The organism is Pseudomonas sp. PSB11 (assembly GCF_014596605.1).
Classification (GTDB): domain Bacteria; phylum Pseudomonadota; class Gammaproteobacteria; order Pseudomonadales; family Pseudomonadaceae; genus Aquipseudomonas; species Aquipseudomonas umsongensis.
The window spans coordinates 1-56607 of the sequence record NZ_NOIO01000030.1 but is presented as its reverse complement, the minus strand read 5'-3'; the positions used below and the strand labels follow the sequence as shown (position 1 = coordinate 56607).

Here is a 56607-nt window from a genome sequence, read left to right as displayed (position 1 = left end):
ATGCGCAGGCGAGCGAGGGGCGAACGCAGTTCGTGTGACACATCGCGCAGCAGCTGGCGTTGACTGCCGATCAGGCTTTGCAGGCGCGCGCCCATGCGATTGAAGTCGTTGGCCAGTACGCCGAATTCGTCGCGGCGGTTGGCCAGTTTGACCAGGCTGTTCTGTTGATAGGTGGTTTGTCCCAGGTCATGCACCGCACCGCGCAAGCGGCTCAGAGGGCGGGTGATGGACAAGGTGACCAACAGGCTGAACAGGGTCAGCACCACTAATGCGATCCCCAGCGCACTCAACGGCCAGAGCAGGCTTTCGCGGTGCCAGGCGTCGAGTTCCGGATGTGGAATCCGGTAGATGAACAGATAGGTGTCACCACTTTTGTCGCTGGTGTATTCATCCGTCAGGCGACGCCATGGCAAGCGACGGTCATCATTGTTCTGCCGCGCTTCAAACGCAGCGGCGCGTCGCGGAAAGGTACCGCGTACGACCGGGTCGCCGCTTTCATTCAGGACCTGGACATCGATGTGATACTGGCGCTTGCGCTGCTGCAGAAGATCCTGGGCCGCGTCTTCGCCCTGGGATTCGTAAGTCTGCGTCCATTGCTCAGCCAGTGTATTGAGACCTGGGTGGCGACTGAGTATCCACGCATCCTGGTTGAGCATGTGCCCGAGCAGAATGGAGAGCCCTGCAACCAGGGCGATGGCCAGCCAAAAGCTGGCCAGGATTCGCCAGAACAATGAGCGCACAGAAAATCCTCAAGCAAACACAAAATCACCTGTAGGAGCGAGCATGCTCGCGAAAAACTCAAGGACAACACGGGCTACCTGATGCCCCCCGTTATCGTTGAAGTCCATCGCGAGCAGGCTCGCTCCCACAGTTCAGCGGTTAATCCGGGTTAGCGCATTATTGCGCTTTTTGTGCCTGTTGCGCTTTCCAGGCCTTGAATTCGGCCCACTCGGCGCGACGTTCAGCCTGCTTTTTCTGGATCTCGTCGAATTTCTTCTGTTGATCCGGTTTCAGCAACGCACGCACCTCGGCTTCGGCTTTCTTGTGGTTGGCGGCCATTTCATCTTTCATGGCTTTCTGGTCGGCTGGCGAGAGTTTTTCCAGGTACTTGTCGACCACTTGCTTACGCTCATGCATCTGCTCGCCCATGATCTTGCGGATCTGCTCGCGCTGCTCGCGGCTCAGGTCCAGTTGGCTGTACGGGCCTTTGCCGTGCATGCCGTGCATCTGACCGCCGTGGTGCGAACCGTCCATCGGGCCGCTTGGGCCTGCGCCTTCAGGCATGGCCATGGCAACGGTCGGCAGGGCGGCGGCGAACATCAAAGCGATAAGAGTCTTGCGCATGGTGAATCTCCTTGTCTCATTCCCGGTACGTTCCGGATGAGTACAGATTACGCAGATCAAGGTCAGCGGCGGTCAGCGGTACGTAAAGCTTGGGTAAAGATGGTGTTGTATTTGACCTGACCTGTAGGAGCCGGCTTGCTGGCGATCCTGGCGACGTGGTGTGTCTGTCACACCGCCATCCAGGGAATCGCGTGGCGTCAGAGACTGTAGTAGTAACCGCGGCTACGCAAAGCCACGATGCGCGGGCGGCCATCAGGATGCGGGCCGATCTTCTTGCGCAGGTTACTGACGTGCATGTCGAGGCTGCGGTCGTACAGGGTCAGCTTGCGACCGAGGGCGATTTGCGCCAGTTCCTGTTTATCCAGCGGCTCGCCGGGCTGCTTGAGCAAGGCTTCGAGCAGGCGGCTTTCGGAAACTGTAAGGGTGAATTCCTGTTCATCGATGCTGACCACGCCACGCACCGGGCTGAAACACAGGTCGCCCAGCTCCATCTGGCTGGACACCGCTGCGGGATGACTGCGGCGCAACACGGCGCGCAGGCGCGCTGTCAGTTCCCGCGGGTCGCAGGGTTTGGCCAGGTAGTCGTCGGCGCCGAGTTCCAGGCCGAGGATGCGGTCCAGGGGTTCGCCGCGGGCTGAAAGCATCAGCACCGGCAAGTCGGGGTGATCGCTGCGCAGTTGCTTGAGCAGTTCCAGGCCGCTGCCGTCCGGCAACATCACGTCCAATACCACGGCCGCCGGGGAAGTTTCAGCCAGCGCGCGGCGCGCGCTCTGACCGTCATGACAGGCGCGCACCTGAAACCCTTCCTGGCTCAGCCAACTGCCCAGGAGCTCACAAAGCTCCTGGTCATCATCAATTAGTAACAACTCGCTCATGGATCACTCAATTCAGCCATTGTCGACGTTTTCGCCTCGCACCACTGGCGAAGATACCGCAGAGCAGGGCCAATAGCGCCACCCCGGCGCCAATGACGAACCACTGTTGCTGATCGGTCAATAAGCGCGGGATCGAACTGCCGGCTTGCACTTCCCGAAGTTGCAGCTTGAGTCGCTGGTTCTCCTGGCGCAACCGGGCCAGTTGGACGCTTTCGCGCTCGCCATCGGCATTGTTCAATTGTTTGCTCAGTTCTTCTCGTTGCCGCTCGCTTTCCTTCAAGCGTTGCTGCAGTTCGTTGATCTGGCTGCCGGCGCTCAAGGACAGCGGCGTGGAGTTCGCGCCCTCGGCGGCTTCCTCACCGTGGGCGGGCGCCACGATCGACAACGTGACCAACATCAGACACAACGGACCCTTGCGCATCGCGACTCCTGATTCCAATACGGATATTGGGGAGTTTGTCGGCAGGCAAACGAGATTAATGAGCGATTGAGAACGCGATGAACCGAGAAGGTTCACCGCGCAGGGGGAGCTTACGGGAGGACTTGCTTGAAAGGCTTGACCAGAACGTTGGCGTAGACGCCTGCGGCGATGTACGGATCGGCGTCGGCCCAGGCCTGTGCGGCGCTCAGGGAGTCGAATTCGGCGACGATCAGGCTGCCGGTGAAACCCGCTGCCCCCGGATCATTGCTGTCGACCGCCGGATGCGGGCCGGCCAATACGATGCGACCTTCGCCCTTGAGCGCTTGCAGGCGCTCGAGGTGTGCAGGCCGTGCGGCCAGGCGGGCTTCCAGGGAGTTGGCGACGTCTGTGGCAATGATTGCGTAAAGCATGTCAGTCCTCGGTTTTCGGCGTTGTGGTATCGGCGTCGTGCAGGTGGCGGGACAGGTAGATGCCCTGGCCGACCAGGAACAGCAAAGTCATGCCCAGGCTGCCGAAGACCTTGAAGTCGACCCAGTAGCTCTGGAAGGTGAACGCGACGAACAGGTTGGCGGCGCCGCAAAACAGGAAAAACGCGATCCAGGCGATGTTCAGGCGCGTCCAGACCGGCTCAGGCAGGGTCAGCGCATGGCCCATGATGCGTTTGATCAGCAGTTGGTCACCGATGAAGTGGCTGCCGATGAAAGCCAGGGCGAACAGCCAGTTGACCACCGGGGCTTTCCATTTCAGGAAGGTCTCGCTGTGGAAGGCCAGGGTCAGGCTGCCGAACACCAGGCAGGCGATGAGGGTCAGCCACTGGCTCTTCTCCAGCTTGCGCTGCTTGATGAACAGCGTGCCGTAGACCACCAGGGAGCTGATGATCAGCATCGCGGTGGCACTGTAGATACCGCCTACAGTGACCTCGTGGCCGGCAATGTCGACGACCCGTGGATCGATTTTGAAGACGATGAAAAACAGCAGGAGCGGGATGAAATCGATGAATTGTTTCACAGTGGCAGCCAGAAGCAGGATGTGGCGGCATAATAACAAACATATGGGCGCGCGATAGCGCCAGCTGATTTGAGGTTACAAAGCCCTGTGAATGTTGATTTGCACTGCCATAGCACGGCCTCCGATGGCGCCCTGGCGCCCGCGGTTCTGGTTGCGCGTGCTTTCGAGAAAGGTGTGCAGGTCCTGGCCTTGACCGATCACGACACCCTGGAAGGCCTCGATGAGGCCCGGCACGCCGCGAATGAGTTGGGGATGCAATTGGTCAACGGAGTCGAGTTGTCCTGCACCTGGGGCGGCGCGACCATTCACGTGCTGGGCTACGGCTTCGACGTCGATGCCGCGCCGTTGGTCGAGGCGATTGCCAGGTTGCGCGATGGGCGCTGGCTACGCTCCGAGGAAATCAGCCGCAAACTGGCGCTCAAGGGCATGCCGGGTGCGCTGGACGGCGCAAGGGAAGTCCAGCAGGCCCTGGGAGACAGCGGCAACGCACCGGCCCGCCCGCACTTCGCCGACTGGATGGTGCGCGAAGGTTTCGTCAAGGATCGCGCCGAAGCGTTCCGCAAATGGCTGGGCGCCGGCAAGCTGGGAGACGTCAAGCAGCATTGGCCGACCCTGGAAGAAACCGTCGAAACCCTGCGCGCAGCCAAGGCCTGGGTCAGCCTGGCCCATCCCTGGCATTACGAATTCACTCGCAGCAAGCGTCGCCGCCTGATTGCCGACTATATTCAAGCAGGGGGCCACGCGATCGAGGTGGTCAATGGCTATCAGCCTGCCGAACAAGTGGGCAGCCTCGCGATCCTGGCCCGCGAGTTCGGTCTGCTGGTCAGCGCCGGCAGTGATTTTCATGGCCCTGGAGGCTGGTCCGAGATCGGTGAATACCGCCCGCTCCCGGAGGATCTGCCACCACTGTGGTGTCGATTCAAACATGACCCAATTATTGCCGCCGTCTGAACAGGTAGAGAATGTGAGTCAATTTTTCCAGATTCATCCGGAAAACCCGCAAGCGCGCCTGATCAAGCAGGCTGTCGAGATCATCCGCAAGGGCGGGGTGGTGATTTATCCCACGGACTCCTCCTACGCAATCGGTTGCCAGATCGGCGACAAGGTCGCCGTGGAGCGCGTTCGCCGCCTGCGTCAGCTCGATGAAAAGCACAACTTTGCGCTGATTTGCAGCGATTTGTCACAACTGGGTCTGTTCGCCAAGATCGATACGGGCACTTTCCGCATTCTCAAGGCCCATCTTCCGGGACCCTACACCTTCATCCTCAATGCCACCCGCGAAGTCCCGCGACTGCTGTTGCATCCGAAGAAGCGCACCATCGGCCTGCGGGTGCCGAGCCATCCGATTGCCCTGGCGCTGCTGGAAGAGCTGGGCGAACCGCTGATGAGCGTGACGTTGATCATGCCGGGCGATGATGACCCGATGACCGATCCCTACGAAATGCGCCAGTTGCTCGAGCATCAGGTGGACCTGATCATCGATGGCGGTTTCGGCGGGATCAAGGCGTCCACCGTGATCAACCTCGCCGATGGCGAACCGGAAGTGATCCGTGTCGGTTGCGGTGACCCTGCGCCGTTCATGGTCGAGGCCTAGATGTCCGCAGTGGAGCCCGTCGACAGCCAGGCCGGCGCCCAGCAAGAGCTGCCTTTCGCCATGGTCTATGGCCAGGCGGTCATGGAAATGCCGCTGGACCTGTACATTCCGCCGGATGCGCTGGAAGTCTTTCTCGAAGCCTTCGAAGGCCCGCTCGACCTGCTGCTGTACCTGATCCGCAAACAGAACATCAATATCCTCGATATTCCGGTGGCGGAAATCACCCGGCAGTACATGGGCTATGTCGAGTTGATGCAGTCGGTGCGCCTGGAACTGGCGGCCGAATACCTGGTGATGGCCGCGATGCTGGCCGAGATCAAGTCGCGGATGCTGCTGCCACGGGCTGAAACCGTCGAAGACGAGGAAGAAGACCCGCGCGCCGAACTGATCCGCCGCTTGCAGGAATACGAGCGTTTCAAGGCCGCCGCCGAAGGTATCGACGGCCTTAGCCGGGTTGGTCGCGACGTGGTCGTGCCCAAGCTCGATGCCCCGGAGGCGCGGGCGCGCAAACTGTTGCCGGATGTGCGTTTGTCAGAGTTGTTGCTGTCCATGGCCGAGGTGCTGCGCCGTGGCGACATGTTCGAAAGCCATCAGGTCAGCCGCGAGGCGCTGTCCACCCGCGAACGCATGAGCGATGTGCTGGAACGGCTCAAGGGCGGCGGTTTTGTGCCGTTTGTCGAGCTTTTCACCGCCGAGGAAGGGCGCTTGGGGGTTGTCGTGACCTTCATGGCGATCCTCGAACTGGTCAAGGAATCCTTGGTCGAGCTGGTGCAGAATGAGCCGTTCGCCGCGATCCACGTCCGAGCACGAGCCGAATAACGAGTCCAATCATGAACCTGAGTGAACCCCGCGAGCTGGCGCCACTGCTCGAAGCCTTTCTGTTGGCCTCCGGAAAACCGCAATCGTTGGAGCGCCTGTTCGAGCTCTTCGAAGAGGCCGAGCGCCCGGAACCGGCGGTATTCAAGAAAGCGCTGACTATTTTGGGCAAGTCGTGCGATGGCCGCGCGTACGAGTTGAAGGAAGTTGCGTCCGGCTATCGCCTGCAAATCCGTGAGAAGTTTTCGCCGTGGGTCGGGCGTTTGTGGGAAGAGCGGCCGCAGCGTTACTCGCGCGCCATGCTCGAAACCATTGCCTTGATTGCCTATCGCCAGCCGATCACCCGGGGCGAGATCGAGGATGTGCGGGGCGTGGCGGTCAACAGCCAGATCGTCAAGACCCTGATGGAACGTGAGTGGATCCGCATCGTCGGTTACCGCGACGTACCGGGCAAGCCGGCGATGTTCGCCACCACCAAGGCGTTTCTCGATCACTTCAACCTGAAGAACCTCGATGACCTGCCGCCGCTGGCCGAGGTGCGCGAGCTGGAGCCTGATCCGGTGCTCGATTTCGACGACGCGCCAGTGCCCGCCAGCCTGCAGGAACTGGCCGATGCCAGCGCCGAGCCGGAAGAGCCCAAGGAAGAGACCAGTTTTCATACGCTGTTACTGGAACTGGACAGCATGGAGGAGGGGATCAAGACCGACTTCGATGATTTGTTGCGTGATGGTGAGGTACCGGGGATCGATCCGGAGCCACTCGACATTGAACCGGGCGTCGAACCTGCCCCGGTTGAACCTGAACCTGAGCAGGAAGACGACATCCTCGGCGTTGCCGAGGCCCGTGAAAAACTGCTGGCCGCCGTCGCCGCCCTGGAACAGCCGAAACCCGAGCTTAGCGACGAGGAAGCCGAAGCATTGGCCCTGGCCGAAGCCATCGAAGCCGAACGCCGCGAGCTTGAAGATTGAAAAGATCGCAGCCTGCGGCAGCTCCTACAGGAATCGCATTCCAAATGTAGGAGCTGCCGCAGGCTGCGATCTTTTGATCTTGATGTTAATAGCGCGTCACCGGTCGGCGGAAAAATCAGTAAGTCACCTTCGATCAGCTACTCTCTGATGCGCAACCGCCCGCATGCGCGTATGATTCGCGACCCTTCGGCGATCCCTTCGCCAAAGTACCCAGTTTTCAGAACACACCGGGAGGTGCCCAGATGAGTATCAAAGACCAGAAAGACGACCAGGAAATCGGCCCAGCAGGCGAAAAACTGCAGAAAGTCCTCGCCCGTATCGGCGTCGGCTCGCGCCGTGACGTGGAAGCCTGGATCAGCCACGGCCGGATCAAGGTCAACGGCAAAGACGCCACCCTTGGCCAGCGCGTCGACATGCACGACGCCATCACCATCGATGGCAAGGTGATCAAGCGTGAAGAGGCCGCCGAGTCGGTCCGCCGCGTGATCATGTACAACAAGCCCGATGGCGAAATCTGCACCCGCGTCGACCCGGAAGGCCGTCCGACCGTGTTCGACAAGATGCCACGTCCGAAAGAAGGTCGCTGGATCAACATCGGTCGCCTGGACATCAACACCACCGGCCTGCTGATGTTCACCACCGACGGTGAACTGGCCAACCGCCTGATGCACCCTTCCTACGAAATGGACCGTGAATACGCGGTACGTGTGCGTGGCGAAGTCGATGACGAGATGATCGAGCGTCTGAAAGCCGGTGTGGTCCTCGAAGACGGCCCGGCCAAGTTCACCGACATCAAGCAGGCGCCGGGCGGCGAAGGTTTCAACCACTGGTACCACTGCGTGGTGATGGAAGGTCGCAACCGCGAAGTTCGTCGCCTGTGGGAATCCCAGGGCCTGGTGGTCAGCCGTCTGAAGCGCGTGCGTTTTGGTCCGGTGTTCCTCAATTCGGACCTGCCGATGGGCCGCTGGCGTGAAATGAGCCAGTACGAAGTCGACATTCTGAGTGCCGAAGTTGGCCTGACGCCGGTGGCGATGCCGCAGATGAACGCCAAGAGCAAAGACAAGCTTGACCGGATGCAGCGTAAGTCGTCGCGTCCAATGGCCAAGACCGAGCGCGTACGTACCCTGCGTCCAGCCACTGGTGCCGCCGCACCGACCGCGCCGCGTGCCAACCGCGAGCCGCAGATCGAAGGCGAGCGTCCAGGGCGCAAGCCAGCCGCCCGTCAGGACGGCGAACGCGGTCCACGCACGCCACGTCCGGCCAATGGCCGTACCGAGCGTGGTGAAGGTCGTGGTACGCCGGTGGCGGATCGTCCAGCCGACACCAAGCGCCCGGCCAAGCCGGCATCTAAGCGTCCTGGCATCAGCCTGGTCGACGGTGACAAGCCGTCGGGCAAGCGCCGCGGCGCGCCAGCGGGTTCCGGCCAGCGTCCGGGGTTTGGGCGTCGTAAGCCGGAGTAATCGGTAAGCGCTTCATGAAAAACGCCAACCTTCGGGTTGGCGTTTTTTTTTGTTCGGCGTCGGCCCTTCGTTGTATTTGAGGGCCTCTTCGCGGGCAAGCCCGCTCCCACAGGGTTGATGGGTGTCTGCAAGATTTGGGAGCGGCACAAATCACTGTGGGAGCGGGCTTGCCCGCGAAGGCGTCAGTCGCAGCTCAGAGTTTCCGAAAGTGGAAAGCCAAAATTACATGCTGTAAAGATTTCATGACGAAATCCACAGGTAAAACCCATGAAATCGCCTTTCTCTTGATACCGTAAGAAAATGCTTACGCTTCATTCTCTCAGATCCTTCTTCCACCGCTCTATCCCGCTTGTTTCCCGCCCCCATGCAAGGTGTCATGCGCGCCATGCCTGTCGTGCAGGTGCATAACAAAAAGGAGGCGCAATGACCGCCGCAATCCGTTTCCAGCTCCCATCGCGGGCCGGTTTTTTCGCCGTCCCCGTCCGTGACCTGCAAAGGTCTGACGTCCTTTTTGCTGCCACCCGATCGCTTCGGGGTGGACACATGCAATCCCGGCTACCGACACGCTGATCCAGCGGGGTCTGGCAGCAGGGGGTTACAGGTGTACAATGCGCCGCGTTTTACCTGTGACCTCCTGCGCATCTGCGCAAACCTCAAGGCTATCCGCCTTGTTCACTCCGCCGCGCCACAAGCGTGTCGGGTTCGATTTCGTCACAGATAAAAACAAACAGGTGACGCATGACCGTTGTAAATACGCTGAACTCCTGGTGCCTGCGCTGGGGTTTGATCGACGCTGCTTAACGTCCTTCTGAGTAGCAACGTCAACTGAACATCATCAAACCTTGCGTGAGACCTTTTTCATGAGTGGACAAAACTCGCATTCAGGCGAGCTGAAACGCGGCCTGAAAAATCGCCACATTCAACTGATTGCCCTCGGTGGCGCGATCGGTACCGGTCTGTTCCTCGGCTCGGCCGGGGTGCTGAAATCCGCCGGGCCGTCGATGATCCTCGGCTATGCCATCTGCGGCTTCATAGCCTTCATGATCATGCGCCAGCTGGGCGAGATGATCGTCGAAGATCCGGTGGCCGGCTCCTTCAGCCATTTCGCGCACAAGTACTGGGGCGGCTTTGCCGGCTTCCTGTCGGGCTGGAACTGCTGGATCCTGTACATCCTGGTCGGCATGTCGGAGCTGACGGCGGTCGGCAAATACATCCACTACTGGGCGCCGGACATCCCGACCTGGGCCTCCGCAGCCGCTTTCTTCGTGCTGATCAACGCCATCAACCTGGCTAACGTCAAAGTCTTTGGCGAGGCCGAGTTCTGGTTCGCGATCATCAAGGTCGTGGCGATCGTCGGCATGATTGCCTTGGGCAGCTACCTGTTGGTCAGCGGTAATGGCGGCCCGCAAGCGGCGGTCAGCAACCTGTGGTCCCACGGCGGCTTCTTCCCCAATGGCGTCACCGGCCTGGTGATGGCCATGGCGTTCATCATGTTTTCCTTCGGCGGCCTGGAAATGCTCGGTTTCACCGCAGCCGAAGCCGACAAGCCGAAAACCGTGATCCCCAAGGCGATCAACCAGGTGATCTACCGCATCCTGATTTTCTACATCGGTGCGTTGGTGATCCTGCTGTCGTTGACCCCGTGGGACAGCCTGCTGACCACCTTGAACGCTTCCGGTGATTCCTACAGCGGCAGCCCGTTCGTGCAAGTGTTCTCGATGCTGGGCAGCAACACCGCTGCGCACATTCTCAACTTCGTGGTCCTGACCGCGGCCTTGTCGGTGTACAACAGCGGCACCTACTGCAACAGCCGCATGCTGCTGGGCATGGCCGAGCAGGGCGATGCGCCGAAAGCATTGGCGAAGATCGACAAGCGCGGCGTGCCGGTGCGTTCGATCCTGGCCTCGGCCGCCGTGACCCTGATCGCGGTGCTGCTGAACTACCTGATTCCGCAGAATGCGCTGGAACTGCTGATGTCGCTGGTAGTGGCCACCCTGGTGATCAACTGGGCGATGATCAGCTACTCGCACTTCAAGTTCCGCCAGCACATGAACAAGACCAAACAGACGCCGCTGTTCAAGGCCTTTTGGTATCCGTACGGCAACTACATCTGCCTGGCGTTCGTGTTGTTCATTCTTGGCGTGATGTTGTTGATTCCGGGGATCCAGACGTCGGTGTACGCGATTCCGGTGTGGCTGGTGTTCATGTGGGTCTGCTACGGCATCAAGAACAAGCGCCATGCACAGCGCGCCTTGCAAGCAGCCGTGGAGTAACGCTGCACAGACACAACAAACCCGGCCAAGTGCCGGGTTTGTTTTTTCAGGATTCACACAAAACCCTGTGGGGAGCGAGCCTGTCTGTTGACATCACTGTTGCCTGGCACGCCGCCTTCGCGAGCAGGCTCGCTCCCACAAGGTCCGTATTCCTCCGGCCTATTCGCGGTATCCTGCACGCTCTGAATACGGACGCTTTTCCATGCTGGTGATTTCCAACAACGTGCATCTGCCAGATGCCGAGATCGAGTTGACAGCCATTCGCGCCCAGGGGGCGGGTGGGCAGAACGTCAACAAGGTTTCCAGCGCCGTGCACCTGCGCTTCGACATTCCGGCCTCGTCCTTGCCCGAGTTCTACAAGGAGCGGCTGCTGGCGCTGCGCGACAGCCGCATCACCAGCGAAGGCGTGCTGATCATCAAGGCCCAGCAATACCGGACCCAGGAGCAGAACCGCGCCGACGCCCTGGAGCGTTTGGTCGAGTTGATCCAGAGCGCCACCAAGGTCGAGAAGAAACGCCGGCCGACCAAGCCGACCCTCGGCTCGAAGACTCGTCGGCTTGATTCCAAGAGCAAGCGCGGCAACATCAAGGCCGGGCGCGGCAAGGTGGATTTCTAGCCAACGTCTCGCGCTTGTCGATGCCTTGGGGCTTGCCGATACAGGTAGATGCAGAGCATCAGACTGCTTAGCGCGGCAATGGCGGCGAACAGGAAGATCGAGGCAAAGCCGAATCCCGCCGCAATCGCACCGGCCAGCGGCCCGGTGATCCCCAGCGACAAGTCGATGAACAGCGAATAGGCGCCGACCGCCGCACCACGACTGGAGGCCGGCACCAGGTTGACCGCTTCGACACCCAGTGCCGGGAACACCAGCGAGAAACCAAAACCGCTCAATGCCGCACCCGCCAACGCCCAATGCGCGTCGGGTGCCAGCCACAGCAGCAACAGGCCCAGGGTTTCAACCGACAGGCAGGCAATCGCCACGCGAAAACCACCGAGGCGATTGATCAGGTTGCCGAACAGCAGTCGGGCACCGATGAAGCTCGCACCGAACAGGCTCAGGCACAACACGGCGTTGTCCCAGTGCTGGGTGGCGTAGTACAGGGTGATGAAGGTGGCGATGGTGCCAAAGCCAATCGAGCCCAGGGCGAGGCCGCAACCGTGAGGTAGCACCCGACCGAGCACGTGCATGAACGGCAGGCGTTCACCGGCAACAATGGGCGCGGCGGTTTTCGGCCAGGCCAGTAGCAGGCCAAGCACTGCCAGCAGCACAATGCTCACGCCCATGCTCCACAAGCCCATTTGCTTGACCAGCAACACGCCCAAGGGCGCGCCCACCGCCAATGCGCCGTAACTGGCGATGCCGTTCCATGAGATGACCTTGGCGGTGTTCGCCGCGCCGACTCGGCCGATGCCCCAGCCAATCGAGCCGGAACCCACCAGGCTTTCGGCGCTGCCGAGCACCAGGCGGCCGATCAGCAAACTGATCAGGCTGAGCATCGGCAGGCTTTGGGTCCAGGCCGATAGCAGCATGAACACGCCGCTCAAGCCACAGCCCGCCAGGCCATACATGACCGCCAGTTTGCTGCCCTTGTTATCGATGATTTTCCCGGCGTAGGGGCGGCTGAGCAGGGTGGCCAGGTATTGCACGCTGATCACCAGCCCGGCGATTACGGCGCCAAAGCCCAGGTCGCTATGGACATAGCCTGGCAGTACCGCCAATGGAATGCCGATGTTGAGGTAGCCGATGAAGGTAAACAGGACAATGGAAACGACTTGCAGCGTGACCGCCAGGGGGCGCTGTTGTTCAGGCATGGGTAAAGGTCCACGGGAAAGCAGGATAGATAGGCTGCTTATGATAGCGGCGCGAGCGGCCGTGGGTCGTGGAAAAAGTAAAACTATTTTGTCGGCGGGAGCGATCAGGGCTTGGCAGGCGCTACCAATTGCGTGGTAACCAGGGCGGCCAGGGCATTTTCTTCGCTGCCAAAGCGGGCAAGCAAAGCGGCTTGTTTTTCGGGAGAGAGGCGATTCCAGATCTCGATCATTTTCTCGGCGGTGCCGATCAGGACGCTGGCTTGGGCTTCGGAGAATTCGTCGGTCATGGACGGGGCTCACTGTTCAGGCGGTGTGGAAAGCGCATGTTAGCGCTTTCCACACAGTCTGTACGGCGGGTGTTTCAGTCTTCGCTGTCAGCCTGGCGGCAGTCAGTGGCTTCTTTCGGCTCGTGCTGTTGGGCACTGGCTTGTTGCGTGGTCGTCTGCTCAGGTACGTGCAGGCTTGGGAAGGGGAGATTAGGAATCTCGTGCATGGTCGCGCTCCTCGCTAAGTCTGTTGATAGATCTGGTCGATCCGCGCTTTCAAAAAAGCCTGGGCAGGATACAGGAGTAAAAATGACAAATAGACTTTTATATCTATTTGTTTCGACGAATGGGGTTGTCTATACAAATCTGGAGGGCGACACAAAACAAATGTGGGAGCGGGCTTGCTCGCGAAAGCGGAGAGTCAGTCGACGAAAATGTTGACTGTTACACCGCATTCGCGAGCAAGCCCGCTCCCACAAGGGCTCTACAGCGTGCTTGAGGTTATTTGCAGACCTTGGCAATCGCCTCGGCCAACAGGTCAAGACGCGACGCATCGATCCCCGCCACGTTCGCCCTGCCCGAGCTGACCATGTACACGCTGTGGTTATCCCGCAGGTCTTTCACTTGTTCAGGTGACAACCCGGTGTAGGAAAACATCCCGCGCTGCACGCCAATGTGCGCAAAGCGCTCACGCAAACCGTAAGTCTCCAATGCTTCGAGCAAACCGCTGCGCAGTTGCGCAATGCGCAAGCGCATGGTTTCCACTTCGTCGGCCCAGAGGTTTTTCAGTTCCGGGTCGCCGAGGATGGTCGCCACCACGGCAGCGCCATGATCGGGCGGCGTCGACCACAGGTTGCGGGCGATGTTGGCCAGTTGGCTGCGGATGTCGGTCAGCTTCTCCGCGGATTTCGCGCAGACAATCAGCGCACCGGTGCGGTCCCGGTACAGCCCGAAGTTCTTCGAGCAGGAACTGGTGATCAGGACTTCCGGCAGCTCGGCGACAAACAGTCGAGTCGACCACGCGTCCTGTTCCAGGCCATCGCCGAAGCCCTGGTAGGCGAAATCGATCAGCGGCAGCAACTCGCGCCGACGCACCACCTCCAGCACCCGGCGCCAGTCATCATGGGACAGATCGAAGCCGGTCGGGTTGTGGCAGCAGGCGTGCAGCAGCACCACGTCGCCCTTGGGGGCTTCATTGAGCACGGCAAGCATCGCATCGACGTCGAGACGGTTGTCGCTGCCCACGTACGGGTAATGGCTGACCTTGACCTTGGCCGCGGCGAAAATGGTTTCGTGGATCGGCCAGGTCGGATTGCTCAGCCAGACCCCACGGCCTGGCAGGCACTGGGCGATGAAGTCCGCGCTCAAGCGCAACGCCCCGGTGCCGCCCGGAGTCTGGGTGGCGCCGGCGCGCTGTTCGGCGATCAACTTCGAGTCGGCGCCGAGCACCAACTCGTTGATGACTTTGCCAAAAGCCGCGTCGCCATGACCGCCGATGTAGGTCTTGGTGGTCTGGCGATCCACCAGTCGCGCCTCAGCGAGTTTCACGGCCTGGGGAATCGAGGTCAGGCCCTGGGCGTCTTTATAGACACCCACGCCAAGATCGAATTTGCGCGGGTTGGGGTCCTGCGCATAGGCCTCCATCAGGCCGAGGATCGGGTCGCCGGGCACCCGGCCGATGGCGTCGAAATGCATTATTTTCGGCCCTCGGCGTCCTTGGCCACAACGTCTGTGCGCGCTGCCATGATGAAGTCGTTGCGGTGCAGGCCCTTGATCGAGTGGCTCCACCAGGTCACGGTGACTTTGCCCCACTCGGTCAGCAGGCCAGGGTGATGGCCTTCGGCCTCGGAGATTTCGCCGACGGCGTTGGTGAACGCCAGGGCGTGCTTGAAGTTCTTGAACAGGAAAACCTTTTCCAGCTGCATGATGCCGTCGCGAACTTCGATGTTCCAGTCGGGGATCTGCTTGATCAGGATCGGCAGTTCTTCGTCGCTGACTTGTGGGGCGTCGGCGCGGCAGGCTTCGCAGTGGGCTTGGGTTAATGCGGTCATGATGGGTTCCTGAAATCGTATTATTGGAATTCGGCCGTCAATGTCACCACGCTAAAGCAAAGCGTCGGTTCCGGACAGGCTCACTTGATGCTAAAAGCTGCGGATCACGCGGCTTTTGGTTTTGGCGGAAATTTTGGCGCGTGCAGACCCATCTGCATCGCTTGCTTGACCATGCCCATGATGTCTTCGTGGGCCAGGTCGAACAGGCGCTTGAGGTTCGGCAGCACAAAATACAGCGGTTGCAGGATGTCGATACGGTAAGGCGTGCGCATGCACTCCAGCGGATCGAATGCCTGGTGCTCAGGCTCATCCGACAGGCAATACACGGTTTCCTTGGGCGAAGAAAGGATGCCGCCACCGTAGATGCGCTGGCCTTGCGGGGTGTCGAGCAGACCGAATTCGATGGTCATCCAGTACAGGCGCGCCAGGTACACGCGTTCTTCCTTGGAAGCCTGCAGGCCAAGTTTGCCGTAGGTGTGGGTGAATTCAGCGAACCAGGGGTTGGTCAGCAAAGGGCAGTGGCCGAAAATCTCGTGGAAAATGTCCGGCTCTTGCAGGTAATCCAGCTCTTCGCGGGTTCGAATGAAGGTAGCCACTGGAAATTGCTTGCTGGCAAGCAATTCAAAAAAGGTCTGGAAGGGAATCAGCGCCGGAACGCGGGCGACTTGCCAGCCGGTGGTTTCACCGAGGACCTTGTTGATCTCGCCCAGTTGCGGAATGCGGTCGTGGGGCAGACCGAGTTTTTCGATGCCGTCCAGGTATTCCTGGCACGCACGCCCTTCGATCACTTTCAGTTGGCGAGTGATCAGCGTGTTCCACACCGCGTGTTCTTCAGCGGTGTAGTCGATAAAACCTTGCGCATCGGGCTCACGAGCCACGTATTGCGTCTGCTTCATGCTGCTCTCCTGCTAGGGGATTCGTTCTTGTTATGTACTGCTTTGGACCTAGGAATACCCCAACAATTGCATCGATGCAGCCGGTGGAACGCGTCCTGTGCGGGAAATACGCGGTCAATTCGTAAAGTTTTCGTTACGTATTGGGCGTCATCGCGCAGATGTTGAGATTGGCGGGTAGGAAAAGCCCTTCACCTGTCACATAATCTTGACGACAAAGTGAGCGTTCCTGCAGAAAAAATCCTGCCAGGGGCCTCTTCATCACTGTCCAGGCCTCTATATGCGTATCAAAGTCCACTGCCAGAACCGCATCGGCATCCTGCGCGACATTCTCAACCTGTTGGTCGAGTACGGCATCAACGTCGCTCGGGGCGAAGTGGGGGGCGAGCATGGCAATGCCATTTACCTGCACTGTCCGAACCTCATCAATATTCAGTTCCAGGCGCTGCGTCCGAAATTCGAAGCGATTGCCGGGGTGTTCGGCGTCAAGCGGGTAGGGCTGATGCCCAGTGAGCGTCGGCACATGGAGCTCAATGCGTTGCTCGGCGCGCTGGAGTTTCCGGTGCTGTCGATCGATATGGGCGGCTCAATCGTCGCGGCCAATCGCGCGGCGGCGCAGTTGCTGGGTGTGCGGGTGGATGAAGTGCCGGGGATTCCCTTGTCGCGTTATGCCGAGGATTTCGATTTGCCGGAGCTGGTGCGCGCCAACAAATCGCGGATCAACGGGCTGCGGGTCAAGGTCAAGGGCGATGTGTTCCTGGCCGACATCGCGCCCCTGCAATCGGAGCATGACGACAGCGAAGCCATGGCCGGGGCGGTGTTGACCCTGCACCGTGCCGACCGGGTGGGCGAGCGCATCTATAACGTGCGCAAGCAGGAGTTGCGCGGCTTCGACAGCATCTTTCAAAGCTCGAAGGTGATGGCGGCAGTGGTGCGCGAAGCCCGGCGCATGGCACCACTCGATGCACCGCTATTGATAGAAGGCGAAACCGGTACCGGTAAAGAGTTGCTGGCGCGCGCCTGCCATCTGGCCAGCCCGCGCGGGCAATCGCCGCTGATGGCGCTCAACTGCGCCGGCCTGCCGGAATCCATGGCCGAGACCGAGTTGTTCGGCTATGGCCCTGGTGCCTTCGAGGGAGCTCGGGCCGAGGGTAAGCTGGGGCTGTTGGAATTGACGGCGGGCGGTACGCTGTTTCTCGATGGTGTTGGGGAAATGAGCCCGCGGCTGCAGGTGAAACTGCTGCGTTTCCTGCAGGATGGCTGCTTCCGTCGCGTCGGCAGCGATGAGGAAGTTTACCTCGATGTGCGGGTGATCTGTGCGACCCAGGTCGACCTGTCCGAACTCTGTGCCCGGGGGGAGTTTCGCCAGGACCTGTATCACCGTTTGAACGTGCTGTCGTTGCACATCCCGCCGCTGCGCGAATGCCTCGACGGCCTGACGCCGCTGGTGGAGCACTTTCTCGATCAGGCCAGCCGGCAGATCGGTTGCCCGCTGCCCAAGTTGGCACCCGCGGCCATGGACCGGCTCAGCCATTACCATTGGCCGGGTAACGTACGGCAGTTGGAAAACGTGCTGTTCCAGGCGGTCTCCCTGTGCGATGGCGGGACGGTCAAGGCCGAGCATATTCGTCTGCCGGATTATGGCGTGCGTCAGCCTCTTGGCGACTTTTCGCTGGAGGGTGGGCTGGACGAGATTGTCGGGCGCTTTGAGAAAGCGGTGCTGGAGCGTTTGTATTCCGAGCATCCGAGCAGTCGGCAATTGGGTAAAAGGCTGGGGGTTTCGCATACCACCATTGCCAACAAGTTGCGTGACTATGAGGTGGGCAAGACAGAGTCTTAGCTGATTTTTGCGGTGATAGTGCAGGCCTCTTCGCGAGCAGGCTCGCTCCCACAGGGGATCTTCAGTGCGCCGCAGATCCAATGTGGGAGCGAGCCTGCTCGCGAAGGCGGCGGTGGCCATCGCCCAAGGCCAAGCCTTGCCACCCACCGGCACGACACCGCCGGTTTTTCGTCTCTGACACAATCCCCGATTTCCCTCTAAATACCCTCAAGTCCTTTATTTGCCGGGCTTCGCGCCACCAAAAACAACTTGGTCTGCAAATTGCTTATGCCACGTCAGTACAGCATCGGGCGGCAAACGTCCGGCAGGCAGAGGAAAGCGTGTGGACAAGTACCTTTATGTGGCAATGACCGGTGCCAGCCAGAATGCACTGGCGCAAAAGGCTCATGCCAACAACCTGGCGAACATCTCTACCAGCGGCTTCCAGAAAGACCTGGAGCAGGCCCGCTCGATGCCGGTGTTCGGCGACAGCTTTCCGGCGCGTGCGTTTGCCTTGTCCGAGCGCCCGGCCACCGACTTTACCCCTGGCTCGCTGGTACAGACCGGGCGCGACCTGGATGTCGCCGTGCAGGGCAGTGGCTGGCTGGCGGTGCAGAACCCCGATGGCGGCGAAAGCTACGTGCGTACCGGCAGCCTGGTGGTGGACGCCTTGGGCGTACTGCGCGCTGGCAACGGCATGCCGGTGATCGGCAATGGCGGGCCGATTGCCGTGCCGCCTGAGCAGCAGATCGAAGTCGGCGAGGACGGCACCATCAGCATCCGGGCGATGGGCGAAGGCCCGCGCGTCATGGCCGAAGTCGATCGCATCAAGCTGGTCAACCCGGACATCAAGAACATGACCAAGGGCCTGGACGGTTCGATCCACACCAAGGACGGTGCACCTGCGCAAGCCGATGCCGGGGTCAAGCTGGTGTCCGGTTTCCTCGAGTCGAGCAACGTCAATGCCGTGGACGAGATGACCCAGGTGCTGGCCCTGTCGAAGCAGTTCGAGCTGCACATCAAGATGATGAACACCGCCAAAGAAGACGACCAGGCCATGGCTCGGGTCTTGCAGATCAGCTAATTACCAGAACGTCGCGCCGTAAAACAGGCGCACGAGGAGAATCGAATGCTTCCGGCTCTATGGGTTGCCAAAACCGGCCTGTCCGCCCAGGACACCAACCTGACCACCATTTCCAACAACCTGGCCAACGTGTCGACCACGGGTTTCAAGCGTGACCGCGCCGAGTTCCAGGACTTGCTGTACCAGATCAAGCGTCAGCCAGGCGCCCAGTCGACCCAGGACAGCGAACTGCCGTCCGGCCTGCAACTGGGTACCGGTGTGCGCATTGTCGGCACCCAGAAAAACTTCAACGCCGGCAGCCTGCAAACCACCGAGCAACCCCTGGACATGGCCATCGACGGTCGCGGCTTCTTCCAGATCCTGCAGCCGGACGGCACCACGTCCTACACCCGTGACGGTACGTTCCACCTGGACTCCAACGGCCAGATCGTCAACGCCAGCGGCTTTGCCCTGGAGCCGGCGATCGTCATTCCGAACGACGCCCAGACCTTCACCGTGGGCAAGGACGGCACCGTGTCCATCACCGTCGCCGGCAACCCGGCTTCCCAGGTGATCGGCAACCTGCAGACCGCTGACTTCATCAACCCGGCCGGCTTGCAGGCGGTGGGCAACAACCTGTTCCTGGAAACCGCCGCCAGTGGCGCGCCGCAAGTTGGCACCCCGGGCCTCGCCGGTTTCGGCACCACGCTGCAGAACACCCTGGAAACTTCCAACGTCAGCACCGTTGAAGAGATGGTCAACATGATCACCACCCAACGCGCCTACGAGATGAACTCCAAGGTGATCTCCACCGCCGACCAGATGCTCTCGTTCGTAACGCAGAATCTGTAATCAAGTCTATGAGGCGGCCGTGCGGCCGCCTGCAGCACCGTGAGGTAGGGTCATGAAACGCTTCGTCTCTGTTCTGGCATTGAGTGGGATTACCGCGCTCGCAGGCTGCGTGCCCGTGTCGCCCAAGCCCAATGACCCTTACTACGCCCCGGTGTTGCCGCGCACGCCGTTGCCGGCTGCCGCCAACAACGGTTCGATCTACCAGGCCGGTTTCGAGCAGAACCTGTACAGCGACCGCAAGGCATTCCGGGTCGGTGACATCATCACCATCACCCTGAACGAGAAGACCCAGGCGAGTAAAAACGCCAACTCGCAAATTGGCAAGAACAGCAAGACCGGCATCGGCCTGACCTCGCTGTTCGGTAGCAGCGCAACCACCAACAACCCGTTTGGCGATGGCGACCTGAGCCTGAGCGCCAGCTATGAAGGTGACCGCGCGACCAAGGGCGACAGCAAGGCCGGGCAGGGCAACAGCCTGACCGGTTCGATCACCGTGACGGTGGCGGATGTCTTGCCCAACGGCATCATCGCCGTGCGCGGCGAGAAGTGGCTGACCCTCAACACCGGTGACGAACTGGTACGGATTGCCGGCCTGGTGCGCGCCGATGACATTGCCACCGACAACACCGTGTCGTCGACCCGCGTCGCCGATGCACGCATCACCTACTCGGGCACCGGTTCCTTTGCCGATGCGAGTCAGCCAGGCTGGTTCGACCGTTTCTTCCTCAGCCCGCTGTTCCCTTTCTAGGTGGTCACCTTGCATTTCAAAAGTCTCATGGTGGCCGCATTGTTGATGTCTGCGGCCTTCAACGCTCAAGCCGAGCGCCTGAAGGACATCGCCAGTATTTCCGGCGTGCGCTCCAACCAATTGATCGGTTACGGCCTGGTGGTCGGCCTTAACGGCACTGGCGACCAGACGACGCAAACCCCGTTCACCTTGCAGACCTTCAACAACATGCTCTCGCAGTTCGGCATCAAAGTGCCGCCGGGCTCGGGCAACGTGCAGTTGAAGAACGTCGCGGCAGTCTCGATCAGTGCCGACTTGCCGGCCTTCGCCAAGCCAGGTCAGCAGATCGACATCACCGTGGCCTCCATCGGTAACTCCAAGAGCCTGCGCGGCGGCACCTTGCTGCTGACGCCGCTCAAGGGCATCGACGGCAACGTCTATGCGGTGGCCCAGGGCAATCTGGTGGTCGGCGGTTTCGATGCCGAAGGTCGCGACGGCTCGAAGATCACGGTCAACGTGCCGTCGGCCGGTCGCATCCCCGGCGGCGCGTCGGTCGAGCGCGCCGTGCCGAGCGGTTTCAACCAGGGCAACAGCCTGACCCTGAACCTCAACCGTTCCGACTTCACCACGGCCAAGCGCATCGTCGACAAGATCAACGACATGCTCGGCCCTGGCGTGGCCCAGGCCATCGACGGCGGATCGGTGCGCGTCACCGCGCCGCTGGACCCAAGCCAACGTGTCGACTATCTGTCGATCCTGGAAAACCTCGAGATCGATCCGGGGCAGGCGGTGGCCAAGGTCATCATCAACTCGCGCACCGGCACCATCGTGATTGGCCAGAACGTCAAGGTTTCCCCGGCCGCCGTTACCCACGGCAGCCTGACCGTGACCATTACCGAAGACCCTATCGTCAGCCAGCCAGGTCCGCTGTCCAATGGCCAGACGGCCGTCGTGCCGCGCTCGCGGGTCAACGCCGAGCAGGAAGCCAAGCCGATGTTCAAGTTCGGCCCGGGCACCACCCTCGACGAAATCGTGCGTGCGGTGAACCAGGTCGGCGCGGCACCGGGCGACCTGATGGCGATTCTTGAAGCACTGAAACAGGCTGGCGCCTTGCAAGCCGACCTGATCGTGATCTGAGGACGGCGACCATGGACATGAACAAGAGCGGTCGGGTCAGCAGCAGCGATTCCGGTGCTTTTTCCGACCTGAACCGGCTGAACCAGCTCAAGGTCGGCGACAAGAACAGCGACGCCAACATGCGCAAGGTGGCGCAGGAGTTCGAGTCGCTGTTCCTTGGCGAGATGCTCAAGTCGATGCGCTCGGCCACCGAATCTTTGGGCAAGGACAACCCGATGAACACCGCCGAAGCCAAGCAGTACCAGGAAATGTACGACCAGCAACTGGCGGTTTCGATGTCCCGCGAGGGCGGCGGTATCGGCCTGGCGGATGTGCTGATGCGCCAGATGTCAAAGAACAAGCCGCTGGCGCCGGGTCAAGCGGCAACGCTGTCCGCCGCCAAGCAGGAGGCTGCAAAAGCCGCTGCGCAAACCCCGGTGGCCGCCGGCACAACGGCGCTCCATGGGCCGCTGTCGCGGGTCAATGGCGAACGTCCATTGTGGGCTTCACGTTCGGTCAGCGCACCGAGCGGCGAGGGCGCGCACCGCAATGACATGGCACTGATCAATCAGCGCCGGCTGGCGCTGCCGCCGAAACTGGCCGATCGCTTGCTCGCGGGCCTGGTGCCTTCCGCCACGCCAACCAATGCTGGGGTGGTCAACAAGGCGCCATTGCCCGAGCGCGTCGCAAGCAGCGGTTCCGGCCCCTTGTACAACGGCGACTGGCTGGCCAATGCCCAGGCAGCACAGAGCGGGTCCCTGCAGATTCACGGGCGCGCCATCGCGCAAATCCCCTTGGCGCCAGCGAAAAAAGCCTTCAGCAGCGCCGACGAATTTGTCAACACCATGCTGCCGATGGCCAAGGAAGCGGCCGACCGCATTGGCGTCGATCCGCGTTACCTGGTAGCCCAGGCCGCCCTGGAAACCGGTTGGGGCAAATCGGTCATGCGGGCCCAGGATGGCAGCAGCAGCCACAACCTGTTCGGCATCAAGGCCGGCAGCAGTTGGAAGGGTGATTCGGCACGGGCGATCACCAGCGAATTCAGGAACGGCGAGATGGTCAAGGAGACGGCCGAGTTCCGTTCCTACGACTCCTACAAGGACAGCTTCCATGACCTTGTCACGCTGCTGCAAACCAATAATCGCTATCAAGATGTCGTGAAGTCGGCCGATAACCCGGAACAGTTTGTGCGCGAGCTGCAAAGGGCCGGTTACGCAACCGACCCGGCTTACGCCAGCAAGATTTCGCAGATAGCCAGGCAGATGACGAGTTATCAGAACTACGCTGCGGCGGGCGTTTCCACAACGCCTTTATAGACATAAGGGTCTGAACCATGAGTTTGCTCAACATCGGGATGTCGGGGCTCAATGCCAGCCAGGTTTCACTGGCGACCGTCGGCAACAACATTGCCAATGCCAACACGGCCGGCTATTCACGTCAGCAGACCTCTCAGGTGAGCAACGCCTCGAACCTGTATGGCGGCGTGTTCATCGGCAACGGGACAACCCTGGCCGATGTGCGTCGGGTCTATAACGCCTACCTCGATAACCAGTTGCAAACCTCCACATCGCTGAGCAGTGACGCCAACGCCTATCTCGAACAGGTGAGCCCGCTCGACAAGCTCTTCTCCGACAAGACCACGGGGATCAGTGCGGTGTTAAGCAGCTTCTTCTCATCGGTCCAGACCTCCGCCGGTACGCCGAGCGACACGGCCGCCCGGCAACTGCTGCTGACCAATGCGCAAACCCTGAGTAATCGCTTCAATGCCCTGGCGTCACAGATGGCGCAACAGAACGAGGGTATCAACAGTCAGTTGACGACCTTGACCGGTCAGGTCAACCAGTTGACGGCGTCGATCGCTTCGTTGAACCAACAGATTTCCCAGGCCAACAGTTCTTCCGGCAGTGGCCCGAGCAACTTGCTCGATGCGCGCAATGAAGCGGTGCGTTCGCTCAACGAATTGGTGGGTGTCACGGTCCAGGAGCAGAACGGCAGTTACAACGTTTCCCTGGGGAACGGCCAGCCCCTGGTGCTGGGCAACACATCCAACACCCTTTCGACCGCCCGCTCCGGCATCGACAAAAGCCAGCTGAATATCCAGCTCAACTCGCCGTCTAAAACCAGTGACGTCACCTCCGTCATCAGTGGCGGCAAAATTGGCGGCCTGCTGCGTTATCGCGAAGACGTGCTGGTGCCGGCGCAGAACGATCTGGGCCGCACCGCCTTGGTGATGGCGGACAAAATCAATAGCCAATTGGGCCAAGGGCTCGACGCCAATGGCGAGTTTGGCGCTTCGCTGTTTTCCAACATCAACAGCGCTTCCGCCATCAGTCAGCGCAGCCTGGGGTCGTCGAACAACAGTGCCGGCTCGGGTAATCTGGATGTCACGATCACCCAATCCAGTGCGCTGACCACTTTCGATTATTCGGTCACCTTTACCGCGGCCGACAAGTACACGGTCAAGCGTTCCGACGGCAAGGACATGGGTTCTTTCGACCTGTCGCCGGCAACAGAAATCGATGGCTTCAAGCTGGATCTGAACGGCGGCGCGCTCAGCGCGGGTGATTCGTTCAAGGTAACACCAACTCGCAACGCTGCGAGTTCCATCAAGACCCAGATGACCGACTCGAACAAACTCGCGTTTGCCGGCCCGCTGGTTGCCAACGGCAGCACGAGCAATGGCGGCACCGGCGCATTGACCCCGCCGGTGTTGTCCATGCCGTTGGATATCTATGGCGGTGCCGATCTGGCCGTGCTGCAGGCAGGGATCAAGGACTCGATGCCGGTGACCCTGGCGTTTAAGGATGCGGCCGGCGGCAGCCAGGCCTATGAAGTGTTCAACTCGAAAGGGCAGAGCATCGGCACGGGCACCATCGTCCCCGGCCAAAGCAATGACCTGACCATCAATGTGCCGATGCTCGATGCCTCAGGCGCTCCTATCCCTGGCCAATCGTTTTCGTTCAACACCACGGTCAGTGGCTCGCCGTCGAAGAATGACAAGTACGAAATCGCGTTCAACGCGGACGGCAAGAAAGACAACCGCAATGCCAACGAGTTGTTGGCTCTGCAAACCAAGGCAACGGTGGGCGTGACGGGCGGCAACGCCGGGATGAGCATGACCACCGCCTACAGCCGTCTGGTCGAACAGGTGGGCGCCAAGGCCAGCCAGGCCCTGGGTGACAGCACCGCCAGTGGCGCGATTCTGTCGCGGGCCAAATCCGAAGTCGCGTCGGTGTCCCAGGTCAACCTGGACGACGAAGCCGCTGACCTGGTCAAGTTCCAGCAGTATTACACCGCGTCGTCGCAGATCATCAAGGTCGCACAAGAAACGTTCAGCACGCTGATCAACAGTATTTAAGGGAGTCTTCGACGATGCGAATTTCTACAGCCCAGTACTTTGAGACGAGTGCGGCCAAGTACCAGAACAACTTCTCCTCGATTGTGAAGACTCAGGAGCAGATCACTTCGGGCGTGCGTATTCAGAGTGCCGGTGATGATCCCGTGGGTGCTGCGCAGTTGCTGATGTTGCAACAGCAGAAAGACTTGCTGGGGCAGTACAGCACCAACATGGGCAGTATCAAGAGTTCACTGACCAACCAGGAAAGCGTGTTGGACAGCGTCAACACTGCATTGCAGCGTGCTCGTGAGTTGGCGCTTCAGGCGGGTAATGGTGGTATCAATGATGCTGATCGAAAATCCATCGCCAGCGAGATAGGCGAGATTGAACAGCAAGTACTGGGTTTGCTTAACAGCAAGGACTCGTCGGGCAACTACATGTTTGCTGGCTCGAAAACTTCGATACCGCCCTATGTGCGCAACAACGACGGCACCTACTCCTATCAGGGTGACGACACGCAGTTGAGCCTGCAGGTGTCGGATACCTTGTCCGTGGCCACCAACGATACCGGCAAAAGCGTTCTTGAAACCGCGATGAACTCGGGGCGTACCCAGGCAGTCCTCGATCCATCGAAGCCCAATGACGGTACCGTTTCCGTGTCTGCTGGCCTGGTGCAGTCGAATGCAGCCTACACCCAGAAGTTTTCCGCGGGAGAGCCCTACGAGCTAAAATTTGTAGACAGCACTCATTACACCATCGCGGACAAGGACGGTAACGATATTACGAGCGAGGTGTCTGGAAATGGCACGTTCGACTCGAGCAAAGAGGGTGGCGCGACCATCAGCCTGCGAGGAGTAGAGTTCGACATCTCGTTGCGCCTCAAGGCGCCAGTGGATCCCGCGACCACGCTGCCAATGCCCCCCGATCAAGAGGTCAAGGATCACATCTTTTCGCTGGGCACCAAGCCTGACAGCTTCAATGCATCACGGACCCCGAGCAACGGCTCGACGGCCCAGATCACCGGGTCCGGAGTTACTAACCAGGCAGACTACGTCAACGGCTTTCCAAATAGCGGCGTGGTTATCAAATTCACCGATGCCAGCAATTATCAGGTCTATGCCCAGCCAATGGGCGCAGACAGCAAGGCGATCGGTGGGGGCGCAATGGCCGGTGGCTCGATCACGTTCGCGGGCGTGAAGCTTGATTTTACCGGCGCCCCGCAAGCGGACGATCAGTTCGTGGTGGGGGCCAGCAGCCACCAAACGCAAAGTGCCCTGGACACGTTGAGCCAGTTACGCCAGGCGTTGGAAACGCCCGCCGATGGCAATGTTCTGGCACAGATCAAACTAAAGGACTCGGTGAATGCGGCGATCAGTAACCTTTCCAATGCCAGTGAGCAGGTCGATATCGTTCGCGGCACGATAGGTGCGCGTTTGAACGCCATTGATATCCAGAGCGCCGAAAACGTCAGCATGGGCCTGGCCAACACCAGTACCCAGTCGGCTATTGGTGATACTGATGTCTCAACGGCGTCTATCGACCTGGCGTTTCAGCAATCGCTGTTGCAGGCCTCGCAACTGGCCTTTGTGAAAATTGCCCAGCTGAGCTTGTTCAACAAGCTTTGATTCCTTCTCGATTGCCGGCATCAAAGATGCCGGCAATGTCTCGTGGGTGCGTCCTCGCGCCTGTTTTGCTCAACTATCGCTGGTTTTTTCTTCTCCCGTTGGGCGGTTAAGCGCTTGTTTGTGGCTGGATGTTTTGCGCAAGGCACGCATAATGCGTGACCTGTGAGTCAGATAGGGCATCTTCACTGTATTGTGTCAAAAAGGATGGGCAGGGGTTTGACCCTTGTCGGGCGTGTTTTCAGGGTTTCTGGAGCGTCTGTGCCGTATTTTTTTCGCTCGGTGAAATCCAGTATTGTCGTACCTCTCGGTCATGCGAGCGGTGATCTCCAGCTATTTAGTATTGGGAAGCCACAATGATTGGCATAAAAAGCATTGCCAGCTACGTGCCAGCGAGTGGGCTGGATAACTATGCTCAGGGCGCAAAGTTCGAGAAGGATGAAGAGTTCATCCTCGGGAAAATCGGTTCGGCGTTCCTGCCGCGCAAGGACGCTGAACAGGAAACCTCCGACCTGTGTGTCGAAGCGGCCAATGCGTTGTTCGCCAACAACCCTCAGCTCGACCGTCAATCCATCGACGTGCTGATTGTCGTCACCCAGAATGGTGATGAAGAGGGCCTGCCGCACACTTCGGCGATCGTCCAGGACAAGCTCGGCCTGTCGACCAACGTTGCCGCTTTCGACATCTCCCTGGGTTGCTCCGGTTACGTCTACGGTATCTACGCAATCAAGGGCTTCATGGAAGCTGCCGGGCTGAAGAACGGCCTGCTGATCACCGCAGACCCGTATTCGAAGATCGTCGACCCGCAAGACCGCAACACCACCATGCTGTTCGGCGATGCCGCCACCGCCACCTGGATGGGCGAAGACGCCATCTGGCAGTTGGGCAAGGCCAAGTTCGGTACCGACGGCTCCGGTGCTCCGCACCTGAAGGTTACCGACGGCGTGTTCTTCATGAACGGACGGCAGGTATTCAACTTCGCCCTGCTTAAAGTGCCGGCGCATCTGCACGAACTGCTCAATCAGTCCGGTCTCACGTCCCAGGATATCGATGCCTTCTGCATTCACCAAGGCAGTGCGGCCATTGTCGATGCCGTGGCGCGCCGCTTTGAAAGCGAGCCGGAGAAGTTCATCAAGGACATGGTCGAGACTGGCAACACCGTGTCTTCGAGCATCCCGCTGTTGCTGGAAAAGCACATGTTCGATTCCAGCTGGAAGCGCGTGGCGATCAGTGGTTTTGGTGTGGGCCTGTCCTGGGGCTCGGCGCTGATCCATCGCACCTGACGCGTCATTTAAATAACGCCAAAAAAAACGCCCATGGCCGCGAGGTCATGGGCGTTTTTGCATTCTGGGTCGGCATTTAACGCTTTGAAATGCAAGGGGTGGCACGGTGCTAGTAAAAAAAATCAAAAAAGCCCTCAAGCAACCTGCTTTCACGACGATAACTATTACGAAGGTTCTCTAGGCCACACCCGGCGGTTGCCAGGGCCGGAAGCCGCAGCACCCAACCAACGAGGAATTCGTCATGGCTTTATCTGTTAATACCAACATCACCTCCCTGGGCGTTCAGAAAAACCTGAACAAGGCTTCCGATGCCCTGAGCACCTCGATGAGCCGTCTGTCTTCCGGCCTGAAAATCAACAGTGCTAAAGACGACGCTGCCGGCCTGCAGATCTCCAACCGTCTGACTAGCCAGATCAACGGTCTGAACGTCGCGGTAAAAAACGCTAACGACGGTATCTCCATCGCTCAAACCGCTGAAGGCGCCATGCAGGCCTCCACCAACATCCTGCAGCGTATGCGCGAACTGGCCCTGCAATCGGCCAACGGCTCGAACAGCGATGGTGACCGTGATTCCCTGCAGCAAGAGTTCAGCGCGTTGTCGGGTGAACTGACCCGGATTTCCAGCACCACAACTTTCGGTGGTCGTAACCTGTTGGACGGTTCGTTCTCCAGCACTAGCTTCCAAGTCGGTGCCAACTCCAACGAAAGCATCTCTTTCGGCATGCGGAGCGTTAGTGCCAGCGACTTGAAGGGCACCTATAGCGAGGCCTCCGTCGATGGTGCAACAACCAAGCTAAGCGCGGTTGTCACTGGCAAAGCTGACATCATCAGCTCAAGTGCAAGCGTACAGAGTGCGACTTTCAGCACGGTGGATAATACTCTCACCGCGGCACAGGCAGGTGTTCTGGATATTGGTGGTACAGCGGTGACTTTGGCTGCGGGCGATACGCTCGATTCCATTGTCAGCAAGATCAATACTGCGGCTCCTACTAACGTTACTGCTGCTAATGTCGATGGCAAGTTACAGCTTACTTCGACTGATGCTGCTACTGTAACCGTTGCAGATACTTCCGGTACAGCCGGTGCTGCGCTTGGAGTTAATGGGACTATTGCGATTGGCGGCACTGTTACTGGTTCTCAATTCGCTTCACAAACACAGTTTGGCACTAGTGGTGACCTGATTATTGGCTCCACCTCGATTCGACTCAATGCTACTGACTCTATTTCCAGTGCCATTGACAAAATCAACGCAGAATCAGGGGCTACAGGTGTTACCGCCAAGCTTGAAAAAAATCCTAACGGTCTGACCAGCACGATTAGTCTGACTTCAAAAACTGATTTCACTATCGGTCAATCCACTACCGCAGCCATCGCTACTAAATTTGGTGTTACGCCAGCCAGCGATAATGTAGTAGCAACGACCTCGGGCCTGACCGCAGCTGCATCTATTAAGGTTAATGGTGAAGATGTCGTGCTTGCTGCGGGCGATACGCTTTCCCAAATTGTTACCAAAATTAATACCGGCTCGGGTGCCAATACAGCCACTACTGCTCTCACAGGCGTAACGGCCAGTGCAAGCGCCGACGGTCGCCTGATTCTGACCTCTGCAGATGGCAAGGATGTGAAGCTGGAAAACACCACTGCTGGTGCGCTCGAAAGTCTGGGGCTTGCTTCCGGTAACACTAAGGCCAAGTTGACTGAAGCAACCTCGCTCACTATCAACAATGTGGAAATCAAATTCAACAAGGGCGATGACATGGCCAAAGTTGCCGATGCCATCAACAGTTCGAGCAGTGGCGTGACCGCTAGCGTCTTGAAAGATGGCACCCTTGCACTGGCTGGCAACAAGGACATCACCATCGCCGATGGTAGCAACGGTACCGGTCTGGCTGCACTTGGTCTGACTGCAACCACTACTAAAGCGGTAACAATGGATACTTCCGTTAACGACCTGAACCTTTTGGATGCTGCCAGCGCCCAGCAGGCGATTCAGGCTCTGGACGGCGCTATTCAGCAAATTGACAGCCAGCGCTCCGCGTTGGGTGCGATTCAGAACCGTTTCGACAGCACCGTTTCCAACCTGCAAAGCATCGCGGAAAACTCCACCGCTGCACGTAGCCGCGTACAGGATGCCGACTTCGCTGCTGAAACCGCAGAGTTGACCAAACAACAAACCCTGCAACAAGCCTCCACTGCGATTCTGTCTCAGGCTAACCAACTACCTTCCGCTGTACTGAAGTTGCTTCAGTAATTTCGGCGGTTGGTAAATGACGGAAGGGCGCGGCGACGTGCCCTTCCGTTTTTTCAGATTGTGAGAGGTGCTGGACATGGATATGAGTGTCAAGTTGAACCTGTCTTACCCTGCAATTGCCACGCAAGATAACCAGCCCAACAAGCCGCTAGAGGTATCAGTCGCCCAGACTTCGACCGAGTTCGAAGAGCCTCGGCGGGAAGAGTTGGAGCAAGCAGTCAAGAATATTCAAGAGTTTGTGCAAGCCGTGAAGCGTCAGTTGGAGTTTTCCATTGACGACAGCACCGGCAAGGTCGTGGTCAAGGTCATTGCCACCCAGAGTGGTGAGGTGGTCAGGCAAATTCCTTCGGAGGCTGCCTTGAAACTTGCCCATAGTTTAACCAATGCCAGTAGTCTGCTTTTTGATGAGCAGGCCTGACTTGGCACGAGAATTGTTGCTGTTTGCTTTCAAGCGATGCTTTGTCAATAAAGCGACAGCCACCGAATAAGGAGCGTGATGATGGCGGGTTCAACTGTCAGTGGTATCGGGTCGGGAGTCGATACGCAAGCGATCGTCAAGGCGTTGGTCAGTGCCGAGAAGGCCCCGAAACAAACGCAGATCAATAATCAAACGACCACTGCGACTACGACATTGTCTGCCATCGGCACCATCAAAGGAGCTCTGGATACGTACCGGGCCGCTATCAGCAAGCTTAATACAGCAACCAGCTTCAACGGCTTGGCGGGTACCTCGTCCGATACCGCGATAGCCAAGGTCACCGTCTCTGATGGCGCTTCCAGTGGTAGCTATGCGTTGGAAGTGACGCAATTGGCGACGGCTTCCAAAATATCGACCACCGTTTACGCCGAAGGCGCGTCGTCAGTGATCAACGATACAGGTGCCACAGCTACTTTAACCATCGGGCAGCCAGGCAGTAGCTATAACGTAAGCATCGCTTCGGGTGCGACCCTTCAGCAGGCACGGGATACGATCAACAGCCAGCTGCAGTCGAAGGGGGTCAGTGCCAACATTCTGACTGATGCCAGTGGTTCGCGGTTGGTTTTTAGTTCGACCAAAACAGGTGCCGGAACTGAGTTGACGCTTTCAGGTAATTCGGCTCTCGCTACTGGCTACACCACCGTTGCCACGCCGCAAAATGCCAAGTACACCATCGATTCGATCGTGATGGAGTCGGCGTCCAATTCGGTGACCAACGCAATCAGTGGCTTGAATATCGATCTGGTCAAGGAGGGTAAGTCCACCATTGCTGTCTCGACCAGTGCTGACACGTTGAAGACATCGGTGCAGTCGTTCATCAGTGCCTATAACGCGCTGATGACGTCAATCAATACTCAAACTAAGGTAACTACTTCAGCGGATGGTAGCGCCAGTGGTGCGGGTGCGTTAACCGGTGATGCAACCATGCGTGCACTGGTTACCTCGATCCGTGGCGAGTTGGTCAAAAATTCCGGTACTGGTGCGCTTCAATCCCTATCTCAATTGGGCATTAATACCGTGCAGAAGACCGGCTTACTTGAGCTGGATAGCACCAAATGGGATAAGGCGGTTGCTGGAAACGGGTCGGCAATCGCAGGCCTTTTTACTGGTAAAGACGGTCTGCTTACCCGTATGACTGCCACTACCGACAGTTATGCAAAGACGGGTGGGGTCCTAGCTTCGCGCCAGGCGAATCTGACCACTCAGCTTGCGGATCTGACCACTGCACAACAGACCCTCGATCGTCGCATAGAGTCGCTCACCACGACGTTGTCGAAAAAGTACAACGCGATGGATACCCTGGTCGCCCAACTGAACGCTACCAGTTCGAGCGTCATGACCACGCTTAATGCGCTGAATAATCCGCGCAACGATTGATGGCAGGTGAGGGGTGATGGGCTGCCCTAAAGTTTTCTGTGACGGCGTCGACATAACAGCTAAGCGTCGATTCCAATTACTGTTTAAGCGTTGAACGAGGTAGAACCATGAATCCGATGAAAGCCCTTCGCCAGTATCAGAAGGTCAACTCCCATGCGCAGATTTCCGAGGCGAGTCCCCATCGCCTGGTGCAAATGCTGATGGAAGGCGGTCTCGATCGCATGGCCCAGGCCAAGGGTGCTCTGGAACGTGGCGATATTGCGCACAAGGGCCTGATGATCGGCAAGGCCGTCGACATCATCGGTGGGTTGCGCGAAGGTATCGATGCCGAAAGGGCCAAGGAAGATGAATCCCTGCAACAACTCGATAGCCTCTACGGCTACATGATTCAGCGGTTGACCAACGCCAATCTGAAGAATGACCCCCAGATAATCGACGAAGTGATGGGGTTGTTGGTAACCGTCAAAAGCGGTTGGGATGCGATTGCCGACCAACAAGCAGGCTAGTTTGAGGAAGGCCCCATGAGCCAAGCACTGCAACGGATCGAACAAACCCGCGAAGCGCTGATCGATGCGCTGGCCGCGCGTAACTGGGATGCGATCGGCGAGCTGGATTCGGCTTGCCGCGAATGCGTCGACGAGGTGCTCAGTGAAGCACCCATCGACGAAGAAGCGTTGCGCACCCACCTTGAGAGCTTGCTCGCGGTGTACAAAGATTTATTGACGGTGACGATGGGCGAGCGTCAGGCGATAGTCGATGAGATGTCGCAGATCAACCAAGCGAAGAGTGCCGCAAAGGTTTACCATCTGTTTGGTTAACTAGTTTCTGCTTAATCCGTGCTCATTGCGCCATAAATTTGACTGTGAACGGTTTTTTGACTTTACTAGTGGCTGTTTCCAGATTTCAGGCGTCTACAGGCATTAACGGTCTGCAAGCGTCTAGCTTGCCCACTCATTTCGGGCACCGGGTCGACTAGGGAAGTTACGATTGCATGTGGCGTGAAACCAAAATTCTGCTGATCGATGACGATAGCGTCCGCCGCCGCGACCTGGCGGTGATTTTAAATTTTCTCGGCGAAGAAAATTTACCCTGCGGTAGCCACGACTGGCAGCAGGCGGTCGTCTCTTTATCTTCTAGTCGTGAAGTGATCTGTGTCCTTATCGGGACGGTCAACGCTCCGGGTTCGCTTCAGGGCTTGTTAAAGACACTGTCGACATGGGATGAGTTCCTTCCGATTTTGCTGATGGGCGATAATTCTTCCATCGATCTGCCGGAAGACCAGCGTCGCCGGGTGCTGTCGACCCTCGAAATGCCACCTAGCTACAGCAAGTTGCTCGATTCGCTGCACCGTGCCCAGGTCTATCGCGAGATGTACGACCAGGCCCGCGAGCGCGGTCGGCATCGTGAGCCCAATCTGTTCCGCAGCCTCGTCGGCACCAGCCGGGCGATCCAGCACGTGCGCCAGATGATGCAGCAAGTGGCCGATACTGATGCCAGTGTGCTGATCCTCGGTGAGTCCGGGACCGGCAAGGAAGTGGTCGCGCGCAACCTGCATTACCACTCCAAGCGCCGCGAGGCACCGTTCGTGCCGGTCAATTGCGGGGCGATTCCGGCCGAGCTGCTGGAAAGCGAATTGTTCGGCCATGAGAAGGGCGCGTTCACCGGGGCGATCACCAGCCGTGCCGGGCGTTTCGAGCTGGCCAATGGCGGCACTCTGTTCCTCGACGAAATTGGCGACATGCCACTGCCGATGCAGGTCAAGCTGCTGCGCGTGTTGCAAGAGCGTACGTTTGAGCGCGTGGGCAGCAACAAGACCCAGAGCGTCGATGTGCGCATCATTGCGGCGACCCACAAGAATCTCGAAAGCATGATCGAGATCGGCACCTTCCGCGAAGACCTGTATTACCGCCTGAACGTGTTCCCGATCGAGATGGCGCCGCTGCGCGAGCGCGTAGAAGACATTCCGCTGCTGATGAACGAGTTGATCTCGCGCATGGAGCACGAGAAGCGCGGTTCGATCCGTTTCAACTCCGCGGCCATCATGTCGCTGTGCCGTCACGGCTGGCCGGGCAACGTCCGCGAGCTGGCCAACCTGGTGGAGCGCATGGCGATCATGCATCCATACGGGGTGATCGGCGTGGTCGAGCTGCCGAAGAAATTCCGCTACGTCGACGATGAAGACGAGCAATTGGTCGACACCCTGCGCAGCGATCTCGAAGAGCGGGTGGCAATCAATGGCCATACCCCGGACTTCACCACCCATGCCATGCTGCCGCCTGAAGGCCTGGACCTGAAGGATTACCTCGGTGGCCTGGAGCAAGGCCTGATCCAGCAAGCGCTGGACGATGCCAATGGCATTGTTGCGCGCGCCGCTGAGCGCCTGCGTATCCGCCGGACCACGCTGGTGGAGAAAATGCGCAAGTACGGCATGAGTCGTCGTGACGGTGATGAACAGGCGGATGATTGACGCCTGTTTTTCAAGCCGTTCATTTTCAAGCAGTTTTTTTTAGGCACGGGTATTGCTATAGCCCTCGCAACGTTCCGTTTCACTGACGGTCAGCCAAGCGAGAGAGCACCCAATGCCCCCATCCGCCCAGATGTCTCCTGCTCCCGATACCTTGGGGGATGCCCTGGGGCAATCGTCGTCGGTAGAGCAGGCGAGCCGGCTTGGCCTTGAGCAGGCGTTTGCCCTGTTCAACCAGATGTCGAGCCAATTGACCAACTCCTACAGCATGCTCGAAGCCCGGGTGACCGAGCTCAAGGGTGAGTTGGCGGTGGTCAGCGCCCAGCGCATGCAGGAGCTTGCAGAGAAAGAACGCCTGGCCAATCGCCTGCAACATCTGCTCGACCTCTTGCCTGGTGGCATCATCGTCATCGACGCCCAGGGCATCGTGCGCGAAGCCAATCCAGCGGCGTGCGAACTGCTCGGCCTGCCCCTCGAAGGTGAGCTGTGGCGACAGGTCATTGCCCGTTGCTTTGCGCCCCGTGAAGACGACGGTCATGAAGTCTCCCTCAAGGATGGTAGGCGCCTGTCGATTGCCACCCGTTCGCTGGATGCCGAGCCTGGGCAGCTGGTGCTGCTCAACGACCTTACCGAGACCCGTCATCTGCAAGATCAACTGGCGCGCCACGAACGCCTGTCTTCCCTGGGGCGCATGGTGGCGTCGCTGGCGCATCAGATTCGCACGCCATTGTCCGCGGCCTTGCTCTATGCCAGCCACTTGACCGAGCAGGCGCTGCCGGTGGCCACCCAGCAGCGCTTCGCCGGGCGGCTCAAGGAGCGCTTGCATGAGCTGGAACATCAGGTGCGCGACATGCTGGTGTTCGCGCGCGGCGAGCTGCCATTGACCGACCGCGTGACGCCGGCGCAGCTGATGCAATCACTCCAGGCGGCGGCCCTGGCGCATGTGCAGGACTTGCCGATTCGCTGGCAATGCGACGCCCATGCCGGCGAACTGCTGTGCAATCGCGACACCCTGGTGGGTGCGGTCCTCAATCTGATCGAAAACGCCATTCAGGCCAGTGCCGCTGATGTGCGCCTGAAGGTGCACCTCTACACCCGTGGCAATAACCTGCGCTTGTGCGTCAGCGATAGCGGCAGCGGTATCGACGAAGCGGTGTTGGCGCGTCTGGGGGAGCCGTTTTTTACCACCAAGGCCACCGGCACCGGTCTCGGCCTGACCGTGGTCAAGGCGGTCGCGAGGGCGCACCAGGGCGAGTTGCGCTTGCGCTCGCGGATCGGTCGCGGCACCTGTGCGCAGGTACTGCTGCCGCTTTTTGACAGTGTCCAGGCAGTGGAGTGAAGCTCATGGCTATCAAGGTTCTACTGGTCGAGGATGACCGCGCATTGCGCGAAGCGCTGGCAGACACGCTGTTGCTGGCCGGCCACGATTACAAGGCCGTGGCATCGGCGCAGGAAGCCCTGGAGGCCGCAGCGGGCGAGGCGTTCAATCTGGTGGTCAGCGACGTCAACATGCCGGGCATGGATGGTCATCAGTTGCTCGCTCTGCTGCGGGCGCGACAGCCGCAACTGCCGGTGCTGCTGATGACCGCGCACGGTGCCGTCGAGCGCGCGGTGGATGCGATGCGCCAAGGGGCGGCGGATTACCTGGTCAAGCCGTTCGAGCCCAAGGCGCTGCTCGACCTGGTCGCACGGCACGCCCAGGGTAGGGTCGGCGCCACCGATGGCGAAGGGCCCGTGGCGTTCGAGCCGGCCAGTGCCCAGTTGCTGGAGTTGGCCGCGCGGGTGGCGCGCAGTGATTCTACGGTGCTGATCTCCGGAGAGTCCGGCACCGGCAAGGAAGTGCTGGCGCGCTACATTCACCAGCACTCTCATCGGGCCAGTCAGCCGTTCATTGCGATCAACTGCGCGGCGATTCCGGACAACATGCTGGAGGCCACGCTCTTCGGGCACGAAAAGGGCTCGTTCACCGGCGCCATCGCAGCGCAGGCCGGCAAGTTCGAACAGGCCGATGGCGGGACGATCCTGCTCGATGAAATTTCCGAAATGCCCTTGGGGTTGCAGGCCAAGTTGCTGCGGGTGTTGCAGGAGCGCGAGGTTGAGCGAGTGGGTGCGCGCAAGCCGATAGCCCTGGATATCCGTGTGGTCGCGACCACCAACCGGGACTTGGCGGGTGAGGTGGCGGCGGGGCGTTTTCGTGAAGACCTGTACTATCGCCTCTCGGTATTCCCCCTGGCTTGGCGGCCGTTGCGCGAGCGCACCGCCGATATCCTGCCGCTGGCCGAGCGACTGTTGGCCAGGCACGTCAATAAAATGAAGCATGCCGCGGCCAGGCTGTCGCCCGCGGCCCAGGCGTGCCTGATCGCCTATCCGTGGCCGGGCAACGTGCGTGAACTGGACAATGCGCTGCAGCGTGCGTTGATCCTGCAGCAGGGCGGGGTGATCGAGCCGCAGGATTTTTGCCTGAACGGACCGATCGCCTGCGCGCCGTTGCCGGCATTGGCGCCAGCGCCAACGCCAGTGCGGGCGGTCGAGGCTGAATCTGGCGGCGCGCTGGGCGACGACCTGCGGCGCCGTGAGTTCCAGATGATCATCGACACCTTGCGCACCGAGCGCGGCCGCCGCAAAGAGGCCGCCGAGCGCCTGGGCATCAGCCCGCGCACCTTGCGCTACAAGCTGGCGCAGATGCGCGATGCCGGAATGGACGTGGAAGCATATTTGTTTGCTACCTGATCCACCGTGACGCCCGGTTCTCCCGTAGGAGCCAGGCTTGCCGGCGAACCAGGCGCTGCGGCGCACCTGTCACACCGCATCATCGTTCTTCGCGGGCAAGCCTCGCTCCTACAGGGGGGATCGCGCTGCCGGCTTTTGTTTGAGGTAGGCACGGAGCTGGCACCCTTGTTGCTAACACCTCGTTACCCGCTGAGTGAGCGTCAAAAAATTGCGGGCCGCCAGAGAGAGTAGAGCATGAGCCAAGGTATTGAATTCAATCGATTGATGCTGGATATGCGGGCCATGCAAATGGACGCCATGTCTGCGCCGAAATCGACTGCCGCCGTCCCTGAATTGAATGGCAGCAGCTTTGCCGACATGCTCGGTCAGGCCGTCAACAAGGTCAACGACACCCAGCAGGCTTCCACGTCGTTGGCCAACGCCTTCGAGATCGGCAAGAGCGGTGTCGACCTGACGGACGTGATGATTTCCTCGCAGAAGGCCAGCGTGTCTTTCCAGGCATTGACCCAGGTGCGCAACAAGCTGGTCCAGGCGTATCAGGACATCATGCAGATGCCGGTTTAAGGACGAGATTGAGTCATGGCAGATGCTATCGCTGACAATGTTCCGGCCAAGGCCAACTCCGTAGACGGCAAACCGCCGCTGTTCGGGTTGTCCTTCCTGGAAAACCTCTCCGAGATGACCATGCTGCGCCAGGTGGGGCTGATGGTCGGCCTGGCCGCGAGCGTGGCGATTGGCTTTGCCGTGGTGTTGTGGTCCCAGCAGCCGGATTACCGTCCGTTGTATGGCAGCCTTGCCGGCATGGACGCCAAGCAGGTGATGGATACCCTGGCGGCCGCCGATATCGCCTATACCGTGGAACCCAATTCCGGCGCCTTGCTGGTCAAGGCCGAAGACCTGTCCCGCGCACGCCTCAAGCTCGCGGGCGCTGGTGTCACTCCCAGCGATGGCAACATCGGTTTTGAGATCCTCGACAAGGAACAGGGCCTGGGCACCAGTCAGTTCATGGAAGCGACCCGTTACCGTCGCGGCCTGGAAGGCGAATTGGCGCGCACCATTTCCAGCCTGAACAATGTCAAGGGTGCCCGCGTGCACCTGGCAATCCCGAAAAGTTCGGTGTTCGTGCGCGACGAGCGCAAGCCCAGCGCGTCGGTGTTGGTCGAGCTGTATTCCGGGCGTTCGCTGGAGCCGGGGCAGGTCGTGGCCATCATCAATCTGGTGGCGACCAGCGTTCCCGAACTCAGCAAGTCGCAGATCACCGTTGTCGACCAGAAAGGTAACCTGCTGTCCGATCAGGCGGAAAACTCCGAACTGACCATGGCCGGCAAGCAATTCGATTACAGCCGCCGCATGGAGAGCATGCTCACCCAGCGCGTGCACAACATTCTGCAACCGGTGCTGGGCAACGACCGCTACAAGGCCGAAGTCTCGGCCGATGTCGACTTCAGCGCCGTCGAGTCCACCTCCGAACAGTTCAACCCCGACCAGCCGGCATTGCGCAGCGAGCAGTCGGTGAACGAACAGCGCACCGCCAGTAACGGCCCGCAAGGTGTGCCGGGTGCCCTGAGCAACCAGCCGCCGTCGCCAGCCTCGGCGCCGCAAACCACCGGTGGCGCCACGGCGTCGGCCGGCATGGTGCAGCCAGGCCAGCCATTGCTCGATGCCAACGGCCAGCAAGTCATGGATCCGGCCACCGGCCAGCCAATGCTCGCACCGTATCCGGCGGACAAGCGCCAGCAATCGACCAAGAACTTCGAGCTCGACCGCTCCATCAGCCACACCAAGCAACAGCAGGGGCGATTGAATCGCCTGTCGGTCTCGGTGGTGGTCGATGACCAGGTCAAGATCAACCCGGCCAACGGTGAAATCGCCCGTGCGCCGTGGAGCGCCGATGAGCTGGCCCGTTTCACCCGCCTGGTGCAGGACGCGGTCGGCTTCGATGCCAGTCGTGGCGACAGCGTCAGCGTGATCAACATGCCGTTCTCCACCGAGCGCGGTGAAGTGATTGCCGATGTGCCGTTCTACTCCCAGCCGTGGTTCTGGGACATCGTCAAGCAGCTGCTGGGTGTCCTGTTCATTCTGGTGCTGGTGTTTGGTGTGTTGCGTCCGGTGCTCAACAACATCACCGGTGGCGGCAAAGGCAAGCAGTTGGCGGGCATCGGCAGCGACGTCGAGCTCGGCGGCATGGGCGGCCTGGACGGCGAGCTGGCCAACGACCGTATCAGCCTCGGAGGCCCGACCAGTATCCTGTTGCCGAGCCCGAGCGAAGGCTATGACGCGCAGTTGAACGCAATCAAGAGTCTGGTGGCAGAAGACCCGGGCCGTGTCGCCCAGGTCGTGAAAGAGTGGATTAACGCAGATGAGTGATAACCGAGCCATTGCCGCCAAACTGAGCAAGGTCGACAAAGCCGCGATCCTGCTGCTGTCGCTGGGCTCAACCGACGCTGCCCAGGTGTTGCGTCACATGGGGCCCAAAGAGGTCCAGCGTGTCGGCGTGGCCATGGCGCAGATGGGTAACGTGCACCGTGAGCAGGTCGAGCAGGTGATGAGCGAGTTTGTCGACATCGTCGGCGACCAGACCAGCCTGGGCGTCGGTTCCGATGACTACGTTCGCAAAATGCTCACCCAGGCCCTGGGCGAGGACAAGGCCAACGGCCTGATCGATCGCATCCTGCTGGGTGGCAATACCAGCGGCCTGGACAGCCTGAAATGGATGGAACCGCGCGCGGTCGCCGACGTGATCCGTTACGAGCACCCACAGATCCAGGCGATCGTGGTGGCGTACCTCGATCCGGATCAGGCCGGTGAAGTGCTGGGCAACTTCGACCATAAGGTGCGCCTGGATATCATCCTGCGGGTTTCCTCGCTCAACACCGTGCAGCCTGCGGCCCTCAAGGAGCTCAACCAGATTCTCGAGAAGCAGTTCTCCGGTAACTCCAATGCTTCGCGCACCAGCCTGGGCGGCATCAAGCGCGCAGCCGACATCATGAACTTCCTCGACAGCTCGATCGAAGGCCAGCTCATGGACTCGATCCGCGAAGTCGATGAGGACCTGTCCGGTCAGATCGAAGACCTCATGTTCGTGTTCAACAACCTGGCCGATGTCGATGACCGCGGCATCCAGGCGTTGCTGCGCGAAGTGTCCTCCGACGTGCTGGTGCTGGCCCTCAAGGGCTCGGACGAAAGCGTCAAGGAGAAGATCTTCAAGAACATGTCCAAGCGTGCGGCCGAACTGTTGCGCGACGATCTCGAGGCCAAGGGCCCGGTGCGCGTCAGCGATGTGGAAACCGCGCAGAAGGAAATCCTCACCATCGCCCGTCGCATGGCCGAAGCGGGCGAAATCGTGCTCGGCGGCAAGGGCGCCGAGGAAATGATCTAACGCCATGGCCAAGAATGACGAGCTGCCCTCTGACTTGATCCGCGCCAGGGATGTCGGAGGTTTCGATACCTGGGCGCTGCCCAGCTTCGATCCGCCGGCCCCTGAGCCGGAGCCCGAGCCCGAACCCGAGCCGCCGGAAATGGAGGAGGTGCCGCTCGAAGAGGTCCAGCCACTGACCCTCGAAGAGCTCGAGAGCATTCGCCAGGAAGCCTACAACGAAGGTTTTGCGGTGGGCGAAAAAGAAGGGTTCCATAGCACCACGCTCAAGGTTCGTCAGGAAGCTGATGCGGTGTTGGCGGCCAAGGTTGCCGCGCTTGAAAAGTTGATGGCGCATCTATTCGAGCCCATCGCCGAACAAGACACGCAGATTGAAAAGTCCTTGGTCGAACTGGTGCGGCACATGACCAAACAGGTGATCCAGCGCGAACTGGCCATGGACTCGACGCAGATCGAACACGTGATGCGCGAAGCCCTCAAGCTGTTGCCGTTGGGCGTCAACAACGTGCGGCTGTACATCAATCCGCAGGATTTCGAACAGGTCAAAGCCCTGCGCGAGCGACATGAGGAAACCTGGCGCATCGTCGAGGACGAAGCGCTGTTGCCCGGTGGTTGCCGAGTCGAAACCGAACACAGCCGCATCGATGCCACGGTCGAAACCCGTGTGACGCAGGTGATGGACAAGCTGTTCGACCAGCTTCACGAGCAGGCCTTGCACCCCGCGGCGCCGGATCTGAGCATCGATCTGTCCAGCGCAAGCAAACCAGCGGCGGTTCCCGATGCACCTTAAGCGCACCAGTTTCGCCAAGCGCCTGAGCAGTTACGCCGGGGCGATCGAACTGGCCGGCGCACCGATCCTCGAAGGCCGCCTGTTGCGCATGGTCGGCCTGACCCTCGAAGCCGAGGGCTTGCGCGCGGCCATGGGCAGCCGCTGCATGGTCATCAACGATGACAGCTATCATCCCGTGCAGGTCGAAGCCGAAGTCATGGGCTTTTCCGGCAGCAAGGTGTTTTTGATGCCGGTGGGCAGCGTAGCCGGCATTGCCCCCGGTGCGCGGGTGGTGCCCCTGTCCGACAGCGGTCGCTTGCCGATGGGCATGAGCATGCTCGGGCGCGTACTCGACGGTGCCGGACGCGCCCTGGATGGCAAGGGCGGAATGAAGGCCGAAGACTGGGTGCCGATGGACGGCCCGACCATCAACCCGCTCAAGCGCGAGCCGATCAGCGAGCCCCTGGATGTGGGCATTCGCTGCATCAATGGCATGTTGACGGTCGGGCGCGGTCAGCGACTTGGCCTGTTCGCCGGTACCGGCGTCGGTAAATCCGTATTGCTGGGCATGATGACGCGCTTCACAGAGGCCGACATCATCGTCGTCGGCCTGATCGGTGAGCGCGGTCGAGAGGTCAAGGAGTTCATCGAGCACATCCTCGGTGAAGAAGGGCTCAAGCGCTCGGTGGTGGTGGCGTCGCCCGCCGACGATGCACCGCTGATGCGCCTGCGCGCCGCCATGTATTGCACGCGAATCGCCGAGTATTTCCGCGACAAGGGCAAGAACGTGCTGCTGCTGATGGATTCGCTGACGCGTTTCGCCCAGGCCCAGCGGGAAATTGCCCTGGCCATCGGCGAGCCACCGGCGACCAAGGGGTATCCGCCCTCGGTGTTCGCCAAGTTGCCGAAACTGGTAGAGCGCGCGGGCAATGCCGAGAAGGGCGGTGGCTCGATTACTGCGTTCTATACCGTGCTGTCCGAAGGCGACGACCAGCAGGACCCGATTGCCGACTCGGCGCGGGGCGTGCTCGACGGGCACATCGTGCTGTCGCGGCGCCTGGCCGAGGAAGGCCATTACCCGGCCATCGATATCGAAGCCTCCATCAGCCGGGTCATGCCGGCGGTAGTCTCGCCGGAGCACATGACCCGCGCGCAGTACTTCAAACAATTGTGGTCGCGCTACCAGCAAAGCCGCGACCTGATCAGCGTCGGCGCCTACGTCGCCGGCGGTGACCGCGAGACCGACCTGGCGATTTCCTTGCAGCCGCAACTGGTCAAATACCTGCGCCAGGGCCTCAACGACAGCATCAGCCTTGGCGAAAGCGAGGCGTATCTCGCCTCGATCTTCGCGCCCGCGGCGGGCGGTTAACCGGCCATGGCCCAGACTCGGGCGGGCCGCCTGGCCCCCGTGGTGGAAATGGCCGAGAAGGCCGAGAAAGCCGCGGTCCAGCGCCTGGGCCACTTCCAGGGGCAGGTGCGCCTGGCCGAAAGCAAGCTGGCCGACCTCGAAGCCTTTCGACTCGACTATCAGGAACAGTGGATCGTACGCGGCAGCAGTGGCGTGTCCGGCCAATGGTTGCTGGGCTACCAGGGCTTTCTCGCGCAGTTGGGCACGGCCATCGATCAACAGCGGCAAAGCCTGGCCTGGCACCAGAACAACCTGAACAAGGCGCGCGACACCTGGCAGCAGGCGTTCGCCCGGGTAGAAGGCTTGCGTAAGCTGGTCCAGCGCTACCAGGACGAAGCGCGGGCGCTGGAGGACAAGCGCGAGCAAAAGCTGCTGGATGAATTGTCCCAGCGGTTGCCGCGCCATGATGCGTATTGAATCATATGGACCGCGTTATCGTTGTTCGCGAGCAGGCTCGCTGCCACAGGAGAAAGGCGGTCAACCTGTGGGGCTCGAGACCTCCAGAAATATCCTGCCTTGCCCCAACCTCTACCCAATGCTAAACCTTGTACAAGAAGGTTTATCAACGACAAGGAAGCCATGACATGTCAGTCGTTTCAGAAGTGTCCCCGGATGGGCAAAAGCTGACGATATCGGTCAAGGGACGATTCGATTTCGCCAAGCATCAGGAATTTCGGCAATCCTACGAAGACAAGGCGCTCGCCGAAGTCGTCGTCGATCTGAAGGAAGCCACCTACCTCGACAGTTCCGCCCTGGGCATGCTGCTGCTGTTGCGAGATCACGCTGGCGGCGACGATTCCGATATCCGCGTGGTCAACAGCAGTTGCGATGTGAGGAAAATCCTCGCCATTTCCAACTTCGACAAGCTGTTCGACATCAGTTGATCACTGTGCAACCGGCACTCGAATCGCTGACGATCCTGATCGCCGAAGACAGCGCCGCCGATCGGATGCTGTTGTCGAGCATCGTGCGCCGTCAGGGGCATCAAGTGCTGACGGCCGCCAACGGCGCCGAAGCGGTGGAAATGTTTCGCCAGCAACGGCCGCAGCTGGTGTTGATGGACGCGATGATGCCGGTGATGGATGGCTTCGAGGCGGCCGCGCAAATCAAGGCATTGGCGGGCGAAACCCTGGTGCCGATCATCTTCCTCACCTCGCTGTCGGAAAACCAGGCATTGGCCCGCTGCCTGGAGGTCGGGGGTGACGATTTTCTGGCAAAACCCTACAACCAGGTGATCCTCGCCGCCAAAATCAAGGCGATGGACCGCTTGCGGCGCTTGCAGGCCACTGTCGTGCAGCAGCGCGACCAGATCGCCAGGCACCATGAATACTTGCTCAACGAACAGCGCGTGGCCAAGGCGGTGTTCGACAAGGTGGCTCATTCCGGCTGCCTGAATGCGCCCAACATCCGCTACCTGCAATCGCCTTACGCATTGTTCAACGGCGACTTGCTGTTGGCCGCCTTCACCCCGGCAGGGGACATGCATGTGCTGCTCGGCGATTTCACCGGCCATGGCCTGCCCGCCGCCGTTGGCGCCATGCCCCTGGCCGAAGTCTTCTACGGCATGACCGCCAAGGGCTACGGCCTGGCGGAAACCCTGCGCGAGATGAATGCCAAGCTCAAGCGCATCCTGCCGGTGGACATGTTCTGTTGCGCCACGATGCTGTGCCTGAGTGTCCAGAATCGCTCGGTGGAGGTCTGGAACGGCGGCATGCCGGACGGCTACCTGCACAGCGTTGCCAGCGGCGAGCGAACGCCACTGACCGCGCGGCATTTGCCACTGGGGGTGCTGAGCCCGCCAACCTTCGATGATCGCACCGAAGTATTTCCGATGGCCCTGGGTGATCGGATATTCCTGTTGTCCGACGGGGTGATTGATACCTGCGACGCCGATGAGCAGCTGTTTGGTGTGCAGCGGTTGCAGCAGGTATTTGCCGCCAATCGTCAACCCGACACCTTGTTCGAGGATATCGAGCAGGCGCTTCGGGACTTTCGTGGTGAGGCGCGCGACGACGTCAGCATGGTCGAGGTCAGCCTGCCTGCGCCCACGCAGGCGAGCCCGCCGCTGCCGATCTATTCCGACAGTGGCCAGTCCTGCCCTCTGGACTGGTCGGCCAGTTTCGAGTTTCGCGCTGCAACGCTCAAGCGCTTCAATCCGTTGCCCTACCTCTTGCAATTGTTGCAGGAAGTACACGGTCTGCGGGCTCAAAGCGGGGCGCTCTACAGCGTTCTGGCCGAGTTGTACTCCAACGCCCTGGAGCATGGAGTGCTAGGCCTGGATTCCAGCCTTAAGCGGGATGTGTCGGGTTTCACCCGCTATTATCAACAGCGCAATGCACGCCTGGACGAGCTTGAGGACGGTTATGTCCGGGTGCATTTGCAGGTTACCCCGCAAGGCGAGGGTGGATGCCTGGCAATTCGCGTCGAGGACAGCGGCAAGGGATTTGATGTCGGGCGGGTACTGGAACGTCCCGTCGATCCTGTCCGTCTGTCTGGACGTGGCATCAGCCTGATCCGTCAGTTGGGTCATAATGCAAGCTGGTCTGACGATGGTCGAAGTGCCCGCGTGGAGTTTCTCTGGAAGGCTCTGGCATAATCCATAAATTCTTGATCAAGGAGCGAACAAGTGGCTGATGAACATCTGGACCTCGACGCGCTGAACGAGTTGCGCGAGGTCATGGAGGACGCGTATCCGCAGTTGCTGGATACCTTTCTCGCCGATTCCGAAGAGCGCCTGCAAGCGTTGCGCGAGGCAGGTAAAGCTGCGCAGCTGGTAGGCGTGGCCCACAGCTTCAAAGGCAGCAGCAGCAATATGGGTGCCGTCAAGCTTGTCGCGCTATGTGACGAGCTTGAGAAAAATGCTGAAAAGCTTTCGCCCTCCGAAATCCACGAGCTGATCACTGCCATCGACCTTGAGTTCGCGATCGTTCGGCCTCTTTACGAAGCTGAGCGGCAACGGTCCCTGGCGGAGAGCTGAGGCGCACGACGCTTTTCGTCGCCATCAGGCGAAACTGGCCCGCCCCTTGCAATCAACTCTTGCAACTGTACCTACGATCCCAGTGCAGCGGAGACCGTTAAATGCCCTTTACCCCAAATTCTCTTCTTCAGGCCGCCGCCCAGGCCAAGAGTCAGGCCGCCGCCGCCCCTTCCACGAAGGTCGCCGCCGAGCCCGGGGACAAGGCGTCGAGCTTCTCTCAGGTGTACGCCGCACAAGGCCGCAACCCGGCTGCTGACGAAGCTTCGAAACCACAACCTCACAAGGCCGACAGCTTCGGTAAAAAGGACGGCGTCAAGGATAACGCTGCCGCCGAGACGCCTGTCGTTGCCGATAGCGGCAAAAGCTTGCCCGCCGACAAACCGGCGCAAGCCGACGACACGCAGGACAGCGCCGATGCGACGGACGAACAGGCAGGGGGCGTCGAAGCGGCGCCGGTTGATCCTGCCGCGGTGCTTGTCGTCGCGGCGCCTGTTGTAGCTGATCAGCCAGCCGTCGAAGCGCCCGTTGCGGCGGTCATCCCGCCAGCCGTCCCGCCAGCCGTCCCCGCCACTGACACAGGATTCGATCCCGAAGCCGACCCACTGGACGCCCTGCCAGCCCTGCGCATGGCCATGGAGCAGAGTGGCCATGTCTCGGCCTCAAGCCAGGCACAACCCAAGGCACCTCCGACAGAGGTCGACGGTGCACGGACTGCAGCGCAGACCTTCGCCGCCGGCATGGCAAACATGCTCGACGTGCAAACCGACAAGGACAGTACCGACCAGGGCGGCGACCAGGCCTTCAGTGGCCTGATCGATGATGGGCTCATGGACCTCAAGTCTGCCAGCAGCGATACCCGGGTCGACGATTTCGCCAACCGCCTGGCGGCACTGACCCAGGCAGCGACGCCAAAAACCGCCAACGCCCTGCCGGTCAACCAGCCCATCGCGATGCATCAGAGCGGCTGGACCGAAGAAGTGGTGAATCGGGTCATGTACCTGTCCAGCGCCAATCTCAAGGCCGCCGACATCCAGTTGCAGCCGGCCGAACTCGGTCGTCTCGACATTCGGGTGAACATGGTGCCCGATCAGCAGACCCAGGTGACGTTCATGAGCGCGCATCCGGGCGTGCGTGAAGCGCTGGACGGGCAGATGCAGCGTTTGCGCGACATGTTCACCCAGCAGGGCATGGGCCAGGTTGACGTCAACGTCTCTGACCAGTCCCGGGGCTCACAGGACCAGGCGCAACATCAGCAGGCGCAGAGTGGACGCGCCAATACCGGCGGCAGTCGCCTTGATTCGATGGATGACGAGCTTTCGGCCAGCGTTACCCAAGTTGCGGCCAGTCCGACTAGCGTGATTGGCTCCAGCGCAGTCGATTATTACGCCTGATAATTCGCGGCGCCCCCTAAAAGATCGCAGCCTTCGGCAGCTCCTACAGGATGTACGCAGTCCAATGTAGGAGCTGCCGCAGGCTGCGATCTTTTGCTTCTGGCATAACACTTGCTCTTGCCTAGTCGCGCGACTGTAAAAACCGAATAGTGACGGATTATTGGCATGGCGAAGAGCGACGCAGCAGTAAAAGACCCCGCAACCAAAGGCAAACTCAAGCTGATCATCTTGATCGTGGTGGCGCTGTTGCTGGCGATCGGCTTGTCTGTGGGGGCGACCTGGTACTTCATGCACAGTGCCCAGAGCAAGCCTGCCGTCCTGAGCGAAACCAGCCCCGCGGGCAAGCAGCCTGCCGTTTTCGAGCCGATGGCCCCGGCGTTCGTGGCCAACTACAACCAGAACGGGCGCCAGCGCTACATGCAAGTGAGCATTACCATGCTTGCGCGCAACCAGGCGGATCTGGACGCGCTCAAGGTGCACATGCCGGTGATCCGCAACAACCTGGTGATGCTGTTCTCCGGTCAGGATTTCGCGACCCTCGCCTCGCCGGTCGGCCAGGAAATGTTGCGCCAGAAGGCCACCGCCAGCGTCCAGGAAGTGGCGCAGAAAGAGCTCGGCAAAGTGGTGATCGAACAGTTGCTTTTCACTAATTTCGTACTGCAGTAGGAACACGACATGGCCGTGCAGGACCTGCTGTCCCAGGATGAGATCGACGCGCTGTTGCATGGCGTCGACGATGGTCTGGTACAGACCGATATCGCTGCCGAACCCGGCACCGTCAAGAGCTACGACCTGACCAGCCAGGATCGCATCGTCCGTGGACGCATGCCGACGCTGGAGATGATCAACGAGCGTTTTGCCCGCTACACGCGCATCAGCATGTTCAACATGCTGCGCCGTTCGGCAGACGTGGCGGTCGGTGGTGTGCAGGTGATGAAGTTCGGCGAATACGTGCACTCGCTGTACGTGCCGACCAGCCTCAACCTGGTCAAGATCAAGCCGCTGCGCGGCACGGCGCTGTTCATCCTCGACGCCAAGCTGGTGTTCAAGCTGGTGGACAACTTCTTCGGCGGCGATGGCCGTCACGCCAAGATCGAAGGCCGTGAGTTCACCCCGACCGAATTGCGCGTGGTGCGCATGGTCCTGGAGCAGGCATTCGTCGATTTGAAGGAAGCCTGGCAGGCGATCATGGAAGTGAACTTCGAGTACATCAACTCGGAAGTGAACCCGGCCATGGCCAATATCGTCGGCCCGAGCGAAGCCATTGTGGTGTCGACCTTCCACATCGAACTCGATGGCGGTGGCGGCGACCTGCACGTGACCATGCCTTACTCGATGATCGAACCGGTGCGCGAAATGCTCGATGCCGGCTTCCAGTCCGACCTGGACGACCAGGACGAACGCTGGGTCAACGCCTTGCGCCAGGACGTGATGGACGTCGATGTACCGATCAACGCCACGGTTGCCCGTCGCCAGTTGAAGCTGCGCGACATCCTGCACATGCAGCCGGGGGACGTGATTCCCGTGGACATGCAGGAAGAACTGGTGATGCGCGCCAACGGCGTGCCGGCCTTCAAGGTCAAGATGGGTTCGCACAAGGGCAACCTTGCACTGCAAGTGATCGAGCCGATCGAGCGCCGTTGAGGCGGCGCGACTCCCCCTATTAATCAACTCTTCTCATTGAAGAGTTGTTCGCCGAGGACAAATGATGGCTGACAATATGAATACCCTGGACGATCAGGCGCTGGCTGATGAGTGGGCTGCTGCCCTGGAAGAAACCGGCGACGCCGGGCAGGCCGATATCGACGCCTTGCTGGCCGCCGATGCTGGCCGTTCCTCGTCCAACCGCCTGCCCATGGAAGAGTTCGGCAGCGTGCCGAAAAACAACGACCCGGTGAGCCTGGAAGGCCCGAACCTGGACGTGATCCTCGATATCCCGGTGTCGATCTCCATGGAGGTCGGCAGCACCGACATCAACATCCGCAACCTGTTGCAGCTCAACCAGGGCTCGGTCATTGAACTGGATCGCCTGGCCGGTGAGCCACTGGACGTGCTGGTCAACGGCACCCTGATCGCCCATGGCGAAGTGGTGGTGGTCAACGAGAAGTTCGGCATCCGCCTGACCGACGTGATCAGCCCAAGCGAACGCATCAAGAAGCTGCGCTGAGTGAAAAGGCTCCTGGGGTTGTTTTCGGGGCTGGCCCTGGCGTTGCCAGGCATTGTGCTGGCCGCCGAGCCTGTCGCCAATGCCGCCGCCGCGCCCGCGGTCAACAGCGGCGTGGCCGGGCAGTTGACGCAGCTTGTGCTGGGTTTATTGCTGGTGCTGGGGCTGATTTTCTTCCTCGCCTGGCTCTTGCGCCGGGTGCAACACGCCGGGCCGGCCGGCAAGGGTCAGGTCATCGAGTTGATCGGCTCCCGCGCGCTGGGGCCCCGTGATCGCTTGATGCTCGTGCAAGTCGGCAACGAACAGATCCTGCTCGGCCTGAGCCCGGGCACCATCACCGCGTTGCATGTGCTCAAGGAGCCGGTGCAGGTGCCAAGTGCTACTGAAAAAGCGACCCCCGAGTTTGCCCAGCGCCTGATGGAGTTGATGGGCAAGGATCAGAAGGATAAGAAGTAATGGGCGCGCTGCGCATCGTCTTGACCCTGGCCATGATGCTGGCCGCGCCGCTGGCGTTCGCCGCCGATCCATTGTCGATCCCGGCCATCACCTTGGGCACCAACGCCGAAGGTGCCCAGGAATATTCGGTCAGCCTGCAGATCCTGCTGATCATGACCGCGCTGAGTTTCATCCCGGCGTTCGTCATGCTGATGACCAGCTTCACCCGGATCATCATCGTCTTCTCGATCCTGCGTCAGGCCCTGGGCCTGCAGCAGACGCCGTCGAACCAGATCCTCACCGGCATGGCGCTGTTCCTGACGATGTTCATCATGGCGCCGGTGTTCGACCGGGTGAACCAGGATGCCTTGCAACCCTACCTGGCGGAAAAGATGACCGCCCAGGATGCCGTGGCCAAGGCCCAGGTACCGATCAAGGACTTCATGCTGGCCCAGACGCGCACCAGTGACCTGGAGTTGTTCATGCGCCTGTCCAAGCGCACCGACATCGCCACGCCGGACCAGGCGCCGCTGACCATCCTGGTGCCGGCCTTCGTGACCTCCGAGCTCAAGACCGCGTTCCAGATCGGCTTCATGATCTTCATCCCGTTCCTGATCATCGACCTGGTCGTGGCCAGTGTGCTGATGGCCATGGGTATGATGATGCTCTCGCCGCTGATCATTTCCCTGCCGTTCAAGATCATGCTGTTCGTGCTGGTCGATGGCTGGGCGCTGATCATCGGCACCTTGGCCAGCAGCTTCGGCGGTGTCTCGCCATGACGCCTGAAGTTGCCGTCGATATCTTCCGCGAAGCCTTGTGGCTGACCACGCTGATGGTTGCGGTGTTGGTGATCCCGAGTCTGCTGGTCGGCCTGGTCGTGGCGATGTTCCAGGCCGCGACGCAGATCAACGAACAGACCTTGAGTTTTCTGCCGCGCCTGCTGGTGATGCTGGTAACGCTGATCGTCGCCGGCCCTTGGCTGGTGCAGACGTTCATGGAGTACATCCTGCAGCTGTACGGCAGTATTCCGCAGGTTATCGGCTAAGCCATGTCGTCGCTGCTGCAGCTGACCGATACCCAGATCAGTACCTGGGTGGCGACGTTCATGTTGCCGCTGTTTCGCGTCGGCGCCTTGCTGATGGTGATGCCAGTGTTCGGCACTTCCCTGGTACCCAAGCGCATTCGCCTGTACTTCGCCCTGGCCATCACCGTGGTCATCGCCCCGGGCCTGCCGCCGATGCCGCCGGTGAATGCGCTGGACCTGAGCGGTCTGCTGCTGATTGCCGAGCAGATCCTCGTCGGCGCGATCCTGGGGTTCTCCCTGCAACTGTTTTTCCAGGCCTTCGTGGTGGCGGGGCAGATCGTCGCGATCCAGATGGGCATGGGCTTCGCATCGATGGTCGACCCCACCAACGGCGTGTCGGTGGCGGTGATCGGGCAGTTCTTCACTATGCTGGTGACGCTGATGTTCCTCTCCATGAACGGCCATCTGGTGGTGTTCGAGGTGCTGACCGAGAGCTTCACCACCTTGCCGGTCGGCAGCGGCCTGATGGTCAACCATTACTGGGAACTGGCCGGCAAACTCGGCTGGGTGCTCGGCGCGGCGCTGCTGCTGGTGCTGCCGGCGATCACCGCGTTGCTGGTGGTCAACATTGCGTTTGGCGTGATGACCCGCGCCGCGCCGCAACTGAACATCTTCTCCATCGGCTTCCCGCTGACCCTGGTGCTCGGGATGTTCATCCTCTGGGTCGGGCTGGCGGACATTCTCAACCAGTATCAACCGCTGGCCTCCGAGGCCTTGCAGTTTTTACGCGAACTAGCACAGGCGCGCTGAGGCATGGCTGAGAGCGAAAGCGGTCAGGACAAGACAGAAGACCCCACGGAGAAAAAGAAGAAGGACGCCCGTGAGAAGGGTGAGATTGCCCGTTCCAAGGAGCTCAATACCCTGGCGATCATGCTCGCTGGAGCGGGTGCGCTGCTGGTCTTCGGTGGGGCCCTGGCGCAGGACATGATGGACCTTATGCGCCTGAATTTTTCCCTGTCGCGTGACGTGGTGCTGGACCAGCGTTCGATGGGCACCTACCTCCTGCATTCGGGGCAGATTGCCTTGCTGGCGATCCAGCCGGTGATGATCACCCTGCTGCTGGCCGCCTTGATCGGCCCGATATCCCTCGGTGGCTGGCTGTTTTCCGCCGGCACCATGGCACCCAAATTCAGCCGCATGAACCCCGGCGCGGGTCTCAAGCGCATGTTCTCGGCCAAGGCCGTGACCGAACTGCTCAAGGCCCTGGCCAAGTTCTTCATCGTCCTGTTCGTGGCCTTGGCGGTGTTGTCGGCGGACATCGACGACCTGCTGCGCATCGCCCACGAACCGCTGGACCGGGCCATCACCCACAGCCTGCAAGTGGTCGGGTGGAGCACCTTGTGGATGGCCTGCGGGCTGATCATCATCGCCGCCGTCGACGTGCCGATCCAGATCTGGGAAAGCATCAAGAAGCTCAAGATGACCAAGCAGGAAATCCGCGATGAGCACAAGGACCAGGAGGGGCGGCCGGAGGTCAAGCAACGGATTCGCCAACTGCAACGCGAGATGTCCCAGCGCCGGATGATGGCGGCGGTGCCGGATGCCGACGTGGTCATCACCAACCCGACCCACTATGCCGTGGCCCTCAAGTACGACCCGGACAAGAGCGGGGCGCCGATGTTGATTGCCAAGGGCAGCGACTTCCTGGCGTTGAAGATTCGCGAAATTGCGACGGCCAATGAAATTCTGCTGTTGGAATCGCCGGCGTTGGCGCGGTCGATTTACTACTCCACCGAACTTGAGCAAGAAATCCCCGGCGGCCTGTACCTCGCCGTCGCCCAGGTACTGGCCTACGTCTACCAGATTCGCCAATACCGCGCGGGCAAGGGCAAGCGGCCGGATCCGCTCAAGGATGACTTGCCGATCCCGCCGGATTTGCGCCGCGATTCCTGAAATCCAAAGCAAACGATCGCGGCCTCCGGCAGCGGTATCTCGACTATCGCTCTATCAGAGCGATAGTTCTCGACTGATCATCGAGGGAGGGACTTGGCAGCTCCTTAAGTGTTTTGCCTGAGATGTAGATCGAGCTCCAACCTCCATGTTCACTCGTATAGTTCGGACGGTATCTTGGGCCCGTCTCTGGCGAGAGCTCGGGTGGCTCCTGTATTCTTTTTTACTCTGGCTTAAAGTGTCTCAATGCGTAATCTCGGATGTACTGTACTCTTTTAATTATTGTCTTCCCTGCAGCTTCTTCCAGGCGTTTTTTTACATTTGGGGGGAAGTGCTCGTTAGCTAGGTGGTGGAAGAAAGCTGCGGCGTCTTCGAAAAAATCGGTACGCAATACTTCTTGACCTGACTTGCTCATGGCTATAATGGGTTTTTTCGGGGCGGGAATTCCTGATTTGTTGTATCGGATTCCTTCTTTGTAATGATGGAAATATCGATCGGTGGCCAGCTCGAGTGTGGCGGGTATTCTGAATTTACTGATATCTCCTGTGTCTTTTCTCGCGGCCGTTAGAGTATTGGTTTCGTCAAATAAGGTTTTAAGTTCTGTGGCTTTTTCAGTTAATAGTTCTTTTACTGCGTTGGGTGATGACGTTCGTGTTTTGATAATTTTTTTCCTTACTGATCTGGAGGCTGATTTATTTATATAAGTATGAGTTTTTGACATAAATGCTTGTGCAATAGGGCTGTGACCGATTGGGTCCATTAGATTGATAGGGTCGCTCCAGCAATACGTATACGAGTTCAATCCGCCCTCGCCAAATGGACTCAAACTATCCGGACTATTAAACCGCATCAATAGCGGATTAAACGCCCGATACCCATTCCCCAGTAAATAACAGCTGGTTACCGCATCCGGTCGTTCGCCATTGAAAGCGAGCAGGCTGAGTAACCCGCTTTCACCAGTGCGGTGGCCGTAGGGCGTATAGGCAATGGGCGGTGTTGGATGATTGACCTCGACCGTCTGCAGAACCGAACGCTGCTGATCGGTGGCCAGGAGTGTGGTGGCAGGTGCATCTCCCTCACTTCGCCGTTGCGCCAACAACTGATCGCCATGCTGGACGATCGAGTAACACATCGCACCCTGTATCTCGGTGGTCAGCCTGCTTTTGCAGTAGAAGGTTTGGTGCCCGGGGGTATCTGCCAGTGCATGACTGATCAGTCGATCGAGGGGGTCATAGTGGTAATGGCGGAGCACGGTTTCGCGCGGTGATGGTGTCATGGGTTGTTACCCCAATGGTCCGAAGTGCGGGAGTTCAGTATTGGCGCCTTGGCAAGCGTTGGGTACTAGCAGAACTGATAGGGGGGGTGGGTTCTATTTTCTGTTTCAGACGATCGCGATAAACTGATGGATGGCTTTGTTTCAAGCCTAAACAAAATATTTCTTGCGAATGCGGGCCTGTTCAGTTTTGAGTGCGTCTATTCAGGTGTGCTGACTGACTCAAGTCTTTTTCTATAGGTGGCAACTAACTCTCTATCTTTCATTGGTCTTGCCGCGTATTCGAAAATATGGAGTATATCGTTTCTGAGAAAGGGGGCGTGTTGAAGAGATTGCCTGGCTGCATACATTGACTCGAATAGGGGGGTATATCGTGCCCGGTCAATTGCGATGGCACTTTCACTCGCGGAAAGCAGGGGGTTTCCCACTGCATACGCAAGGGTTCTGTCTCGCAAGAACGTTGATATCAGCGCAGCCTCCTGTAGTTTTTCGATTTGTTCTCCTATTGCGCCTATTCGTGAATAAGCATTTTCCGCTAGTCGGGTGGGAACTATTGCCTTGGGTCGATAGTGATCAGATAGATAAATGGGGTGCATTCCCAATTGTCGCTGCAACCACTTGACTGCGGAATGTCCCGTCGAGTCGATCAAGTTGATGGGGTCTCCCATGCAATATGTATAGGCATTCAACCCGCCTTTACTAAACGGACTCAAGCTGTCCGGACTGTCAAATCGCATCAGCGCAGGGTTGAACGCCCGATAGCCATTCCCCAGCAAATAACATCGCGTCACCGGATCCGGCCGTTCGCCGTTAAAACCGAGAAGGCTGACTAACCCGCTTTCAGCAGAGCAGTGACCATAGGGCGAATAAGCGATGGGCTGCGGTGGCTGATTGGCCTTGACCGTCTTCAGCACCGAACGCTGCTGATCGGTGGCCATCAGCGTGGTGTCAGGTGCATCAACCCCACTTTGTTGTTGCGCCAACAACTGGTCGCCCTGCTGCATGATCGAATAGCGCATCGCACCCTGTATCTCGGTGGTCAGCCTGCTTTTGCAGTAGAAGGTTTGGTGAGCGGGGGTATCTGCCAGTGCATGACTGATCAGTCGATCGAGGGGGTCATAGTGGTAATGGCGGAGCACGGTTTCGCGCGGTGCTGATGTCATGGGCGGTTATCCCGGGTCCGAAGTGCGGTGGGTTCAGTATTGGCGCCTCTGCAACAGTTGGGAACTAGCAGAACTGATAGGTGAGTTGGGCTTTCGCGTTCGATCATTGAAAAAGGGGACGGATTTATTTAAGAGCATTGAAAGGAGCGGATTCTGACCTTCGCTAATCTTTGTTGATATTTTTCGTGGGCCTGCCTCGACCTCGATCTATTATTCGAAGTCCTGTGATTTGCTCTATTTCGTCCACAAAGCGCGATGCTCCTGTCAGTTGTCCTCGTTGCAGTGCACTTCTAATTAGGTCCAGTTCTCCACTCGGAGCAACCTGCGCTACAAATTCTTTATAACGATCTCGTCGAGCGACTTCTGTTGTGCCAAGTGCTTCAAAGCATGGATCAACGTCCAGCCAATTATTTTCTGCTGGCTCTACTACGCGAAGACGATAGCTCGACCACGGATAGTTTTCCGCTCTCGACACAATAAGAGCTCTCACGGGGTTTAACTCAATGTATCGGCTACACGCTAGAAGGTAAGTGTCCGATTGAACGACGCTGGACTTGTAACGACTCTCCCATAGAGTGCCTGAGCGTCCTTCCAGCTTATTTCGATAACGAGTCATGCGAGCGGCGAGGGCTTTCATCAGTTGCCCTAAGCTTGCGGGCGTGTCGCCAGGTGAGAGCAAAAGATGGACATGATTGGTCATCAAACAATAGGCATAAACCCTCAAACCGAGGGCCTCTTTTAGCTCGCGCAGGTCTGCGAGATAGTACTCAAAATCACGGGCGTCAGCGAATACGACTTGCCGATTGTGGCCCCGCTGTACGACATGGTGGGGGTGGTTGGGCAATACTACGCGTCCGACTCTCGGCATATGTCCTCCTACGTCCTTTCGATGACGTCGAAAGCCTAGTCGTAGCGGAAAAAATAATCCGTGTTTGTTGTAAGCAAATCTATCCTTCTTTGTTGTGTATGGCGCTTAAATAAATCTGGCGCTTAAATAAATCCGTCCCCTTTTCTCTTTTTCTCTCCCTTAAATAGATCCGTCCCCTTTTCTTGTCCCCTTTTCTCCTTGTCCCCTTTTCTCTCCGGCCCTCAGGCGCACAAGCCGGCGGATTCTGGCGCAGGCGTAGGCTGTGACGCAAGATTGTGTAGGCTCTGTAAGTGTCTGGAGATGTCGATTAAACATGGATGTTTAAAAATCAAAAGATAGCAGCCTTAATGAAATAAATCTGAGAATCATCTGGCCGGCCTCCCCACCTCACGGATCTAGCAGGAAGTCTTTGGCGGCCTGCACCTCGCCGTCACCTAGGTATTGGCCTACGTCTATCAAATTCGCCAATACCGCGCGGGCAAGGGCAAGCGCCCGGATCCGCTCAAGAATGATCTGCCGATCCCGCCGGATTTGCGGCGGGATTAGGGCTCCATGTTTTAATTAATAATCCTTGCGAATGATGTTTGCGTTAAATGCAAGGTTGCTGGTGCTTCGGGACGAACTTGCAACTGGTAAGGCAGTCAAGTGTCCCTCCATAATTGCTGTGGGTAAATAAATTGTTCCTGTACTTCTCCACCTAGGTGAACTTGCAATGTGCTCCCGTCGCATTGAAATGACCTTGTTAAGCTGCGCAAGCCTGTCATCTCTCTCGTTGAGGGCTCGGCGGTCTCAAGGAGTAAGTGCAATACCTGATGTAAGGTGTTGCCATGTCTACCCAATACAAACACTTGAGTACCGAGGAACGCGTCACCATTATGGTGATGCTATTTCAACGACAGACACTGCGAG

General features: G+C 59.4%; 57 protein-coding genes and 1 pseudogene (1 of these 58 only partly in view). 43 read left to right on the top strand and 15 right to left on the bottom strand.

Translation table 11 applies throughout. The annotated features are described in order from the left end of the window. From CGA21_RS25750 to CGA21_RS25725, 6 genes are all read right to left on the bottom strand, one after another. Window positions 1–740, bottom strand: partial view of a sensor histidine kinase gene (locus tag CGA21_RS25750; RefSeq protein WP_110752676.1) — the 5' portion only. 598 nt of this gene lie to the left of the window's left edge; 740 of the gene's 1338 nt are visible here — the first part of the coding sequence; its start codon is at window positions 738–740; its stop codon lies off the left edge, out of view. 157 nt (window positions 741–897) lie between these two features. Further along, window positions 898–1344, bottom strand: coding sequence for a Spy/CpxP family protein refolding chaperone (locus tag CGA21_RS25745; protein WP_110752678.1), 447 nt, complete (start codon window positions 1342–1344; stop codon window positions 898–900). A gap of 197 nt (window positions 1345–1541) precedes the next feature. Then, window positions 1542–2219, bottom strand: coding sequence for a response regulator transcription factor (locus CGA21_RS25740; RefSeq protein ID WP_008055526.1), 678 nt, complete (start codon window positions 2217–2219; stop codon window positions 1542–1544). A gap of 7 nt (window positions 2220–2226) precedes the next feature. Further along, entirely contained in the window at window positions 2227–2640 is a 414-nt protein-coding gene (locus tag CGA21_RS25735) for a translation initiation factor 2 (protein WP_110752680.1), read from the bottom strand. 110 nt (window positions 2641–2750) lie between these two features. After that, window positions 2751–3050: a YciI family protein gene (locus tag CGA21_RS25730; protein WP_008021382.1), complete on the bottom strand. Its 300-nt coding sequence runs from the start codon at window positions 3048–3050 to the stop codon at window positions 2751–2753. Window position 3051: 1 nt separating this feature from the next. Continuing rightward, window positions 3052–3648 (bottom strand): septation protein A, encoded by a 597-nt coding sequence (locus CGA21_RS25725; protein ID WP_033041940.1) that lies wholly within the window; start codon window positions 3646–3648, stop codon window positions 3052–3054. An 87-nt stretch (window positions 3649–3735) separates the two neighbouring features. On the opposite strand from CGA21_RS25725, the gene CGA21_RS25720 reads away from it, so the two are divergent. From CGA21_RS25720 to arfB, 7 genes are all read left to right on the top strand, one after another. Continuing rightward, on the top strand, window positions 3736–4599 hold the full coding sequence (locus CGA21_RS25720) for a PHP domain-containing protein (RefSeq protein ID WP_110752682.1): 864 nt from the start codon (window positions 3736–3738) through the stop codon (window positions 4597–4599). A 13-nt stretch (window positions 4600–4612) separates the two neighbouring features. Next, window positions 4613–5242, top strand: a complete 630-nt coding sequence (locus tag CGA21_RS25715) for an L-threonylcarbamoyladenylate synthase (RefSeq protein ID WP_033041944.1) — start codon at window positions 4613–4615, stop codon at window positions 5240–5242. A 120-nt stretch (window positions 5243–5362) separates the two neighbouring features. Further along, the gene (locus CGA21_RS25710; RefSeq protein ID WP_172901685.1) at window positions 5363–6061 is read left to right on the top strand and encodes a segregation and condensation protein A; all 699 of its coding nucleotides are present in this window, start codon (window positions 5363–5365) and stop codon (window positions 6059–6061) included. A gap of 11 nt (window positions 6062–6072) precedes the next feature. Further along, window positions 6073–7026 carry an SMC-Scp complex subunit ScpB gene (gene scpB / locus CGA21_RS25705; RefSeq protein ID WP_188265327.1) on the top strand — a complete coding sequence of 318 codons (954 nt, stop codon included), beginning with the start codon at window positions 6073–6075 and terminating at the stop codon, window positions 7024–7026. A 242-nt stretch (window positions 7027–7268) separates the two neighbouring features. Continuing rightward, window positions 7269–8486, top strand: coding sequence for a 23S rRNA pseudouridine(2605) synthase RluB (rluB, locus tag CGA21_RS25700; RefSeq protein ID WP_110752686.1), 1218 nt, complete (start codon window positions 7269–7271; stop codon window positions 8484–8486). Window positions 8487–9346: 860 nt separating this feature from the next. After that, complete coding sequence (locus CGA21_RS25695) at window positions 9347–10759, top strand: amino acid permease (protein WP_188265326.1); 1413 nt, start codon at window positions 9347–9349, stop codon at window positions 10757–10759. Between the two features lie 202 nt (window positions 10760–10961). Beyond that, entirely contained in the window at window positions 10962–11375 is a 414-nt protein-coding gene (gene arfB / locus CGA21_RS25690) for an alternative ribosome rescue aminoacyl-tRNA hydrolase ArfB (RefSeq protein ID WP_188265325.1), read from the top strand. On the opposite strand, the gene CGA21_RS25685 is transcribed toward arfB, so the two are convergent. The 6 genes from CGA21_RS25685 to phhA form a co-directional block, all read right to left on the bottom strand. Continuing rightward, the gene (locus tag CGA21_RS25685) at window positions 11372–12571 is read right to left on the bottom strand and encodes an MFS transporter (protein ID WP_110752693.1); all 1200 of its coding nucleotides are present in this window, start codon (window positions 12569–12571) and stop codon (window positions 11372–11374) included. The two genes, arfB and CGA21_RS25685, sit on opposite strands and share 4 nt — an antisense overlap. 104 nt (window positions 12572–12675) lie before the next feature. Then, complete coding sequence (locus CGA21_RS25680; protein WP_020796929.1) at window positions 12676–12858, bottom strand: hypothetical protein; 183 nt, start codon at window positions 12856–12858, stop codon at window positions 12676–12678. Between the two features lie 74 nt (window positions 12859–12932). Further along, a complete protein-coding gene (locus CGA21_RS30180) occupies window positions 12933–13064 on the bottom strand; it encodes a hypothetical protein (protein WP_262927145.1) in 132 nt (43 codons plus the stop codon). Between the two features lie 274 nt (window positions 13065–13338). Beyond that, window positions 13339–14532, bottom strand: coding sequence for an amino acid aminotransferase (locus CGA21_RS25675; protein ID WP_110752697.1), 1194 nt, complete (start codon window positions 14530–14532; stop codon window positions 13339–13341). Then, window positions 14532–14888: a 4a-hydroxytetrahydrobiopterin dehydratase gene (locus tag CGA21_RS25670; protein ID WP_083348425.1), complete on the bottom strand. Its 357-nt coding sequence runs from the start codon at window positions 14886–14888 to the stop codon at window positions 14532–14534. The genes CGA21_RS25675 and CGA21_RS25670 overlap by 1 nt, the downstream gene beginning before the upstream one ends. 104 nt (window positions 14889–14992) lie before the next feature. Beyond that, a complete protein-coding gene (phhA, locus tag CGA21_RS25665) occupies window positions 14993–15784 on the bottom strand; it encodes a phenylalanine 4-monooxygenase (protein WP_110752699.1) in 792 nt (263 codons plus the stop codon). A gap of 277 nt (window positions 15785–16061) precedes the next feature. Between phhA and CGA21_RS25660 the strand changes: the two genes are divergently transcribed. The 35 genes from CGA21_RS25660 (at window position 16062) to flhB (ending at window position 52397) form a co-directional block, all read left to right on the top strand. Continuing rightward, window positions 16062–17621, top strand: a complete 1560-nt coding sequence (locus tag CGA21_RS25660) for a sigma-54-dependent phenylalanine hydroxylase transcriptional regulator PhhR (RefSeq protein ID WP_020796934.1) — start codon at window positions 16062–16064, stop codon at window positions 17619–17621. A gap of 322 nt (window positions 17622–17943) precedes the next feature. Continuing rightward, complete coding sequence (locus tag CGA21_RS25655) at window positions 17944–18684, top strand: flagellar basal body rod protein FlgF (RefSeq protein ID WP_020796936.1); 741 nt, start codon at window positions 17944–17946, stop codon at window positions 18682–18684. Window positions 18685–18729: 45 nt separating this feature from the next. After that, window positions 18730–19515 (top strand): flagellar basal-body rod protein FlgG, encoded by a 786-nt coding sequence (gene flgG / locus CGA21_RS25650; protein WP_008055493.1) that lies wholly within the window; start codon window positions 18730–18732, stop codon window positions 19513–19515. 52 nt (window positions 19516–19567) lie between these two features. Then, a complete protein-coding gene (gene flgH, locus CGA21_RS25645) occupies window positions 19568–20263 on the top strand; it encodes a flagellar basal body L-ring protein FlgH (RefSeq protein WP_020796937.1) in 696 nt (231 codons plus the stop codon). Window positions 20264–20290: 27 nt separating this feature from the next. Continuing rightward, window positions 20291–21379, top strand: a complete 1089-nt coding sequence (locus CGA21_RS25640) for a flagellar basal body P-ring protein FlgI (protein ID WP_033043362.1) — start codon at window positions 20291–20293, stop codon at window positions 21377–21379. Window positions 21380–21390: 11 nt separating this feature from the next. Beyond that, the gene (gene flgJ / locus CGA21_RS25635; protein WP_188265324.1) at window positions 21391–22674 is read left to right on the top strand and encodes a flagellar assembly peptidoglycan hydrolase FlgJ; all 1284 of its coding nucleotides are present in this window, start codon (window positions 21391–21393) and stop codon (window positions 22672–22674) included. Between the two features lie 17 nt (window positions 22675–22691). Further along, window positions 22692–24716, top strand: a complete 2025-nt coding sequence (gene flgK, locus CGA21_RS25630; RefSeq protein ID WP_188265323.1) for a flagellar hook-associated protein FlgK — start codon at window positions 22692–22694, stop codon at window positions 24714–24716. 14 nt (window positions 24717–24730) lie between these two features. Next, window positions 24731–26320 (top strand): flagellar hook-associated protein 3, encoded by a 1590-nt coding sequence (locus tag CGA21_RS25625; RefSeq protein WP_188265322.1) that lies wholly within the window; start codon window positions 24731–24733, stop codon window positions 26318–26320. Window positions 26321–26673: 353 nt separating this feature from the next. After that, window positions 26674–27600, top strand: coding sequence for a ketoacyl-ACP synthase III (locus tag CGA21_RS25620; protein WP_188265321.1), 927 nt, complete (start codon window positions 26674–26676; stop codon window positions 27598–27600). A 241-nt stretch (window positions 27601–27841) separates the two neighbouring features. After that, window positions 27842–29851 (top strand): flagellin hook IN motif-containing protein, encoded by a 2010-nt coding sequence (locus CGA21_RS25615; protein ID WP_188265320.1) that lies wholly within the window; start codon window positions 27842–27844, stop codon window positions 29849–29851. A gap of 76 nt (window positions 29852–29927) precedes the next feature. Then, entirely contained in the window at window positions 29928–30269 is a 342-nt protein-coding gene (locus CGA21_RS25610; RefSeq protein WP_188265319.1) for a flagellar protein FlaG, read from the top strand. An 81-nt stretch (window positions 30270–30350) separates the two neighbouring features. Then, window positions 30351–31706, top strand: a complete 1356-nt coding sequence (gene fliD / locus CGA21_RS25605; protein WP_188265318.1) for a flagellar filament capping protein FliD — start codon at window positions 30351–30353, stop codon at window positions 31704–31706. Between the two features lie 107 nt (window positions 31707–31813). Then, entirely contained in the window at window positions 31814–32212 is a 399-nt protein-coding gene (fliS, locus tag CGA21_RS25600) for a flagellar export chaperone FliS (RefSeq protein WP_188265317.1), read from the top strand. Window positions 32213–32227: 15 nt separating this feature from the next. Continuing rightward, on the top strand, window positions 32228–32524 hold the full coding sequence (gene fliT / locus CGA21_RS25595; RefSeq protein ID WP_110746132.1) for a flagellar protein FliT: 297 nt from the start codon (window positions 32228–32230) through the stop codon (window positions 32522–32524). A gap of 173 nt (window positions 32525–32697) precedes the next feature. Further along, a complete protein-coding gene (locus CGA21_RS25590) occupies window positions 32698–34173 on the top strand; it encodes a sigma-54 dependent transcriptional regulator (protein WP_110746134.1) in 1476 nt (491 codons plus the stop codon). A 130-nt stretch (window positions 34174–34303) separates the two neighbouring features. Then, window positions 34304–35509: a sensor histidine kinase gene (locus tag CGA21_RS25585; RefSeq protein ID WP_411157091.1), complete on the top strand. Its 1206-nt coding sequence runs from the start codon at window positions 34304–34306 to the stop codon at window positions 35507–35509. Between the two features lie 5 nt (window positions 35510–35514). After that, a complete protein-coding gene (locus CGA21_RS25580; protein WP_188265316.1) occupies window positions 35515–36900 on the top strand; it encodes a sigma-54-dependent transcriptional regulator in 1386 nt (461 codons plus the stop codon). Between the two features lie 234 nt (window positions 36901–37134). Continuing rightward, window positions 37135–37464, top strand: a complete 330-nt coding sequence (fliE, locus tag CGA21_RS25575; RefSeq protein WP_033044919.1) for a flagellar hook-basal body complex protein FliE — start codon at window positions 37135–37137, stop codon at window positions 37462–37464. A 15-nt stretch (window positions 37465–37479) separates the two neighbouring features. After that, window positions 37480–39267: a flagellar basal-body MS-ring/collar protein FliF gene (fliF, locus tag CGA21_RS25570; protein WP_110746140.1), complete on the top strand. Its 1788-nt coding sequence runs from the start codon at window positions 37480–37482 to the stop codon at window positions 39265–39267. After that, a complete protein-coding gene (fliG, locus tag CGA21_RS25565) occupies window positions 39260–40279 on the top strand; it encodes a flagellar motor switch protein FliG (RefSeq protein WP_110746142.1) in 1020 nt (339 codons plus the stop codon). The genes fliF and fliG overlap by 8 nt, the downstream gene beginning before the upstream one ends. A gap of 4 nt (window positions 40280–40283) precedes the next feature. After that, window positions 40284–41066: a flagellar assembly protein FliH gene (gene fliH, locus CGA21_RS25560; RefSeq protein ID WP_110746144.1), complete on the top strand. Its 783-nt coding sequence runs from the start codon at window positions 40284–40286 to the stop codon at window positions 41064–41066. After that, window positions 41056–42414: a flagellar protein export ATPase FliI gene (fliI, locus tag CGA21_RS25555; RefSeq protein WP_110746146.1), complete on the top strand. Its 1359-nt coding sequence runs from the start codon at window positions 41056–41058 to the stop codon at window positions 42412–42414. Before fliH ends, fliI begins: the two co-directional genes overlap by 11 nt. A gap of 6 nt (window positions 42415–42420) precedes the next feature. Then, window positions 42421–42870 carry a flagellar export protein FliJ gene (fliJ, locus tag CGA21_RS25550; RefSeq protein WP_188265315.1) on the top strand — a complete coding sequence of 150 codons (450 nt, stop codon included), beginning with the start codon at window positions 42421–42423 and terminating at the stop codon, window positions 42868–42870. 167 nt (window positions 42871–43037) lie between these two features. Continuing rightward, entirely contained in the window at window positions 43038–43337 is a 300-nt protein-coding gene (locus tag CGA21_RS25545) for an STAS domain-containing protein (protein ID WP_110746148.1), read from the top strand. Between the two features lie 5 nt (window positions 43338–43342). Further along, window positions 43343–45049 carry a SpoIIE family protein phosphatase gene (locus CGA21_RS25540; RefSeq protein ID WP_188265336.1) on the top strand — a complete coding sequence of 569 codons (1707 nt, stop codon included), beginning with the start codon at window positions 43343–43345 and terminating at the stop codon, window positions 45047–45049. A gap of 30 nt (window positions 45050–45079) precedes the next feature. Continuing rightward, the gene (locus CGA21_RS25535; RefSeq protein WP_110746150.1) at window positions 45080–45430 is read left to right on the top strand and encodes an Hpt domain-containing protein; all 351 of its coding nucleotides are present in this window, start codon (window positions 45080–45082) and stop codon (window positions 45428–45430) included. Window positions 45431–45531: 101 nt separating this feature from the next. Further along, window positions 45532–46821, top strand: coding sequence for a flagellar hook-length control protein FliK (locus CGA21_RS25530; RefSeq protein ID WP_188265314.1), 1290 nt, complete (start codon window positions 45532–45534; stop codon window positions 46819–46821). A 165-nt stretch (window positions 46822–46986) separates the two neighbouring features. Continuing rightward, window positions 46987–47487, top strand: coding sequence for a flagellar basal body-associated protein FliL (gene fliL / locus CGA21_RS25525; RefSeq protein WP_110746154.1), 501 nt, complete (start codon window positions 46987–46989; stop codon window positions 47485–47487). 9 nt (window positions 47488–47496) lie between these two features. Further along, entirely contained in the window at window positions 47497–48465 is a 969-nt protein-coding gene (fliM, locus tag CGA21_RS25520) for a flagellar motor switch protein FliM (RefSeq protein WP_020796965.1), read from the top strand. 64 nt (window positions 48466–48529) lie between these two features. Then, window positions 48530–48988: a flagellar motor switch protein FliN gene (fliN, locus tag CGA21_RS25515; RefSeq protein ID WP_020796966.1), complete on the top strand. Its 459-nt coding sequence runs from the start codon at window positions 48530–48532 to the stop codon at window positions 48986–48988. Next, window positions 48989–49441: a flagellar biosynthetic protein FliO gene (gene fliO, locus CGA21_RS25510; RefSeq protein ID WP_188265313.1), complete on the top strand. Its 453-nt coding sequence runs from the start codon at window positions 48989–48991 to the stop codon at window positions 49439–49441. Next, on the top strand, window positions 49441–50199 hold the full coding sequence (gene fliP / locus CGA21_RS25505; protein ID WP_188265312.1) for a flagellar type III secretion system pore protein FliP: 759 nt from the start codon (window positions 49441–49443) through the stop codon (window positions 50197–50199). Before fliO ends, fliP begins: the two co-directional genes overlap by 1 nt. Beyond that, on the top strand, window positions 50196–50465 hold the full coding sequence (fliQ, locus tag CGA21_RS25500) for a flagellar biosynthesis protein FliQ (protein WP_020796969.1): 270 nt from the start codon (window positions 50196–50198) through the stop codon (window positions 50463–50465). The genes fliP and fliQ overlap by 4 nt, the downstream gene beginning before the upstream one ends. A gap of 3 nt (window positions 50466–50468) precedes the next feature. Beyond that, a complete protein-coding gene (gene fliR, locus CGA21_RS25495) occupies window positions 50469–51254 on the top strand; it encodes a flagellar biosynthetic protein FliR (RefSeq protein ID WP_179056143.1) in 786 nt (261 codons plus the stop codon). Between the two features lie 3 nt (window positions 51255–51257). Continuing rightward, a complete protein-coding gene (flhB, locus tag CGA21_RS25490; protein WP_110746159.1) occupies window positions 51258–52397 on the top strand; it encodes a flagellar biosynthesis protein FlhB in 1140 nt (379 codons plus the stop codon). 220 nt (window positions 52398–52617) lie between these two features. Here the strand turns inward: flhB and CGA21_RS25485 are convergent, their stop codons facing one another. The 3 genes from CGA21_RS25485 to CGA21_RS25475 all read right to left on the bottom strand — a co-directional run bounded on the left by CGA21_RS25485 (window position 52618) and on the right by CGA21_RS25475 (window position 55698). Continuing rightward, window positions 52618–53670 (bottom strand): RHS repeat-associated core domain-containing protein, encoded by a 1053-nt coding sequence (locus tag CGA21_RS25485; protein WP_188265311.1) that lies wholly within the window; start codon window positions 53668–53670, stop codon window positions 52618–52620. A gap of 197 nt (window positions 53671–53867) precedes the next feature. Further along, window positions 53868–54830: an RHS repeat-associated core domain-containing protein gene (locus CGA21_RS25480; RefSeq protein WP_188265310.1), complete on the bottom strand. Its 963-nt coding sequence runs from the start codon at window positions 54828–54830 to the stop codon at window positions 53868–53870. 163 nt (window positions 54831–54993) lie between these two features. After that, a complete protein-coding gene (locus CGA21_RS25475) occupies window positions 54994–55698 on the bottom strand; it encodes a transposase (protein ID WP_110746165.1) in 705 nt (234 codons plus the stop codon). 399 nt (window positions 55699–56097) lie between these two features. Between CGA21_RS25475 and CGA21_RS25470 the strand changes: the two are divergent. Further along, window positions 56098–56244, top strand: a pseudogene (locus CGA21_RS25470) (flagellar biosynthetic protein FlhB); the annotation flags it as partial. Window positions 56245–56607 lie beyond the last annotated feature (363 nt).

What these genes read in the sequence shown, in the direction of transcription:
- fliP (WP_188265312.1), top strand. Translation starts at nt 49,441, where the DNA reads ATGGGCGCGCTGCGCATCGTCTTGACCCTGGCCATGATGCTGGCCGCG.
- fliQ (WP_020796969.1), top strand. Translation starts at nt 50,196, where the DNA reads ATGACGCCTGAAGTTGCCGTCGATATCTTCCGCGAAGCCTTGTGGCTG.
- CGA21_RS25625 (WP_188265322.1), top strand. Translation starts at nt 24,731, where the DNA reads ATGCGAATTTCTACAGCCCAGTACTTTGAGACGAGTGCGGCCAAGTAC.
- fliN (WP_020796966.1), top strand. Translation starts at nt 48,530, where the DNA reads ATGGCTGACAATATGAATACCCTGGACGATCAGGCGCTGGCTGATGAG.
- CGA21_RS25680 (WP_020796929.1), bottom strand. Translation starts at nt 12,858, where the DNA reads ATGACCGACGAATTCTCCGAAGCCCAAGCCAGCGTCCTGATCGGCACC.
- CGA21_RS25745 (WP_110752678.1), bottom strand. Translation starts at nt 1,344, where the DNA reads ATGCGCAAGACTCTTATCGCTTTGATGTTCGCCGCCGCCCTGCCGACC.
- CGA21_RS25590 (WP_110746134.1), top strand. Translation starts at nt 32,698, where the DNA reads ATGTGGCGTGAAACCAAAATTCTGCTGATCGATGACGATAGCGTCCGC.
- CGA21_RS25740 (WP_008055526.1), bottom strand. Translation starts at nt 2,219, where the DNA reads ATGAGCGAGTTGTTACTAATTGATGATGACCAGGAGCTTTGTGAGCTC.
- flhB (WP_110746159.1), top strand. Translation starts at nt 51,258, where the DNA reads ATGGCTGAGAGCGAAAGCGGTCAGGACAAGACAGAAGACCCCACGGAG.
- CGA21_RS25545 (WP_110746148.1), top strand. Translation starts at nt 43,038, where the DNA reads ATGTCAGTCGTTTCAGAAGTGTCCCCGGATGGGCAAAAGCTGACGATA.
- fliM (WP_020796965.1), top strand. Translation starts at nt 47,497, where the DNA reads ATGGCCGTGCAGGACCTGCTGTCCCAGGATGAGATCGACGCGCTGTTG.
- scpB (WP_188265327.1), top strand. Translation starts at nt 6,073, where the DNA reads ATGAACCTGAGTGAACCCCGCGAGCTGGCGCCACTGCTCGAAGCCTTT.
- CGA21_RS25480 (WP_188265310.1), bottom strand. Translation starts at nt 54,830, where the DNA reads ATGACATCAGCACCGCGCGAAACCGTGCTCCGCCATTACCACTATGAC.
- CGA21_RS25730 (WP_008021382.1), bottom strand. Translation starts at nt 3,050, where the DNA reads ATGCTTTACGCAATCATTGCCACAGACGTCGCCAACTCCCTGGAAGCC.
- fliS (WP_188265317.1), top strand. Translation starts at nt 31,814, where the DNA reads ATGAATCCGATGAAAGCCCTTCGCCAGTATCAGAAGGTCAACTCCCAT.
- flgG (WP_008055493.1), top strand. Translation starts at nt 18,730, where the DNA reads ATGCTTCCGGCTCTATGGGTTGCCAAAACCGGCCTGTCCGCCCAGGAC.
- CGA21_RS30180 (WP_262927145.1), bottom strand. Translation starts at nt 13,064, where the DNA reads ATGCACGAGATTCCTAATCTCCCCTTCCCAAGCCTGCACGTACCTGAG.
- flgK (WP_188265323.1), top strand. Translation starts at nt 22,692, where the DNA reads ATGAGTTTGCTCAACATCGGGATGTCGGGGCTCAATGCCAGCCAGGTT.
- fliJ (WP_188265315.1), top strand. Translation starts at nt 42,421, where the DNA reads ATGGCCCAGACTCGGGCGGGCCGCCTGGCCCCCGTGGTGGAAATGGCC.
- CGA21_RS25670 (WP_083348425.1), bottom strand. Translation starts at nt 14,888, where the DNA reads ATGACCGCATTAACCCAAGCCCACTGCGAAGCCTGCCGCGCCGACGCC.
- fliF (WP_110746140.1), top strand. Translation starts at nt 37,480, where the DNA reads ATGGCAGATGCTATCGCTGACAATGTTCCGGCCAAGGCCAACTCCGTA.
- fliR (WP_179056143.1), top strand. Translation starts at nt 50,469, where the DNA reads ATGTCGTCGCTGCTGCAGCTGACCGATACCCAGATCAGTACCTGGGTG.
- fliE (WP_033044919.1), top strand. Translation starts at nt 37,135, where the DNA reads ATGAGCCAAGGTATTGAATTCAATCGATTGATGCTGGATATGCGGGCC.
- CGA21_RS25640 (WP_033043362.1), top strand. Translation starts at nt 20,291, where the DNA reads ATGGTGGCCGCATTGTTGATGTCTGCGGCCTTCAACGCTCAAGCCGAG.
- flgJ (WP_188265324.1), top strand. Translation starts at nt 21,391, where the DNA reads ATGGACATGAACAAGAGCGGTCGGGTCAGCAGCAGCGATTCCGGTGCT.
- rluB (WP_110752686.1), top strand. Translation starts at nt 7,269, where the DNA reads ATGAGTATCAAAGACCAGAAAGACGACCAGGAAATCGGCCCAGCAGGC.
- CGA21_RS25685 (WP_110752693.1), bottom strand. Translation starts at nt 12,571, where the DNA reads ATGCCTGAACAACAGCGCCCCCTGGCGGTCACGCTGCAAGTCGTTTCC.
- CGA21_RS25580 (WP_188265316.1), top strand. Translation starts at nt 35,515, where the DNA reads ATGGCTATCAAGGTTCTACTGGTCGAGGATGACCGCGCATTGCGCGAA.
- CGA21_RS25485 (WP_188265311.1), bottom strand. Translation starts at nt 53,670, where the DNA reads ATGACACCATCACCGCGCGAAACCGTGCTCCGCCATTACCACTATGAC.
- arfB (WP_188265325.1), top strand. Translation starts at nt 10,962, where the DNA reads ATGCTGGTGATTTCCAACAACGTGCATCTGCCAGATGCCGAGATCGAG.
- CGA21_RS25585 (WP_411157091.1), top strand. Translation starts at nt 34,304, where the DNA reads ATGTCTCCTGCTCCCGATACCTTGGGGGATGCCCTGGGGCAATCGTCG.
- CGA21_RS25530 (WP_188265314.1), top strand. Translation starts at nt 45,532, where the DNA reads ATGCCCTTTACCCCAAATTCTCTTCTTCAGGCCGCCGCCCAGGCCAAG.
- CGA21_RS25735 (WP_110752680.1), bottom strand. Translation starts at nt 2,640, where the DNA reads ATGCGCAAGGGTCCGTTGTGTCTGATGTTGGTCACGTTGTCGATCGTG.
- CGA21_RS25695 (WP_188265326.1), top strand. Translation starts at nt 9,347, where the DNA reads ATGAGTGGACAAAACTCGCATTCAGGCGAGCTGAAACGCGGCCTGAAA.
- fliG (WP_110746142.1), top strand. Translation starts at nt 39,260, where the DNA reads ATGAGTGATAACCGAGCCATTGCCGCCAAACTGAGCAAGGTCGACAAA.
- CGA21_RS25615 (WP_188265320.1), top strand. Translation starts at nt 27,842, where the DNA reads ATGGCTTTATCTGTTAATACCAACATCACCTCCCTGGGCGTTCAGAAA.
- CGA21_RS25660 (WP_020796934.1), top strand. Translation starts at nt 16,062, where the DNA reads ATGCGTATCAAAGTCCACTGCCAGAACCGCATCGGCATCCTGCGCGAC.
- fliD (WP_188265318.1), top strand. Translation starts at nt 30,351, where the DNA reads ATGGCGGGTTCAACTGTCAGTGGTATCGGGTCGGGAGTCGATACGCAA.
- fliL (WP_110746154.1), top strand. Translation starts at nt 46,987, where the DNA reads ATGGCGAAGAGCGACGCAGCAGTAAAAGACCCCGCAACCAAAGGCAAA.
- CGA21_RS25675 (WP_110752697.1), bottom strand. Translation starts at nt 14,532, where the DNA reads ATGCATTTCGACGCCATCGGCCGGGTGCCCGGCGACCCGATCCTCGGC.
- CGA21_RS25620 (WP_188265321.1), top strand. Translation starts at nt 26,674, where the DNA reads ATGATTGGCATAAAAAGCATTGCCAGCTACGTGCCAGCGAGTGGGCTG.
- phhA (WP_110752699.1), bottom strand. Translation starts at nt 15,784, where the DNA reads ATGAAGCAGACGCAATACGTGGCTCGTGAGCCCGATGCGCAAGGTTTT.
- fliI (WP_110746146.1), top strand. Translation starts at nt 41,056, where the DNA reads ATGCACCTTAAGCGCACCAGTTTCGCCAAGCGCCTGAGCAGTTACGCC.
- CGA21_RS25475 (WP_110746165.1), bottom strand. Translation starts at nt 55,698, where the DNA reads ATGCCGAGAGTCGGACGCGTAGTATTGCCCAACCACCCCCACCATGTC.
- CGA21_RS25610 (WP_188265319.1), top strand. Translation starts at nt 29,928, where the DNA reads ATGGATATGAGTGTCAAGTTGAACCTGTCTTACCCTGCAATTGCCACG.
- flgH (WP_020796937.1), top strand. Translation starts at nt 19,568, where the DNA reads ATGAAACGCTTCGTCTCTGTTCTGGCATTGAGTGGGATTACCGCGCTC.
- fliH (WP_110746144.1), top strand. Translation starts at nt 40,284, where the DNA reads ATGGCCAAGAATGACGAGCTGCCCTCTGACTTGATCCGCGCCAGGGAT.
- fliT (WP_110746132.1), top strand. Translation starts at nt 32,228, where the DNA reads ATGAGCCAAGCACTGCAACGGATCGAACAAACCCGCGAAGCGCTGATC.